The 57,066-nt window shown below is 63.0% G+C and carries 49 protein-coding genes, 1 other RNA gene, 1 pseudogene and 1 riboswitch (2 of these 52 running past the window's edge); of the genes and pseudogenes, 30 read left to right on the top strand and 21 right to left on the bottom strand.

What is annotated here, in order from left to right:
* The 3 genes and pseudogenes from NXT3_RS12580 to NXT3_RS12570 all read right to left on the bottom strand — a co-directional run.
* A pseudogene (locus NXT3_RS12580) lies at positions 1–824 on the bottom strand (ABC transporter permease); it reaches 43 nt to the left of the window's first position.
* A 146-nt stretch (positions 825–970) separates the two neighbouring features.
* On the bottom strand, positions 971–2,131 hold the full coding sequence (locus tag NXT3_RS12575) for a polyamine ABC transporter substrate-binding protein (RefSeq protein WP_104839442.1): 1,161 nt from the start codon (positions 2,129–2,131) through the stop codon (positions 971–973).
* A gap of 52 nt (positions 2,132–2,183) precedes the next feature.
* Positions 2,184–3,260: an ABC transporter ATP-binding protein gene (locus NXT3_RS12570; protein ID WP_097525306.1), complete on the bottom strand. Its 1,077-nt coding sequence runs from the start codon at positions 3,258–3,260 to the stop codon at positions 2,184–2,186.
* 262 nt (positions 3,261–3,522) lie between these two features.
* On the opposite strand from NXT3_RS12570, the gene NXT3_RS12565 reads away from it, so the two are divergent.
* The gene (locus NXT3_RS12565; RefSeq protein ID WP_423827859.1) at positions 3,523–4,266 is read left to right on the top strand and encodes a helix-turn-helix transcriptional regulator; all 744 of its coding nucleotides are present in this window, start codon (positions 3,523–3,525) and stop codon (positions 4,264–4,266) included.
* A gap of 86 nt (positions 4,267–4,352) precedes the next feature.
* Here NXT3_RS12565 and NXT3_RS12560 read toward each other — a convergent pair whose 3' ends face one another.
* The 6 genes from NXT3_RS12560 to NXT3_RS12535 form a co-directional block, all read right to left on the bottom strand.
* Positions 4,353–4,826, bottom strand: coding sequence for a 6,7-dimethyl-8-ribityllumazine synthase (locus NXT3_RS12560; RefSeq protein ID WP_097538063.1), 474 nt, complete (start codon positions 4,824–4,826; stop codon positions 4,353–4,355).
* An 88-nt stretch (positions 4,827–4,914) separates the two neighbouring features.
* Positions 4,915–5,178, bottom strand: a riboswitch (FMN riboswitch).
* Positions 5,179–5,294: 116 nt separating this feature from the next.
* Positions 5,295–6,356: an ABC transporter ATP-binding protein gene (locus NXT3_RS12555; protein ID WP_104839441.1), complete on the bottom strand. Its 1,062-nt coding sequence runs from the start codon at positions 6,354–6,356 to the stop codon at positions 5,295–5,297.
* A gap of 4 nt (positions 6,357–6,360) precedes the next feature.
* Positions 6,361–7,149 carry an ABC transporter permease gene (locus NXT3_RS12550; protein WP_037415320.1) on the bottom strand — a complete coding sequence of 263 codons (789 nt, stop codon included), beginning with the start codon at positions 7,147–7,149 and terminating at the stop codon, positions 6,361–6,363.
* The gene (locus NXT3_RS12545) at positions 7,146–8,027 is read right to left on the bottom strand and encodes an ABC transporter permease (protein WP_104839440.1); all 882 of its coding nucleotides are present in this window, start codon (positions 8,025–8,027) and stop codon (positions 7,146–7,148) included. The genes NXT3_RS12550 and NXT3_RS12545 overlap by 4 nt, the downstream gene beginning before the upstream one ends.
* A 70-nt stretch (positions 8,028–8,097) precedes the next feature.
* Positions 8,098–9,201 carry an ABC transporter substrate-binding protein gene (locus NXT3_RS12540; protein ID WP_104839439.1) on the bottom strand — a complete coding sequence of 368 codons (1,104 nt, stop codon included), beginning with the start codon at positions 9,199–9,201 and terminating at the stop codon, positions 8,098–8,100.
* A 192-nt stretch (positions 9,202–9,393) separates the two neighbouring features.
* Complete coding sequence (locus NXT3_RS12535) at positions 9,394–10,272, bottom strand: MurR/RpiR family transcriptional regulator (protein WP_104839438.1); 879 nt, start codon at positions 10,270–10,272, stop codon at positions 9,394–9,396.
* Positions 10,273–10,442: 170 nt separating this feature from the next.
* Here NXT3_RS12535 and NXT3_RS12530 point away from each other — a divergent pair, with 170 nt between their 5' ends.
* The 6 genes from NXT3_RS12530 to NXT3_RS12500 all read left to right on the top strand — a co-directional run bounded on the left by NXT3_RS12530 (position 10,443) and on the right by NXT3_RS12500 (position 17,989).
* Complete coding sequence (locus NXT3_RS12530) at positions 10,443–11,216, top strand: N-formylglutamate amidohydrolase (RefSeq protein WP_037415330.1); 774 nt, start codon at positions 10,443–10,445, stop codon at positions 11,214–11,216.
* Positions 11,217–11,322: 106 nt separating this feature from the next.
* On the top strand, positions 11,323–12,870 hold the full coding sequence (locus tag NXT3_RS12525; protein ID WP_104839437.1) for an amino acid permease: 1,548 nt from the start codon (positions 11,323–11,325) through the stop codon (positions 12,868–12,870).
* 94 nt (positions 12,871–12,964) lie between these two features.
* The gene (locus tag NXT3_RS12520; protein ID WP_037415336.1) at positions 12,965–14,329 is read left to right on the top strand and encodes a glutamine synthetase family protein; all 1,365 of its coding nucleotides are present in this window, start codon (positions 12,965–12,967) and stop codon (positions 14,327–14,329) included.
* A gap of 213 nt (positions 14,330–14,542) precedes the next feature.
* Positions 14,543–15,928, top strand: a complete 1,386-nt coding sequence (locus NXT3_RS12510) for an aldehyde dehydrogenase family protein (protein WP_104839435.1) — start codon at positions 14,543–14,545, stop codon at positions 15,926–15,928.
* Positions 15,925–17,070 carry an iron-containing alcohol dehydrogenase gene (locus NXT3_RS12505; RefSeq protein ID WP_104839434.1) on the top strand — a complete coding sequence of 382 codons (1,146 nt, stop codon included), beginning with the start codon at positions 15,925–15,927 and terminating at the stop codon, positions 17,068–17,070. The genes NXT3_RS12510 and NXT3_RS12505 overlap by 4 nt, the downstream gene beginning before the upstream one ends.
* A gap of 202 nt (positions 17,071–17,272) precedes the next feature.
* Positions 17,273–17,989, top strand: a complete 717-nt coding sequence (locus NXT3_RS12500) for an AAA family ATPase (protein ID WP_037415343.1) — start codon at positions 17,273–17,275, stop codon at positions 17,987–17,989.
* Positions 17,990–18,162: 173 nt separating this feature from the next.
* Here NXT3_RS12500 and NXT3_RS12495 read toward each other — a convergent pair whose 3' ends face one another.
* Both NXT3_RS12495 and NXT3_RS12490 read right to left on the bottom strand, forming a co-directional pair.
* Positions 18,163–19,452 carry an NAD(P)/FAD-dependent oxidoreductase gene (locus NXT3_RS12495; protein WP_097538069.1) on the bottom strand — a complete coding sequence of 430 codons (1,290 nt, stop codon included), beginning with the start codon at positions 19,450–19,452 and terminating at the stop codon, positions 18,163–18,165.
* A 179-nt stretch (positions 19,453–19,631) separates the two neighbouring features.
* A complete protein-coding gene (locus NXT3_RS12490; RefSeq protein ID WP_104839433.1) occupies positions 19,632–21,068 on the bottom strand; it encodes a L,D-transpeptidase family protein in 1,437 nt (478 codons plus the stop codon).
* 249 nt (positions 21,069–21,317) lie between these two features.
* Between NXT3_RS12490 and NXT3_RS12485 the strand changes: the two genes are divergently transcribed.
* From NXT3_RS12485 to NXT3_RS12475, 3 genes are all read left to right on the top strand, one after another.
* A complete protein-coding gene (locus NXT3_RS12485; protein WP_097525314.1) occupies positions 21,318–22,160 on the top strand; it encodes a DUF4432 family protein in 843 nt (280 codons plus the stop codon).
* Positions 22,161–22,232: 72 nt separating this feature from the next.
* Positions 22,233–22,571, top strand: coding sequence for a protein tyrosine phosphatase family protein (locus NXT3_RS12480; RefSeq protein WP_037415359.1), 339 nt, complete (start codon positions 22,233–22,235; stop codon positions 22,569–22,571).
* A gap of 267 nt (positions 22,572–22,838) precedes the next feature.
* Complete coding sequence (locus tag NXT3_RS12475; RefSeq protein ID WP_097525315.1) at positions 22,839–23,045, top strand: hypothetical protein; 207 nt, start codon at positions 22,839–22,841, stop codon at positions 23,043–23,045.
* Positions 23,046–23,108: 63 nt separating this feature from the next.
* Here the strand turns inward: NXT3_RS12475 and NXT3_RS12470 are convergent, their stop codons facing one another.
* Positions 23,109–24,755 (bottom strand): thiamine pyrophosphate-binding protein, encoded by a 1,647-nt coding sequence (locus NXT3_RS12470; RefSeq protein WP_104839432.1) that lies wholly within the window; start codon positions 24,753–24,755, stop codon positions 23,109–23,111.
* Between the two features lie 58 nt (positions 24,756–24,813).
* A complete protein-coding gene (locus tag NXT3_RS12465; protein ID WP_104839431.1) occupies positions 24,814–25,767 on the bottom strand; it encodes an alpha/beta hydrolase in 954 nt (317 codons plus the stop codon).
* Between the two features lie 232 nt (positions 25,768–25,999).
* Here NXT3_RS12465 and NXT3_RS12460 point away from each other — a divergent pair, with 232 nt between their 5' ends.
* From NXT3_RS12460 to metF, 4 genes are all read left to right on the top strand, one after another.
* A complete protein-coding gene (locus tag NXT3_RS12460) occupies positions 26,000–26,773 on the top strand; it encodes a ribonuclease T2 (RefSeq protein WP_104839430.1) in 774 nt (257 codons plus the stop codon).
* 119 nt (positions 26,774–26,892) lie between these two features.
* Positions 26,893–28,542, top strand: coding sequence for an energy-dependent translational throttle protein EttA (ettA, locus tag NXT3_RS12455; RefSeq protein ID WP_037415379.1), 1,650 nt, complete (start codon positions 26,893–26,895; stop codon positions 28,540–28,542).
* A gap of 292 nt (positions 28,543–28,834) precedes the next feature.
* Complete coding sequence (locus tag NXT3_RS12450) at positions 28,835–29,854, top strand: ArsR/SmtB family transcription factor (RefSeq protein ID WP_097538074.1); 1,020 nt, start codon at positions 28,835–28,837, stop codon at positions 29,852–29,854.
* A gap of 2 nt (positions 29,855–29,856) precedes the next feature.
* Positions 29,857–30,789, top strand: a complete 933-nt coding sequence (gene metF / locus NXT3_RS12445) for a methylenetetrahydrofolate reductase [NAD(P)H] (protein ID WP_104839429.1) — start codon at positions 29,857–29,859, stop codon at positions 30,787–30,789.
* Positions 30,790–31,390: 601 nt separating this feature from the next.
* Here the strand turns inward: metF and NXT3_RS12440 are convergent.
* The 5 genes from NXT3_RS12440 to NXT3_RS12420 all read right to left on the bottom strand — a co-directional run bounded on the left by NXT3_RS12440 (position 31,391) and on the right by NXT3_RS12420 (position 36,691).
* A complete protein-coding gene (locus NXT3_RS12440) occupies positions 31,391–32,329 on the bottom strand; it encodes a DMT family transporter (protein WP_104839428.1) in 939 nt (312 codons plus the stop codon).
* A gap of 143 nt (positions 32,330–32,472) precedes the next feature.
* Positions 32,473–33,687 (bottom strand): lytic murein transglycosylase, encoded by a 1,215-nt coding sequence (locus NXT3_RS12435; protein ID WP_104839995.1) that lies wholly within the window; start codon positions 33,685–33,687, stop codon positions 32,473–32,475.
* 146 nt (positions 33,688–33,833) lie between these two features.
* The gene (locus NXT3_RS12430) at positions 33,834–34,613 is read right to left on the bottom strand and encodes a glycoside hydrolase family 25 protein (RefSeq protein ID WP_037415391.1); all 780 of its coding nucleotides are present in this window, start codon (positions 34,611–34,613) and stop codon (positions 33,834–33,836) included.
* Between the two features lie 153 nt (positions 34,614–34,766).
* Positions 34,767–35,444, bottom strand: coding sequence for a class I SAM-dependent methyltransferase (locus NXT3_RS12425; protein WP_104839427.1), 678 nt, complete (start codon positions 35,442–35,444; stop codon positions 34,767–34,769).
* Positions 35,441–36,691, bottom strand: coding sequence for a BtaA family protein (locus NXT3_RS12420; RefSeq protein ID WP_104839426.1), 1,251 nt, complete (start codon positions 36,689–36,691; stop codon positions 35,441–35,443). The genes NXT3_RS12425 and NXT3_RS12420 overlap by 4 nt, the downstream gene beginning before the upstream one ends.
* 209 nt (positions 36,692–36,900) lie before the next feature.
* On the opposite strand from NXT3_RS12420, the gene NXT3_RS12415 reads away from it, so the two are divergent.
* Positions 36,901–38,265 (top strand): serine hydrolase domain-containing protein, encoded by a 1,365-nt coding sequence (locus NXT3_RS12415; RefSeq protein ID WP_104839425.1) that lies wholly within the window; start codon positions 36,901–36,903, stop codon positions 38,263–38,265.
* Between the two features lie 51 nt (positions 38,266–38,316).
* On the opposite strand, the gene NXT3_RS12410 is transcribed toward NXT3_RS12415, so the two are convergent.
* From NXT3_RS12410 to NXT3_RS12400, 3 genes are all read right to left on the bottom strand, one after another.
* Positions 38,317–39,336, bottom strand: a complete 1,020-nt coding sequence (locus NXT3_RS12410; RefSeq protein ID WP_104839424.1) for a lytic transglycosylase domain-containing protein — start codon at positions 39,334–39,336, stop codon at positions 38,317–38,319.
* A 115-nt stretch (positions 39,337–39,451) separates the two neighbouring features.
* Positions 39,452–40,087: a LysE family translocator gene (locus NXT3_RS12405; protein ID WP_104839423.1), complete on the bottom strand. Its 636-nt coding sequence runs from the start codon at positions 40,085–40,087 to the stop codon at positions 39,452–39,454.
* A 101-nt stretch (positions 40,088–40,188) separates the two neighbouring features.
* A complete protein-coding gene (locus NXT3_RS12400) occupies positions 40,189–41,403 on the bottom strand; it encodes a pyrophosphate--fructose-6-phosphate 1-phosphotransferase (protein WP_104839422.1) in 1,215 nt (404 codons plus the stop codon).
* 318 nt (positions 41,404–41,721) lie between these two features.
* On the opposite strand from NXT3_RS12400, the gene NXT3_RS12395 reads away from it, so the two are divergent.
* The 15 genes from NXT3_RS12395 to murG all read left to right on the top strand — a co-directional run.
* On the top strand, positions 41,722–42,429 hold the full coding sequence (locus tag NXT3_RS12395) for a J domain-containing protein (protein ID WP_037415427.1): 708 nt from the start codon (positions 41,722–41,724) through the stop codon (positions 42,427–42,429).
* The gene (locus NXT3_RS12390) at positions 42,426–43,190 is read left to right on the top strand and encodes an N-acetylmuramoyl-L-alanine amidase (RefSeq protein ID WP_104839421.1); all 765 of its coding nucleotides are present in this window, start codon (positions 42,426–42,428) and stop codon (positions 43,188–43,190) included. The genes NXT3_RS12395 and NXT3_RS12390 overlap by 4 nt, the downstream gene beginning before the upstream one ends.
* A 226-nt stretch (positions 43,191–43,416) precedes the next feature.
* Positions 43,417–43,950 carry a lytic transglycosylase domain-containing protein gene (locus NXT3_RS12385; RefSeq protein WP_037415434.1) on the top strand — a complete coding sequence of 178 codons (534 nt, stop codon included), beginning with the start codon at positions 43,417–43,419 and terminating at the stop codon, positions 43,948–43,950.
* Positions 43,951–44,127: 177 nt separating this feature from the next.
* Positions 44,128–45,315 (top strand): NAD(P)/FAD-dependent oxidoreductase, encoded by a 1,188-nt coding sequence (locus NXT3_RS12380; protein ID WP_097538084.1) that lies wholly within the window; start codon positions 44,128–44,130, stop codon positions 45,313–45,315.
* A gap of 74 nt (positions 45,316–45,389) precedes the next feature.
* Positions 45,390–45,787: RNase P RNA component class A (rnpB, locus tag NXT3_RS12375), an RNA gene on the top strand.
* 384 nt (positions 45,788–46,171) lie between these two features.
* Positions 46,172–46,612, top strand: coding sequence for a division/cell wall cluster transcriptional repressor MraZ (gene mraZ, locus NXT3_RS12370; RefSeq protein ID WP_037415440.1), 441 nt, complete (start codon positions 46,172–46,174; stop codon positions 46,610–46,612).
* A 14-nt stretch (positions 46,613–46,626) separates the two neighbouring features.
* On the top strand, positions 46,627–47,652 hold the full coding sequence (gene rsmH / locus NXT3_RS12365) for a 16S rRNA (cytosine(1402)-N(4))-methyltransferase RsmH (RefSeq protein ID WP_097538085.1): 1,026 nt from the start codon (positions 46,627–46,629) through the stop codon (positions 47,650–47,652).
* Positions 47,653–47,658: 6 nt separating this feature from the next.
* Positions 47,659–48,060 (top strand): cell division protein FtsL, encoded by a 402-nt coding sequence (gene ftsL / locus NXT3_RS12360; protein WP_037415446.1) that lies wholly within the window; start codon positions 47,659–47,661, stop codon positions 48,058–48,060.
* Complete coding sequence (locus tag NXT3_RS12355) at positions 48,060–49,808, top strand: peptidoglycan D,D-transpeptidase FtsI family protein (RefSeq protein ID WP_097525329.1); 1,749 nt, start codon at positions 48,060–48,062, stop codon at positions 49,806–49,808. The genes ftsL and NXT3_RS12355 overlap by 1 nt, the downstream gene beginning before the upstream one ends.
* Positions 49,809–49,872: 64 nt before the next feature.
* Positions 49,873–51,330, top strand: coding sequence for a UDP-N-acetylmuramoyl-L-alanyl-D-glutamate--2,6-diaminopimelate ligase (locus NXT3_RS12350; RefSeq protein ID WP_104839994.1), 1,458 nt, complete (start codon positions 49,873–49,875; stop codon positions 51,328–51,330).
* A 1-nt stretch (position 51,331) separates the two neighbouring features.
* Positions 51,332–52,765, top strand: coding sequence for a UDP-N-acetylmuramoylalanyl-D-glutamyl-2,6-diaminopimelate--D-alanyl-D-alanine ligase (locus NXT3_RS12345; protein ID WP_104839420.1), 1,434 nt, complete (start codon positions 51,332–51,334; stop codon positions 52,763–52,765).
* A 139-nt stretch (positions 52,766–52,904) separates the two neighbouring features.
* Positions 52,905–54,005 (top strand): phospho-N-acetylmuramoyl-pentapeptide-transferase, encoded by a 1,101-nt coding sequence (gene mraY / locus NXT3_RS12340; protein WP_037415455.1) that lies wholly within the window; start codon positions 52,905–52,907, stop codon positions 54,003–54,005.
* A gap of 5 nt (positions 54,006–54,010) precedes the next feature.
* On the top strand, positions 54,011–55,402 hold the full coding sequence (murD, locus tag NXT3_RS12335; RefSeq protein ID WP_104839419.1) for a UDP-N-acetylmuramoyl-L-alanine--D-glutamate ligase: 1,392 nt from the start codon (positions 54,011–54,013) through the stop codon (positions 55,400–55,402).
* 75 nt (positions 55,403–55,477) lie between these two features.
* Positions 55,478–56,632, top strand: coding sequence for a putative lipid II flippase FtsW (ftsW, locus tag NXT3_RS12330; RefSeq protein ID WP_037415461.1), 1,155 nt, complete (start codon positions 55,478–55,480; stop codon positions 56,630–56,632).
* 3 nt (positions 56,633–56,635) lie between these two features.
* On the top strand, positions 56,636–57,066 hold the 5' end (the start) of the coding sequence (gene murG / locus NXT3_RS12325) for an undecaprenyldiphospho-muramoylpentapeptide beta-N-acetylglucosaminyltransferase (RefSeq protein ID WP_104839418.1). Its footprint extends 691 nt past the window's final position; 431 of the gene's 1,122 nt are visible here — the first part of the coding sequence; its start codon is at positions 56,636–56,638; its stop codon lies beyond the right edge, outside the window.

Genomic DNA, 57,066 nt, shown 5'->3' with positions numbered 1-57,066 from the left:
ATGCGCATCGCCACCATGAGCACGACGACGACGACGGCAACCAGCGTGACGGCGATCGCCGAGCCGAAGGGCCAGTTGCGTGATTGCAGGAAGAGATCGACCAGCGCGTTGCCGATGAAGAAGACCTTGCCGCCGCCGAGAAGCTGGGGGATCAGATATTCGCCGAGGAGCAGGATCGTCACCAGCGCGATGCCGGTCATGACGCCCGGGAGCGATAGCGGCAGGGTGACGCCGAGGAAGCTGGAAACCGGCTTGGCGCCAAGATCGGCGGAAGCCTCAAGAAGCCGCCGGTCGAGTTTCTCGAGGCTCACATAGATCGGCATGATCATCAGCGGCAGCTAGCCGTAGACGATACCGAGCAGCACGGCGCCGGGCGTGTTGAGCATGCGCACGTCCTCGATGCCGATCATCGCGAGCAGATTGGGAATGCCGCGCGAGCCGAGGATGTACATCCAGGCATAGGTGCGCACCAGAAGGCTCGTCCAGAACGGCACGACGACCAGCGATACGAGGATCAGGCGATAGCGCGGGTTTGCCCTGACGGCGAGGTAGTAGGCGACAGGATAGGCCACCAGAAGGCAGAGCAGAGCGCCGGCTGGCGCAAGCATCAGCGTGTTCCAGAAGGCTGCGGCGCGCGTCGGCAGGTTTGCGAACTGGGCGAAGGTGAAAGCCGCCTGATAGCCGCCTTCCGGCGCCCGCTCGCCGAAAGCGAAGACGAGCATGGCGATGAAGGGGAGAACGAGAAAGACACAAAGCCACGCCGCCGCCGGCGCTACCAGCGCCGCCGTCACCAGGTTCCTCTTCGTGTTCTTTGCCGCACGCATGTCAGTCCGTTGAAACGTGTATTGAACTGGGCCCTCATCCAGCCCGCCGGCCACCTTCTCCCCTTCGAACGGGGAGAGGGAACCCGCGGCGCCCGTCCCCTCTCCCGCTGGCGGGGAAGGCTAGGGTGAGAGGCGAACTTTCGACCTCACGCCGACTTGAAGCGGGCCATCAGTTCGGCGCGACCGGGATCTGTCAGCGTCACCGCGGCGCCGAATTCGAGCGGCGTCAGCGCCGCCTCGTCCGGATAGACGATCTTGTTCGACGTCACCTCCGGTGGCAGCAACTTCAAGACGCGGCTGTCGGTCGTCGGCGCGCCGTTGGCGATGTGCTCCTTGACGGCGTTTTCGGGCATCATCAGATAGTTGAGCAGCGCATAGCCGGCGGGCTTGTTGGCCGCACTCTTCGGGATCGCGTAGAAATCCGACCAGATTTCGCCGCCATCCTTGCCGAGCACGAATTGGATTTCCGGCATGTCGCGGTTGAGCTGGGCGCCGTCATTGGTCCAGCACATTGTCATCCAGGCGTCCGTCGCCCGCATCGCCGGCTGGTAGTCGCTGTTGATCGCGTAGAGATGCGGCTTGACCTTGATCAGCAGCTCCTCGGCCTTGGCGAGTTCCTCCGGCTTGATTGAGTTAAAGGAAAATCCAAGCGAGACGAGTGCGTTGCCGATGGTGGTGAGCTGGTAGTCATGCACCATGGCGCGACCGTCGGCCTCGGCCATCGCCACCTCGAAGAACTCCTTCCAGCTCGTAACCGGCTTTTTGATCTTGTCGCTGTTCACGGCAATGCCGGTCGTGCCCCAGTTCTTCGGCACCGCATAGGTCTTGCCGTCGATGACGCCTTCATTGGTGAAGCGGGCGTTTTCCGTCGAGGCGTCGTAGTTCGGGAGCTTCGACAGGTCGAGCTCATCGATGAGGCCGAGCTTTGCATAGGTCGAAATCGTGTAATTGGTCGGGACGAAGAGGTCCCAACCGGTGCCGCCTGCCTGCAGCTTCGCAAGCATTTCCTCGTTCGAGCCGAAAACGTTGACTTCTACGGCGACGCCAGTCGCGGCCCTGAAGGCTTCGAAGGTGGCGGGATCATGATAGTTCGGCCAGGTCGCGAGCGACATCTGCGTGCCGAGGTCTTCGGCAAAAGCCGTCGCGTTGAAGAGGCCGGGCGCGCGCGCCAGGACGGCAGTGGCAAGCCCGAGGCCGGTGACGCCGAGAAAATGGCGGCGGGTCACCGAGCCGCGTTTCAGGCGCATCACCTCGTCCGCAAGCTTTTCCGCGGTGATCGGGGCATTCTCTCTGTACCACTTGGTCATGATGCTGTTCCCTTGTCGTTGGCATGCATTTGATGGCAGAGCGTCGGCCCGTTCAGGCCGGAAAGACATGCATTGCGTTGGGATCGAAGCGGAGTCCGATCCTTTCTCCAGGTTCTGCGAGGTCGGACTCATCCAGGCTGCGGCGGTCGGCGGTCACCAGAAAATCGCCAAGCCCGTCAACCTCGACGGAGTATTCGACCGATGAGCCGAGGAAGATGCGGTGGGTCACCGTGCCATGCAGCGTGGCGGTATCGTCACGCACAAGGCTTATCGATTCCGGACGGAGCGCCACCATGGCCGCACCCGCGGTTCCATTGGCACGCGCGGGCTTTGCCAAACCGACGCCATTTGCCAGCCGCACCGCATTCGCGCCGGGCTCGACCGTCGCTTCGATGCGATTGGTCTTGCCGACGAAATCGGCGACGAAAAGATTCGCCGGGCGATCGTAGATTTCCTGCGGCGGCCCGATCTGGACCACTCGCCCGGCATTCATAACGCAGACGAGATCGCTCATCGACAGCGCTTCTTCCTGGTCGTGCGTGACGAGCATGAAGGTGATGCCGAGCTCGCGCTGGAGGCTCTGGAGTTCGATCTGCATCGCTGTGCGCAGCTTCTTGTCGAGCGCGGCAAGAGGCTCATCGAGGAGCAACACCTTCGGCTTGTTGACGATGGCGCGGGCAAGCGCCACGCGCTGTTGCTGTCCGCCCGACATCTCGTGAATGCGGCGCTTGCCGAAGCCGGCAAGACGGACCATCTCCAGCGCCTCCCGGGCGCGGCGGCTGATTTCGGCCGCCGCAATGCGCGGGCGCATTTGCTTCAGCCCGTAGGCGACGTTCTGCTCGACATCAAGATGGGGGAACAGCGCGTATTGCTGGAAGACCATATTGACCGGGCGCCGATAGGCCGGCACGCCGTTCATAGGCTGGCCACCGATATAGACCATCCCCGCGCTTGGCTGTTCGAAGCCGCCGATCATTCGCAGGCAGGTGGTCTTGCCGCAGCCGGACGGGCCGAGCAGCGCGACGAAAGCCCCCTTGGGCACCCCGAGGCTGATATCCGACACCGCCGTCACGCTGCCATAGCGTTTGGCGACCGAACGGAATTCGATGTCGTTTGAATCGGATGTCACGTCTGTTCCCTGCGGCGCTATTATAGGAATCGGACGCGGTCCTTGCGCCTCCTGTTCCCACCGTCATTGCTGACAGCCTAGTCACCGGAAGCCGCGTCGGTATATACCCCGAGAGAGGTATTCCCGCCGGAATTTGCTTGTGAAAGGAGTATACCCTGGTTAAGCCGTCCAAGTGGCAGCGCAGGGGACTGGGGAGGGCGGTTTGGGCGTCGACTTCGAGAAGCTTTTCCAGGCCCTGGCGCCGTTGATGAATGGTTCGGCGATGGGCGACGAGGCCGTCGGCACTGCGTTCCGCCGGCTGATGTCGAGCCTGATAGCCTTCGACTATGTCGTCGTCTTCGCCTATCGTGGCAAGGAGCGTCCGCTTGATCTCTACAGTACTTTCGATGCCAAGGACCATGTGCTCTTCGTGAGCCTCTACCAGGCGGGTCCATACCTGCTCGATCCCTTCTATCATGCCGCCTGTGCGCCCCGACCTGGCGTGTGGCGGATGCGGGAGCTGGCGCCCGATCGCTTTTTCTCCAGCGAATATTACCGCACCTATTATGTGCAGACCGGGCTTGCGGAGGAGGTGGGTTTCTTCGTTCCGATCAGCGAACAGGTCACCGTCGTGCTATCGCTGATGCGGCGGGAGGCGACCGGCCCTTTCGGCGCCGCCGAGTTTGCCCTGCTCAAGAGGGCCGAGCCCTTGGTGGCCGCACTCGCTCGCCATCATTGGGCCGACCTCGACCACCGATTCGACGCGGCGCTCGCGAAAACCGGTCGCAGCCGCCGCAAGGCTTTGCATCCGCCCGCGGACGGGGTCTGGCAACATCTCAACCTCACCGATCGAGAAGCGGCAATCATCGAACTGGTCCTGCAGGGGCATTCATCGGAGTCGATCGGATTAAGGCTCGGCATCTCGACCGGGACCGTCAAAGTCCATCGGCGCAACGTTTATCGCAAGCTCGGAATTTCCTCGCAAACGCAGCTGCTGTCGCTCTACATCAAGAATCTCGGCCACTGACACCTGTCGGTAGCCGCATTATTGGCGAGGCAAAAAAGGGCGCGCCAGCCGGCTGCGCCCTCTCCTTTGCGTCGATTTGTAGTCCGTCAGGCGTTGACCAGCGCCAACTTGGCGCGCGCGTCGAGAATTTGTGCGCAGGCATTCGCAGCTTCTTCGCCCTTGACGACGAAATGGTCGCGGAAGAAGGCGATCAGCGGCTCGCTTTCCTGGAAGTTGTGCGGCGTCAACACTGCGGAGAGCACCGGCACGTCCGTGTCGAGCTGGACGCGCATCATGCCGTCCAGCACGATTCCGGCGACGAAGTCGTGGCGATAGATGCCGCCGTTGACGACGAAGGCGGTGCCGAGGATCGCCGAATAGCGTCCGGTCTTGGCGAGCTTCTGCGTATGCAGCGGAATTTCCAGCGCTCCCGGCACGTCGAAGATCTCGATGTCGGCCGCGTTGCCGCCGAGCTTCGACCACTGGGCGACGAAGGCGTCGACGCACTGGTCGACGATGTCGGCGTGCCAGCGGGCACGGACGATCGCGATCTTGGTGGAGGGGTGGGAAAGAATGGTCATGGTCTCAAGCCTTTCAGGGTTGGCGTTTGTTCCAATGATCCCGTCGGGCGAACATGCATGCACGACAACCCCGCAAAGGGTTCGCACTGCTTGCTCTCTTCCATCCGGACTGTGACCGTCGGCTCCGGAATCTGACCGGATCTGCTGACCTTCAGACACTGCACAGTTCCTTAAATCGAGATCGATTTAAGGACAGAATCATGCAGCAACTCAAAGTGCTACAGCGACCTTTGCGCGTCCATGGACGCGCGGAGCTGCATTGCCTGAAGCGCTCGCGGGCTTCGATCATCAGACCGCTGGTCCGCCGATCGCTACCGCCGGTGGGGAATTTCACCCCGCCCTGAGAACGCGTGCGACTATATACGGAGAGCAGCGCCCGTCAAACGCAGGCTCCGACGAAAATGCGAGAAATCACGACAGATTTTTCCGGGAAAGATCGAGGCCGGAACGAAATTGTTCCGGCCATCACTACTCGCGGATGACCAACAGGTCCTTGGCGGCGAAGCGCAGGCTGACATTCTCGCCGGCAACAGGCGGTGTAATGCCCGGATCGTTGAACATGTCGAACGAGATGACATCATCGCCAACCCGCAGCTTGGTGCGGATGACCGAGCCGAGGAAGCTCGTCGAGACGACTTCGCCGGGCAGCGCGGTATCGCCTTTGGAGCCCTCGGCGATCGAACCCGCCTCCGGCCGAAGCGCCAGCGAAATGCTGTCCCCGCCCTTGAGGCCGGCAATCGGCTCTTTCAGGGCAATCCGCTGCCCGCCGATGGTGACCGCACCGGTGGCGGGATCGGCGACCTTGCCCTCGATGATATTGAGCGTTCCGACGAAGGAAGCCACGAAGCGGGTCGCCGGCGTGTTGTAGATCTCGAACGGGGTGCCGATCTGGTCGGCGCGGCCGGCATTCATCACCACGATCCGGTCGGAGATCGACAGCGCCTCCTCCTGGTCGTGGGTGACGAACACCGTGGTGATGCCGAGCTGCTGCTGGATCTGCCGGATCTCTTCGCGCAGCGAGATGCGAATCTTCGCATCGAGCGCCGAGAGCGGCTCGTCGAGCAGCAGCACTTGCGGCTTCACGGCAAGCGCGCGGGCGAGCGCCACACGCTGCTGCTGGCCGCCGGACAGTTGATAGGGGAAGCGGTCCGCCAGGTGCTCGAGCTTGATGAGCCCGAGCATCTGCTTCACCCGGATATCGATGTCCGTTTTGGTGCCGCCGGCGACCTTCAGGCCGAAGGCGACATTGTCATGGACGTTCATGTTGGGAAACAGCGCATAGGCCTGGAAGACCATGCCGATATTGCGCTGGTTCGGCTTCAGAGCGCCCTGGTCCTGGCCGTTGATGACGATCGAGCCGCCGGACGGCGTCTCGAAACCGGCGATCATGCGCAGGATCGTGGTCTTGCCGCAGCCGGACGGGCCGAGGAAGGAGACGAACTCGCCCTTTTCGATGCCCATGTTGAAATTATGAACGACCTGAACCGGGCCGAAGGATTTCTGAATATTGGTCAGTGTCAGGAAAGCCATGTGATCAAGCCTTGGGCGAAGCGGATTTCTGGAAGCGGGAGACGAGCTGGATCAGCCCCATGCTCAACCACGTGATTGCGAAAGCGATGACGGCGAGCGCCGAAGGCTCATAGGCCTTATTGGCGCCGACGAGCTGCAGATAGGGACCGAAAGCCGGGCGGTTGAGCAGCGCCGCCATGGTGAATTCGCCCATGACGATGGCGAAGGTGATGAAGGCGCCGGAAAGCACGCCGCTCATCACATTCGGGAAGATGCAGCGGAAAAGGATCGTCGGCCATTTGGCGCCGAGGCTTTCGGCGGCCTCCGTCAAAGTCCTGACGTCGATCGCCCGCATCGCCGTGTCGACGGCGCGGTACATGTAGGGAAGCGACAGGGTCATGTAGGAGAACATCAACAGCGCGTTGGTGCCGGAGGTCGAACCGGTGAGCGGCAGGATCGACGAGGAATTGTAGAGCCTCAGATAGCCGAAGACGATAACGATAGCCGGAATGACGAGCGGCAGCAGCGTGACGAACTCGACGATCGGCCGCACCTGCGGCAGGCGTAGCCGCACCCAGTACGCCGTCGGCACGACGAGCAGCATGCCGAAGACGATCGTCAGTACGGCCATCAGCATCGAATAGCCGAAGGTCTCGCGAAACTGGATGTCGGAGAAAACCGACTGGTAGGCGTCGAAGGAATAGGCGCCGCGTCGCATGCGCAGCGAGAACTCCAGCGTGCCGAGCAGCGGAATGATGAAATAGCTGGCTCCGATGGCGATGGCGATCCAGGCGCCGAGGCGTTGTGCTTTCATTTCTGCCACCGTTCGGCGCGCATGCGCAGCCAGATATAGAGAATGTTGGAAATGCCGGTGATGACGATCATGCCGAGGGCGAGCGCATAGCCGAGATTGGGGTTGTGCAACACGTCGCCGCGGATCTGCGCGTAGAGCAGGATCGGCACGATGTTGAGCGAACTGCCGGTCAGCGCGTAAGCCGTGGCGATGGCGCCGAAGGCATTGGCGAAGAGCAGGAGAGTCGTGCCGAGCAGGCTCGGCCAGAGGATCGGCAGCGCCACCATGCGCCAATATTGCCAGGTGGAGGCGCCGAGGATTTCGGCCGCCTCGCGCCACTCTTTCTTGAGGCCGTCCAGCGCCGGGGTGAGGATCAGCACCATCAGCGGGATCTGGAAATACATATAGGTGATGGTGAGGCCGAAGAAGCTCAGGAGATTGAAGCCGGTTCCGTAAAGATTGAAGCCGAACCAGTCGCGCAAAAAGACGGTGAGGAGCCCGGTGCGGCCGAGCGTCGAAAGAAACGCGAAAGCGAGCGGCACGCCCGCGAAATTGGAGGCGACGCCGGAGAAGGTCAGCAGGCCGGAGCGGATCCAGTTCGGAACTCCGCCGAGCACGACCGCCCAGGCGAGGAAGAAGCCGATCAGCGCGCCGCCGAGCGAGGAGGCGACCGACACGCGGATCGAGATCCAGTAGGCGCTCATGATCGTCGGCGTGAAGAGATCGGCGAGATTCTTGAAGGTGAAGGTTCCTTCGGGCGTCAGAAAGGCGCCGGTGACGAGGTAGAGCGTCGGAACGATCAGGAACATCAGCGCAAAAATCGCGAACGGGGCTATCCCGAGCCAATCGATGACCGCTCGTTTGTTGATCAGGGGTGCGGTTGCTGTTGTCGTGGTCATGAAGGCTTCGATGTTCCTCAGTCAAATGAAACAGCCTCCCCGCCGATCGAGCGGGGAGGCATGGCAATGATTACTGAACGTTGGCGCCGACCACGCTGTCCCACTTGGTGGTGATCGCTTCCTTGCCCTTGGCCTGTTCCTCGAGCGTCGGGAATACGGCCTTTTCATAGGCAGCTGCCGGCGGCAGCTTGTCCAGCATTTCCTGCGGGATCTTGCCGTTCTTGGCGAGATCGTTGAAGCGGATCGGGTGGCAATAGCCCTTCAGCCAACCGAGCTGGCCTTCGTCCGAGTAGAGATATTCCATCCACAGCTTGGCGGCGTTCGGATGCGGGGCGAAGGCCGAGATCGCCTGCACATAGACGCCGGCGACGACGCCCGAGGCCGGAACGACGACTTCGACCGGCGGGTTGCCGTTCAGGCTGTCGCGCCAGGAGAGACCGTTATAGTCCCAGGCGATGATGATCGGGGTCGAGCCCTGTGCGAGCGAAGCGGACTTGCCGATGACCGGAACGAAATTGCCGGCCTTGTTGACTTCCGCGAAGAAGGCGAGGCCTGCTTCACCGGCCTTGGCCGCATCCTTTTCGCCAGCGGCGAGACCAGCGGCGTAGACGGCCTGCACGGCCTGGTTCGAGGCGCGCGGGTCGCCGGCGAGAGCGACCGCGTTCGCGTAGTCCGACTTCTTGAGGTCGGCCCAGTCCTTCGGCACTTCCTTGACGATATCGGTGTTCACGACGAAGGAGAGAACACCGTAATAGTCGCCGTACCAGAACCCTTCCGAATCCTTGGCGCTATCCGGGATCGTATCCCAGGTCGAGACCTTGTAGGGCTGGATCAGGCCTTCGGCCTTGGCAGAGGGGCCGAAGGACAGGCCGACGTCGATCACGTCGGGTGCCTGCGGGCCGGTATTGCCCTTGTTGGCCTTGATGGCTTCGATCTCGTCGCCGGAACCGGCGTCGGGGTTCAGCTCGTTGACCTCGATCCCGTACTTCGCCTTGAAACCGGCGATGAGATCGCCATAACCGCACCAGGTGTGCGGCAGCGCAATGGTGGTGAGCGTGCCTTCCTTCTTGGCGGCGGCGATGAGCTCTTCGCTCGGCTCGGCAGCGGCCACGGCCGTGGTTGCCAGCAGGATGGCGGTCGAGAGCGAGAGCAGGCGTTGAGTCTTTGAAATCACTGGCGTTCTCCTTATCGGTTTTCAGTCAATTTCGGCGATGCTGTTAAAGCGGCGCGATGAAACTTGTGTGACAGGCCATTTTCCCGTTTGCGGCGAGAACGCCGCCTCGGGAGGTGGGTGTTCCAAGCGGTGCACGGCGCGCCTTGCACCCCCATTTCTTCCTCCGGACATTCAGTCTTCGACCGGTACCTCCTAACCTGGCTTGCGAAAGATGCGGGTCGAATCGAAGAGCCCTTCGAGCGTCCTCATCCGGTCCCTGGTTTCGTCCCAATTCGAGCTCTGCACCGCTTCGATCAGCGCCTCGACGAGGAACAGCAGCATGACCGAACTATCCCAGGCCGAGGGGACTTCGATCTGAGCGCGGAAGACCTTGGAAGCCGACTTAGCGACGGGCGAACCCCATTGGTCGGTGAAAAGGATGATCTCGACGCCGCGGTTGCGGGCGGAGCGGGCGAGGGTCTCCATTTCCTGTTCATAGCGACGGATGTCGAACAGGATCAGAACGTCGCCCTGTTTCATATCGAGCACGTAGTGCGGCCACGAGCTCGGATTGGCGGCAATCTGGGTGACGCCCGTGCGGATGACCTGGAGATGGGTGAAGAGGTAATCGGCCGTCGAGCGGGTGATGCGGCCGCCGACAAGATAGAGGTTGCGCTTGCGGTCGGCGATGAGGGCGGCCGCCTGGTCGAATTCGACCGGCTCCAGCTGGGACAGTGTCTGGCGCATATTGCCCATGATGGCATCGGCAAAGCGGTTGAGGATGTGGGTGCCCGGTGCGCTGGCCGCCCAGCGATCGTGCTTGGCTATCGGATTGGAGATCGTCGCCTCCAGCTCCTGGTGGAGCCTCGCCTGGAAATCGGGAAAGCCGCGAAAGCCGAGCTTCTGCACCATGCGCGCCACGGTCGGCGTGGAAACGCCGGCGTTCTCGGCGACCGTTGTGATCGAGCCGAGGCCGGAAACCGGATAGTTGTCGAGAAGTGTCTCCGCCAAACGTTTCTCGGCGCGCGTCAGCACCGCGAAATGCGCCTTGATCACATCCGACACCGTCATGGATGCCGTGTTGCCGTTCAATGTCGTGCCCCTCAGCCGGTCTTTGCCAGCTTGAAGGAAATTAAACATCGCGGCCGTAACCGAAGTCAATGGGAAACTGAAAAGATCGTTTCAAATTTTGATTGACACCCGTCGATTCGTGAAGAATTCTTTTCAGCAACATCGTCTGACGAGGCAAAGGGGAGCCGGTTTTGACGGGGCTTTTGACCCAGGCAGAGGGCGGTCCGGTCGCCATCGAGAGTGCCGATGCGAAGGGAGATTTTCTCTTCGTCTGCGAACACGCGTCGAGCCGTCTGCCCGAGCGCCTCGGAACGCTCGGCCTTTCCGAGGAAGCGCTCGCCAGCCACATCGCCTGGGATCCGGGAGCGCTGGCGGTTTCCAAGCTCCTTGCGGGGAAGGTGGATGGAACGCTCATCTATCAGCGTTTTTCACGCCTCGTCTATGACTGCAACAGACCGCCGGAGTCCGACGCCGCAACGCCGGTCGTCAGCGAGGTCTACGAGGTTCCGGGAAACCGGGTGATGTCGGCGTCGGAGCGCCAGGCGCGCGTCGACGAGATCTATCAGCCGTTCCGCGACGCGGTGTCCGCGTTCATCGCCGGTCGCAAGGCGGCGGGGCGGCTTCCGATACTCGTCACCATGCACAGCTTTACGCCGGTCTATTTCGGCAAACGCCGCAGCGTCGAGATCGGCATCCTGCACGATGCCGACGGCCGGCTCGCCGACCGCATGCTGGCGGTCGCGACGAGCGGGGAGGTTGCATACGACATCCGTCGCAACGAGCCCTACGGGCCGACTGACGGCGTAACCCATAGCTTGATAGAATACGGCGTCCGTTACGGGCTGCCGAACGTGATGATCGAGATCAGGAACGATCTCATTCGCACCGAAGCCGGCCAGAGGGTCATGGCCGACTATCTGGAAGGGCTGCTCGCAAAAAGCGTAGCCGCCCTTCCGAAACAATAAAAGACCCAGGGGAGCGGCAAAGCCGCGGTCCTGTTCCGGTGCCGGAACAGGTGGTGACGTGACCTTTCGCAATGGCGCGCCGGGTCAGGAGAAACAGGGGAAAGAGATGTCAGACTATACCGAAACCGATAAGAAGCAGGATATGCACATCCTGCATTCGATGGGCTATGCCCAGGAACTCGAGCGGCGAATGAGCCAGTTCTCGAATTTCGCCGTATCCTTCTCGATCATCTGCATTCTGTCGGGGGGCATCAATTCGCTGGCGCAGGCGACCGCAGGTGCGGGCGGAGCGGCGATCGGCATCGGCTGGCCGCTCGGATGCTTCATCTCGCTGGTCTTTGCCGTGGCTATGGCGCAGATCAGCTCGGCCTATCCAACCGCCGGCGGCCTCTATCATTGGGGATCGATCCTCGGGAACCGCTTCACCGGCTGGCTCACGGCCTGGTTCAACCTCCTCGGCCTGGTGACCGTTCTCGGGGCCATCAACGTCGGCACCTATTACTTCTTCATGGGCTCATTCGGGACACCCTATTTCGGCCTGGAAGATACGACGACGACCCGCATCGTGTTCCTGGCGATCATCACCGGCGGGCAGGCGCTGGTGAACCACATGGGAATCGGCCTAACCGCGAAGCTCACCGACTTTTCCGGCTATCTGATCTTCGCCACCGCGATCCTGCTGGCGATCGTCTGCCTCGCGGCGGCCGACAGCTATGAGATCGGCAGGCTGTTCACCTTCTCGAATTATTCCGGCGAGGCGGGCGGCAATGTCTGGCCTGAGACCTCCGGAACCTGGGTGTTCCTGCTCGGCCTGCTGCTGCCGATCTACACGATCACCGGCTATGACGCTTCGGCGCATACGTCGGAGGAGACCGTCAAGGCGGCGGAATCGGTGCCGCGCGGCATGGTCTCCTCCGTGCTTTGGTCGGCGCTCTTCGGCTATATCATGCTATGCGCCTTCGTGCTGATGATCCCGAACATGGACGAAGCCGCCAAGCAGGGCTGGAACGTGTTCTTCTGGGCAATGGACGCGCAGGTCCATCCGCTCATCAAGGACATTCTCTACCTTGCCATCTTCGTCAGCCAGTGGCTGTGCGGCCTGGCGACGGTGACCTCGGTTTCGCGCATGATCTTCGCCTTCTCGCGTGATGGCGGTCTACCTGCCTCAAAGGCACTCTCGAAGGTAAGCCCCACCTATCGCTCGCCGGTTGCAGCGATCTGGACGGGCTCGATCCTTTCGGTGCTGTTCGTCTGGGGTTCGTCGCTCGTCTCGATCGGCGAAACGCCGGTCTATACGATCGTCGTCTCCTGCACGGTCATCTTCCTGTTCTTCTCCTTCGCAATCCCGATCACGCTCGGCCTGTTCGCCTGGGGAACGTCGAAGTGGGACAAGATGGGGCCGTGGAACCTCGGCGAAGGGATGTTCAAGCTGTTCGCCATCCTGTCGATCATAGCCATGGTCCTGATCTTCGTGCTCGGCATTCAGCCGCCAAACGACTGGGCGCTCTACATCACCGTCGGCTTCCTCGTCGTCACCGGCATCATCTGGTTCGGTTTCGAGAGCCGCCGCTTCCGCGGGCCGCCGATCGGTGACGAGGTCGAGCGCCGCCAGGCGGAGATCGCTGCCGCCGAGAAGGCCGTCGGCGAAGTCTGAGAAGATGGAAAGAGGGCGGAGATCGCGCTTGCGATCTCCGCTTCGTATTAGCGGCTATGGGAACGGCCGCGCCGAAACATGGGATTGTACTTTCATGAGCTACTCGTTCGAGGAACTGAAAGAGGATGTCGCCAACGGGCGTATCGACACGGTGCTCGCCTGCCAGGTGGACATGCAAGGCCGCCTAATGGGCAAGCGTTTTCACGCCCAATATTTCGTCGATAGTGCTTGGAAGGAAACGCATAGCTGCAACTACCTGCTGGCGACCGACATCGAAATGGAAACCGTGCCCGGCTACAAGGCGACGAGCTGGGAGAAGGGCTACGGCGACTACACGATGAAGCCGGATCTTGCGACGCTTCGGCGCATCCCCTGGCTGGAAGGCACGGCGCTGGTTCTCTGCGACGTGCTCGATCATCATACGCATGAGGAAGTGCCGCATTCGCCGCGTGCCATCCTCAAGAGGCAGATCGCACGACTCGAGGCCATGGGCCTCAAGGCCTTCATGGCGAGCGAGCTCGAATTCTTCCTGTTCGATCAGTCCTACGAGGATGCGCGGCTTTCCGGATACCGCGACCTGCATCTCGCCAGCGGCTACAACGAGGACTACCACATCTTCCAGACGACCAAGGAAGAGGATGTGATGCGGGCGATCCGCAACGGCCTTCAGGGTGCGGACATTCCGGTCGAGAATTCCAAGGGCGAAGCATCCGCCGGCCAGGAGGAAATCAACGTGCGCTATGCCGATGCGCTGACCATGGCCGACCGGCACGCCATCATCAAGAATGGCTGCAAAGAAATTGCCTGGTCTCGGGGCAAGGCGATCACCTTCCTCGCCAAGTGGAACTATTCCGCCGCCGGCTCGTCGTCGCATGTCCACCAGTCTCTGTGGAGCGTCGACGGCAAGACGCCGCTGTTCTACGATAAGGAGGGGCAATACGGCATGTCCGAGCTGATGCGGCAGTACGTGGCCGGATTGCTCGCCCATGCGAGCGAGATCACTTATTTCCTGGCGCCCTACATCAATTCCTACAAGCGCTTCATGGCCGGCACCTTCGCGCCCACAAAGGCGATCTGGAGCAAGGACAACCGCACCGCCGGCTATCGCCTGTGCGGCGAAGATACCAAGGCGATCCGCATCGAATGCCGCGTCGGCGGCTCCGACCTCAACCCCTATCTCGCCTTCGCCGCCTTGGTCGCGGCCGGCATATCCGGCATCGAGAACAAGATGCAACTGGAGGCGCCCTTCGTCGGCGATGCCTATCAGGGCAAGGAGGTGCGCGAAATTCCGCATACGCTCAGGGCGGCAACCGAAGCGCTGACGGGTTCGAAAATGCTGCGGGAAGCGTTCGGCGAAGAGGTCATCGACCACTATGCCCGTGCGGCGCGGTGGGAGCAGGAGGAATATGACCGGCGGGTGACGGATTGGGAGGTCGCGCGCGGATTCGAGAGGGCGTAGGGAATCCCCTCCGTACGAGGGTCTACCCCTCCCCAACCCCTCCCCACAAGGGGGAGGGGCTTCGCGGCGGCACCGTGTTGCCCACCCCGGCGTTTTCGCGAGTTGCGACGCTTCAGGCCAGCGAGGCGAGGGTGCGGCAGTGTAGTCCCTCCCCCTTGTGGGGAGGGGTTGGGGAGGGGTCATTATTTTGAAAGCAGAAACAGGAAGACGATCATGACCGTGATCAGATGCATTTCGCCGGTGAATGGCGAGGTCTTTGCCGAGCGGCCCGCACTGCCGCTGGAGCTCGCCAGACAGGCGGTGGCGCAGGCCCGGCTCGCGCAGAAGAGCTGGGCGAAGCGGCCGCTCGACGAGCGCGTCAAATTGGTGCTCGCCGGTGTGGCCCGACTCAACGAGATGGTCGACGACGTGGTGCCCGAACTTGCCTGGCAGATGGGCCGGCCGGTCCGCTACGGCGGCGAGTTCAAGGGTTTCAACGAGCGCTCGAATTACGTGGCCTCCATCGCCGCAGATGCGCTGAGGCCGCTTGTCGTCGAGGAGAGCGACCGCTTCGAGCGGCGCATCGAGCGCGAGCCGCATGGCGTCGTCTTCGTCATCGCGCCCTGGAACTATCCCTACATGACGGCGATCAATACGGTGGCGCCGGCGCTGATGGCCGGCAACACGGTGATCCTCAAGCATGCCAGCCAGACGATCCTCGTCGGCGAGCGCATGGTGCGCGCCTTCGTCGAGGCGGGCGTGCCGGCGGATGTCTTCCAGAACCTTTTCCTCGACCACGACACGACCGCGGCGCTGATTGCCGCGAAAAGCTTCGATTTCATCAACTTCACCGGCTCGGTCGAAGGCGGGCGCTCGATCGAGCGCGCGGCGGCCGGCACCTTCACCGGGCTCGGCCTGGAGCTTGGCGGCAAGGATCCCGGCTACGTGATGAAGGACGCCGATCTCGATGCGGCTGTCGATACGCTGATGGACGGCGCCACCTACAATTCCGGCCAGTGCTGCTGCGGAATCGAGCGCATCTACGTGCATGAGTCGCTCTACATTGCCTTCGTCGAGAAGTCGGTTGCCTGGGTCTCCAACTACAAGCTCGGCAACCCGCTCGATCCGGAAACGACGCTCGGACCCATGGCCAACAAGCGCTTTGCCGCGACCGTTCGCAACCAGATCGCCGACGCCGTGTCGAAGGGCGCCAAGGCGCTGATCGATCCGAAGCTTTTTCCTGAGGACGACGGCGGCGCCTATCTCGCGCCGCAGATACTCGTCGATGTCGATCACTCGATGGAGTTCATGCGCGAGGAGACCTTCGGTCCAGCCGTCGGCATCATGAAGGTGAAGAACGATGCCGAGGCGATCGAACTGATGAACGACAGTCAGTATGGTCTCACCGTCTCGCTCTGGACCAGGGACGCCGAGCGCGCCGCCCGCATCGGCCGGGAGCTCGAAACCGGCACGGTCTTCATGAACCGCGCCGACTATCTCGATCCGGCACTCTGCTGGACCGGGGTCAAGGAGACGGGCCGCGGCGGCTCGCTTTCGGTCCTCGGCTTCCACAATCTCACCCGTCCGAAATCCTTCCATCTGAAGAAAGTCACAGCATGACGATCACCGCCAACTGGAGCTATCCGACCGCCGTCAAGTTCGGCGCCGGCCGGATCAAGGAGCTTGCCGACCATTGCAAGGCCGTCGGCATGAAGAGGCCGCTGCTGATCACCGACCGCGGTCTGGCGCCGATGGCGATCACGCAGGGTGCGCTGGATATCCTGGAAGCCGGCGGTCTCGGGCGTGCCATCTTCGCCGATGTCGACCCGAATCCGAACGACATCAATCTCGAGGCGGGGATCAGGGCCTTCAAGGATGGCGGCCATGACGGTGTCGTTGCCTTCGGCGGCGGCTCGGGCCTCGACCTCGGCAAATGCGTCGCCTTCATGGTCGGTCAGACGCGGCCGGTCTGGGACTTCGAGGACGTCGGCGACTGGTGGACGCGCGCCAGCGTCGAAGGCATTGCGCCGATCATCGCCGTGCCTACAACGGCGGGAACCGGCTCGGAAGTCGGGCGCGCCAGCGTCATCACCAATTCGGCGAGCCATGTGAAGAAGGTGATCTTCCACCCGAAGTTCCTGCCGGCCGTGACGATCTGCGACCCGGAACTGACGGTCGGCATGCCGAAGGTGATCACGGCAGGCACCGGCATGGACGCCTTTGTCCATTGCCTGGAGGCCTATTCTTCGCCCTTCTATCATCCGATGTCTGCCGGCATCGCGCTCGAAGGCATGCGGCTCGTCAAGGAATACCTGCCGCGCGCCTACAAGGACGGCACGGATATCGAGGCGCGCGCCAACATGATGAGCGCGGCGGCAATGGGCGCAGTCGCCTTCCAGAAGGGGCTTGGTGCGATCCACTCGCTCTCGCACCCGGTCGGCGCCATCTACAACACCCATCATGGGATGACCAATGCGGTGGTGATGCCGCCGGTGCTGCGCTTCAATCGGCCGGCAATCGAGGAGAAGATCGCGCGGGCCGCGGCCTATCTCGGCATCGCCGGCGGGTTTGACGGCTTCTATGACTATGTGCTGCAACTGCGCGAGGAACTCGGCGTGCCGGACAAGCTCTCCGCGCTCGGCGTCGGCACTGACCGAATAGGCGAGATGGCGGAAATGGCGATCGTAGACCCGACCGCCAGCGGCAATCCGGTGAAACTGACGCTCGACGCCGCGAAGAAGCTCTTTGCCGAGTGCATCTGAGCCATCGCGTTAATTTTTCCAAGGCCCAGGGAAGCGTTGATTTCCCGGGCTTTTTTGTTGGGAAGCCGCAAGCCGTCGGCTGCGCCGGTTAATCTTTGCCAGCCAAAGTTTCCATTTTGTTAACCATCTTCTGAAAGGTTCTGTTAACCGAACCTGCACCCGAGCCCAGGCGACGGGGGCACTGAGAGAATGAGGTGACAAGATGGCGGTCATTACTTTGGCCAACGCAAAGGGCGGCGCCGGCAAGACGACGGCCGCCCTGATCCTGGCGACGGAACTGGCCCGGCAGGGCAACCGCGTGGTGATCCTGGATGCGGATCCGCAGCGATGGATCACCAGCTGGTCGGAAGCCTCCGGTCACATCGCCAATCTCGAGGTGATCTCGCACATTACGCCCGCCTCGTTGCCCTGCCATATCCGCGAACTGAAAGACGAGGCCGATTACATCGTGGTCGATCTCGCCGGTGCCAGGGACGCGATCGTCGCGCTGGCACTCGGGCTATCAGATCAGGTGCTGATCCCGGTGCAGGGCTGTGCCATGGACGCGCGCGGCGCAGTCCAGATCCTGGAGCTCATTCGCCAGATCGAACAGAAGGCCAGGGTTTGCATCAACCACTCGGTGGTCCTGACGCGCGTCAATTCCCTGGTGACGACGCGGGCGCTGCAGGCGATCAAGGCGCTGCTCGCCTCGCGCGGCGTTTCTGTCCTCGACACGCCGATTATCGAACGCGCCGCCTATCGGGAGATCTTCGAACTGGGCGGCACCTTGGAGACCATGGACCCAAACCGCGTCAGCAATCTCGACAAAGCGCGCGAAAACGCGTTCGCGCTCGCCAGCGAGGTGCAAAGCCTGCTGCCGGTAACGCCACGCCGTGCCCTTATGTCTCGCTTGCGCTCGGCCCTGCCTCGCGCGGCCTGAAGCGGGCGGTCCCTATTGCCTCCCAAGGCCGGCCGGAACTGGCCTACAGCGCCGCGCGTCTTATCAGACGCGCAAAGGTCGTTGTAGCACTTAGAATTGCTGCATGTCTTTGTCCTTGAATCGAGGTCGATTCAAGGAGAGATGCAGTAGGCCGTTCCGGTCGAAATCTTCCGTCAGAACCGCCTGTCGATGAAATGCTTGGCCTGGGCGCCGGCATGATAGAAGGCGGATTTGAGGTTCCGCCAGGGATCCGGCGTGATCGGGGTCTCGGCGAGCGGGATCGCCGAGACGTCGCCCGTGACATGCCGGGCAAGGGCGCGGCCGAAGACCGTGCCGGGGGCGATGCCGCGGCCGTTGTAACCGCTGACGGAAACGACATTCGGCGCCAGCGCGTGCATGACCGGCAGGTGATTGGTCGTCATGCCGATCCGGCCGTCCCACCAATATTCGAAGCGGAAATCGCCGATATAGGGGAAGAGCTTGCGCACCGAGCGCGCCGCGAAGGCGCGATGCGTCCCCGCGGCCATGGCGTCGAGGCGGCCGATCGAGCCGAAGATCAGCCGGTTCTGCCGATCCATGCGGAACGACGTCATGACGAGGCCCGTGTCCCAGGCGCCCTGGCGCTCGGGGAGGATGCGGCCCGCGACATCGTCAGGCAGCGGATTGGTCGCGAATTGAAAATAGGGAAGGACCGTGAGTTCCTGCGTCTGTGTCCTCCATGGCGCGCCGTTCACGAGCGCGCCATAGGCCTCGGTGGCGACGATGACATGCCGGGCCGTCAGCGTGCCGCGGCCGGCCGAAAGCTTCCAGGCGTCGCCGCTGCGCTCGGCGGCAACCAGCGGCGTTTCCGTGAAGATCTGGGCACCTGCCTTCAGCGCCGCCCGAGCCAGGCCGCGCGCATAGGCGAGAGGCTGGATCGTGCCGGCCCGCCGGTCGAGCAATGCGCCAGTAAATCCTTCGGCGCCTGAAAGCATCTTGGCCTTTTCCGCCGAAAGCGCTTCGACCGGGGCGCCCAGCTTCTGCCATTGCGCCTCGCGCGCGGTGATCTCCTTGAGCCCCTCGGGTCCGACCGCCATGTGCAGCGTTCCGTTGCGGACCGCTTCGCAAGCGATGCCATGACGCTCGACAAGGTCATAGACAAGCGAGGGGCCGTTCCCGAGCTCGCTCAACAGGCGGCCGCCGGCCTCCGCGCCGAGCGTGGCAATGAGGTCGTCCGGCTTCACCCACATGCCGGCATTGACCAGGCCTACATTGCGGCCGGAACCGCCGAAGCCGATCATGCGCGCCTCGATCACAACGGCCTTGACGCCCATTTCGGCGAGGTGAAGGGCGGCCGAGAGCCCGGTAAAGCCTCCGCCGATAATGGCCACATCTGCAGCCATGTCACCGCTGAGGCGGCCTGTTTCGGGTGCGGCTGGAGCCGTTGCATGCCAGAGGTTGGGAAGAGGGCGCTCCGTCGCCATTGCGGGCCATTCCTTTGCGGTAATCGAGGGATTCCTTTGCCTTTGATAGAACCAGCGGGGCAAAGTTCTTCATGACAATGTTTCATAAAGTCATGAAGTCCGACAATGCCGGGCAAAGCGAACAGAAACGGGCGCGGATGACCGCGCGGCTCCGCCTGACTCAGCCCATCAGACAGCTCTCAATAAGGATTCAAGACATCCTCAGAAACCGGAGCGCCCGGCTCGTCGATGAACTCGACGGTCACGCCAACGCTGACCATTTTTCCGAGTTCGGTGGCGTCCCAATTGGTGAGCCGGATGCAGCCGTGGCTCTGCGTTTTGCCGATCTTCGATGGATCCGGCGTCCCGTGAATGCCGTAGGTCGGCCTCGAAAGCGCTATCCAGACGGTGCCCACCGGGCCGTTCGGTCCAGGCTGCAGCGTCAGGATCTTGTCATTGGCGCCCTGCTGGAAATTGATCTTCGGATTGTAGGTGTAACCTGGATTGAAGGCTATCCGCTCGACCGAGACCGTGCCCGACGGTGAAGGCGTATCGGCAGAACCGATGGTAGCGGGGTAGGCGGCGATGAGCTTGCCGGCATCGTCATAGGCGAAGACCTGCTTGCGCCCCTTGTCGGCGATGATCCGTGCCACCTTTCCGGACTTGTTCGCTCCGGGATTGATGACCTTGATCGTCGTGCCAGGGATGGAGAAGTCGACGCCCGGGTTGAGTTCGCGCAGGTAGTTCTCGTCCATATGGAATTTCTCGCCCAGCATCTCGGCCGTGGAGGTGAAGGAGAGATGCGGGAGCTGCGCCTTGTGGGCATAGTCTTCCGGGATCGCGGCGACATAGGGCCCGGCTGCGTCGGCAGCGGTGATCGTGTAAGTGGTGATAGGCAGGCCGCCATTGAAGCGCAGCCGCTCGAGAATGTCCTCGGTATTGTTCGGGTCGAGCTTTTCGCCGGTCGCCTGCTGAAAGGCCTCTATCGCCTTGGTGACGTTGGAGCCCATCTTGCCGTCGATGACGCCCGGCGAGAAGCCTTCGCGGTCGAGGAAGACCTGGAGGGCGGTGATTTCGGCCCGCGATTTGCCCTTCATCTCGATCGCCGGCGGCATCGGCTGGCCGAGTGGATCCTGATACTGCGGATCGTAGGCGGCCTGTTCTTCGCCAAGGCTCGGAAGGCTGTTCGGCAGTTCCTCGCGTTCGACCGGGGCGGGCGTCGCGTCGCGATAGTCGGGAACGGTGCCGGTGTATTCACCGGGCTCTGAATAGCCGTAGCCGCGCTCCCGCTCGTTGGAATACCCGTCATCGCCGTATTGTCGGCGGCGCACGCCGTAGCCGTCATTCGGGACGACGGTGGCGACGATATTTCCCCAGGGATCCACGAGCACCGTACGGCCGCGGCGGTCGCGCATCGCCTGGACCTCGTCCGGTCCGGGCATGTAGTCGAGAATATCGCCCTCGGGAGTGACCAGCATCACATCGCCGCCGCCCCAATAGCCGCCATAGCCATCCTGGGCGCGGGCGGGCACGAGCTCCACTGCGAGAAGGCCGAGTGCGGCGAGAAGCGAAAGGCCGGTGCGGGTCGCTGACAAGTTGGAACCTATTTTCATGGTGGCTGCTTTGCGGCGGTACATACCGATTCCGACGTTAATGTGAAAAAAATGAATTCATCATGAACGATCCCTTAAAATCTAGTTAGGCGAGCTTCCGAGCGGTTGCAACACGGGAACTCTGTCACAGGACGGGAATGCCCTCCAATCGCGTTGAATTTATAACGTTTTTCCTCGCGGAAGGTTCAATCCAAAAGACCGGCCACTTCAGTGGGGCGACTGCGCTATCATACCCTCACGATTCGTGATTCTGAGTGCGGCCGGGAGGCGAGAATGGGGACCATCTTGAGCGCCGACAATGGCCTGGAGAGCCATCTCCTGTTCGACCGTTCCTCGGCGCTCGATATCGCCGCTTTCGTCACAGAGGGCACAGATCTGTCGCCGGGAGAGGCGATCCCCTCCGACGGCGACCCGCGGATCGACCGGGCTCTGGCCGGCTTCCTGTTCACCTGCGGTCCCGACCATATCCGCCATCCGGAGCCGATCGCGGGAGGTGACGATCAGGTATGCTACCCACTGCACGGGTCGCTTGCCGGTACGCCGGTCAGCCGGACGGAGATGTCCGCCGATGGTTCGCGCTGCTCGGCGGTTACGGAAGTCGATCTTGCCTGCGGCGGCAGAGCGGCGGTCGAGCGCGTTTGGCAGGTCCACGGGAATGGGCATGGGGTGGTGCTCAAGGACCGTGTCGTCAATATCGGCGCCTCCGCCTTCGCGCCGATGATGATGTACCACATGAATATCGGCGGCCGGCTGCTTGGTGATGAAACGCGGATCGACAGTGCCTCGGTGGAGGGCGGGTCAATTGCCTGGCGGTTCGGGGAAGGCGAGAGCGCGCATTTCTGCCGGACCGCAGTCGCCGGCGAAGACCGCTGGGCGGAGGTTACGCTGTCCGCTCTGCCCGGGCTTCAAGGGCGCGCCTTAAATGTGCAATTCCTGGCCGACACGCTGCCTTTCCTGCAGATGTGGCGCTGCCAACGCGGCGGTGCGAATGTCCTCAGCATCGAGCCCGCGTCGCACCGAATTGCCAAGCGGGTGGAACTCTCGGCCGCCGGCGAGCTTGATCTGCTTAAGCCCGGACAGTCACGCGACTACGCGCTTACCTTCGGCGTCGTCTGAGATCGCTTCGCGATTGACGCCGCCGGGCCTGCGGCCTACACCAAGGCAACGCAGTCTTGAGGAAGCGACATCATGGACATTCGCCAGATCAACGATGAATACTCGGTCTCCGGTCAGATCACGGTCGAGGACCTCGACGAGATCAAGGCGCTCGGTTTCAAGTCCATCGTCTGCCACCGTCCGGATTTCGAGGCTCCCGACCAGCCGACCTTCGACGCGATTGCCGCGCGTGCCCAGGAACTCGGGCTGGACATCGCCCATATCCCGGTCGGCCCGATGGGCGTGACCGCCGATGCGGTGACCCGCATGGTCGACGCGCTCGACGAATTCGAGCGCCCGATGCTTGGCTATTGCCGCTCCGGCGCCCGCTCGACGGCCGTCTACCAGCAGACGCAACATATTCGCAGCTAGACCCGCGATCGTGCGTTCGGCGGCAAAGGTCGGACGGGCGAACGACCGCTTTTCACTGTTTCCAGCCGGTATTCGGTGCTATATTGGATTTGTTCGATCGAGGGTGCCGGCGCCCTTTGAAGATCGTTCGCTTGGAGCGCGCTTGGCCCAAACAAGCGCGCTTTCGCGTTTCTGACGCCGTTCCTGCTGGCCGCGAAATTGTTAGACATCGCCGTCTCGTCGGGCGCGCGAGGGTCTCGGCGGACAGCTTTAAAGAGGCGACCGGCCATGGATCCGTTCAATAGTTTCAGAGACTATCCGATTCTTCCCGGCCACGTGGCGATCCTCGAAGGCGTTTGGCACCGCGCGCTGGAAGAGCGAAACCTGTCGATCGGCAGCGAGGAGGCCGACCAACTCGCCAGGAAGATTGCCAAGCTTTATCAGGCCGGCGTGAAAGTGCCGGACCAGCTTTGGGAAATGATTCGGACGGTTTGAAAGCGCAAGGACTTGCCGACGCCCGCTCCCGGCCGGGCTCTCATTCAGGCGCCGTCTTTTCCCTCAGCCCTTGCGTATTTCGCTCAGCGTCCGTGCCGGCGTGATCGCCTCCGGGTCGAGCTTGATCTCGATGATCGCCGGCTTGCGGCTGGCACGCGCTCTGAGAAATGCATTGGCAAACTCTTCCGTCCGCTCGACCGTCTCGCCATGGCCGCCATAGGCGCGGGCAAGCGCCGCAAAATCCGGATTTGTCAAATCCGTGGCGCTGACGCGGCCGGGATATTCCCGCTCCTGATGCATGCGGATGGTGCCGTAGATGCCGTTGTTGATGACCAGCACGATAATCGGCAGGGCGTAACGAACCGCCGTGGCGAATTCCTGCCCATGCATCAGGAAACAGCCGTCGCCGGCAAAGCAGATGACCTCACGGTTTGGGTGAAGGCGTTTCGCCGCGACCGCCGCCGGCAGGCCGTAGCCCATCGAGCCTGAGGCGGGCGCGGCTTGCGTGCCGTAGCGGCGGAAGCGGTGAAAGCGGTGCAGCCAGGTGGCGTAGTTGCCGGCGCCGTTGGTGAAGATTGCGTCCGGCGCCGTGTTCGCCTCGATCCAGTTCATGATCGGTCCCATCCGCACGTCGCCCGGCCCGGTCTCCGGCGGCGTCGACCATCTGAGATAAGTCTCGTGCATGGCGGCCGTGCGCGGCGCCCAGCCAGGCGTTCCGGTGGGCTCAATCCCCGCTAGCGCGGCTACAAAGTCGCGCGGGCTCGCGGCGATCGCCAGATCCGGCCTATAGACGCGGCCGAGTTCCGACGGATCCGGATGGACATGCACCAGTCTCTGCTTCGGATAGGGGACATCGAGGAGGGTATAAGAGGAGGAGGGCATTTCCGAGAAGCGACCGCCCAGAAGCAGGACGAGATCCGCTTCCTTGATTTCCTTTGCCAACGCCGGGTTGACGCCGATGCCGACGTCGCCGGCATAGCTGGGATGCAGGTGATCGAAGAGCATTTGGCGCCGGAAGGAGCAGCCGACCGGCAGATGCCAGCGTTCGGCGAATTGCTCAAAATCGGCAACGCTTTCCGCGGACCAGCGGGTGCCGCCGAGAATGGCAATTGGGCGCTTCGCTTCCGTGAGGAGATCGGCGAGCCGAGCGATCTGGCTCGGTCCCGGATGGCTTTCGACCGGCTGGTAAGGGCGGGCGGCCGGAGCTTCCGTTCGCTCCGTCAGCATGTCTTCCGGCAGTGTCAGAACCACCGGTCCGGGACGGCCGGAGGTCGCGACGGCAAAGGCGCGGGTGACGAATTCAGCAATCCGCGCCGGATCGTCGATCTCGCCCACCCATTTGGCGACCTCGGTGAGGGCGCGGCGATATTCGATCTCCTGGAAGGCCTCGCGTTCGCGGGCGTCACGCTGCACCTGGCCGATGAAGAGGATCATCGGGATCGAATCCTGGCGGGCGACGTGAAGCCCGGCGGAGGCATTGGTGGCGCCGGGGCCGCGCGTGACCATGCAGATGCCGGGCTCGCCGGTCAGCCGGCCCCAGGCATCCGCCATCATCGCCGCACCGCCTTCCTGGCGGCAGACGACGACGTCGATGTCGGTGTCGTGGAGCGCATCCAAAACGGCCAGGTAGCTTTCGCCCGGCACGCAGGAGATGCGCTCGACGCCGTTTGCGATGAGCGCCTCGACCACCAGTTGCCCGCCCGTCTTCATGTCGGCACCTCCCAATGCTATCGTCCGTTTCGATCAGATCGCCGGCTTGCGGGATCTGTCATGTTGTTTCGTCTATGCGGTTCCTCACCCCGACGGCTTTCAGGCACCAGCGGGCGAAATCTTCCGTCGCGGTTTCGCGGCCGATTTCGTTGAGCGTCTCGTGGCGCATTCCCTCATATATCGTGATCGTCACGTCGGCCATGCCGCGCGCCTTCATGCGTCGGCCGAGCCAGTCGATGACGTCGCCGTTCAAGGTTGAGGGGTCGGCGCTGCCGCCGACCAGGTGGACCGGCAGCGTCGCCGGCAAGCGGGCGAGCCGGTCGGACCGCGCACCGGCAAAGGCAAGTTCGAAGACGTCGATCCAGAGTGAGACGCTGGTCTCGAAGCCGCAGAGCGGATCGGCGATATACTTTGCAACTTCGTCCTCGTCGCGCGACAGCCAGTCGAATTCGGTCTTCCGAGCGGCAATGGCTTTGCTCCAGGCGCCGAAGGTGAGTTGCGAAAGCAGCGGGCTCGGGACGTCCGAACCCTTCAGCATTCGTTCGATCGCGAGGATCAGTTGGCCGCCGCGGCCGGCGGGACCGGGGCGAAAATTGGAGTTCCAGACGGCGAGCGCGTCATAAAGTTCCGGATCGGTCTCGGCAGCGTTCAGGGCGATCAGCCCACCCATCGAGTGGCCGAACAGCACGACCGGCAGCCCGGGATGGTTGGCGGCGGCCATCTGCCGCACGGCGCGCAGATCGGCAATCACCTTTTCGGAGCCACCGCGCTTAGAGAAGAGACCGAGCTGCGCATCGGCCGCGCGGCTCTCGCCGTGGCCACGATGATCGTGTGCGTAGACATGGAAGCCATGCTGGGCCATGGCTTCGGCAAAGCGGGCGTAGCGGCCGGAATGTTCGGCAAGCCCATGGCTGACCAGCAATATGCCTCGCGGCGCATCGGAAGCCGTCCGATGGCGCCATGCGAGCGTCGCACCCGTCGGGCTTTGAAGTGTCCTTACCTGCCCGAACATGCCTCACTCCAATCAAATCCAATAGCCGCAGAGCAGCTATTGCGATGGAGGCTGATCCACCATCCGCCCAACACTCCCCGCGATATCAAATCGATTTGGCGGTCAAAGGCAATCGCTGCTTGTTGCTTCTTGCGCATGAGATCAGAACCGATTCGAAGAGACATATTGGGGGTTGCAACTTTCCCGCTTTTGTTGTTAGTTTGTTCTCGTTTTGTATTTACTGGAGGCCGTTATGGCAGTGCGAGCTATCGTACAGGTGGTAAGAGTTGCAGCGCTTGCTCTTGGGTTGGGGATGTCGTCTCTGGCCGCCGCAGAGGAGTCGCCGGGTGAAGAGATGAAGACGGTACCGGATGGGGCAAGGACGGAATATGTGCTGGCGGTCAGTTGGCAGCCCGGTTTTTGCGAGACGCGGCCCACGCGCAAGGAATGCGTCGACCAGACCTCGGACCGGTTCGATGCGACGCATTTCTCGCTCCACGGCCTTTGGCCCTTGAAGAAGAGCTATTGCGGCGTGGAGACGGAACTGAAGGCGCAAGACCGCAAGGGGGAGTGGCTCGAGCTGCCGAAACTCGCCATGGCAGACGAGACCGCCGCGCGTCTCATCGTCGCCATGCCGGGGGTGAAATCCGGCCTCGACCGGCACCAATGGCTGCGAAGCGGCACCTGCCAGGCCGACAACGCCGACGACTATTTCACGCTCCAGCTTCGTCTTCTCGACGAGCTGAACGCATCGGCGGTGCGTGCCCTGTTTGCCGACAGGATCGGTTCGGAGATTGGCGAAAAGCAGATCAAGGCGGCCTTCGAACAGAGTTTCGGAGCAGGGGCCGGTGATCGGGTGCGCATGCGCTGCCAGACCGTCGAGGGCCGCAGCGTAATCACCGGTTTCACCATTGGGCTTTCCGGCGATCTCTCGGGCCAAGCGGGTCTCGCGGGCCTCATAAAGGCGGCCGGGCCGACCGAGTTCAAATGCGCCAAGGGGATCGCCGACGCCGCCGGGCGGGGCTGAACTGGAAGGCTTATCGCAGCAAGGGAACGGCGCGGGCAGGGCCCTTTGGCGATTGCCCCGCCACCATAATTCGCCTACATAGCGGGCAAATTTCCCCTTCCGATGCGGAGCATTCCTTTATGGCACGTCAGTTTATCTACCACATGGCCGGGCTCAACAAGGCCTATGGCAACAAGAAGGTCCTGGAGAACATCCATCTGTCGTTCTATCCGGACGCTAAGATCGGCATTCTCGGCCCCAACGGCGCCGGCAAGTCCACGGTTCTGCGGATCATGGCCGGGCTCGACCACGAATATACCGGCGAGGCCTGGGTCGCCGAAGGCGCGACCGTCGGCTACCTGCCGCAGGAGCCGCAGCTCGATGCGCAGAAGAACGTGCTCGAGAACGTCATGGAAGGCGTGGCCGCGAAGAAGGCGATCATCGACCGCTACAACGAGCTGATGATGAACTATTCCGACGAGACGGCGGAAGAGGGCGCCAAGCTTCAGGACATCATCGATAGCCAGAACCTCTGGGATCTCGACAGCCAAGTCGAAATGGCGATGGACGCGCTCCGCTGCCCGCCGGGCGACGCCGAGGTCACCAATCTGTCCGGCGGCGAGAAGCGCCGCGTGGCACTCTGCAAGCTGCTCTTGTCGCAGCCGGACCTGCTGCTTCTCGACGAACCGACCAACCATCTCGACGCCGAGACGATCGCCTGGCTCGAAAAGCACCTGCGCGAATATCCGGGCGCCGTGCTGATGATCACCCACGACCGCTACTTCCTCGACAACGTCACCGGCTGGATTCTCGAGCTCGATCGTGGCCGCGGCATTCCCTATGAAGGCAACTATTCCGCCTATCTGCAGGCAAAGGCCAAGCGTATGGCCCAGGAAGGGCGTGAAGAGGCGACCCGCCAGAAGGCCATCAGCCGCGAGCAGGAGTGGATCGCCTCGAGCCCGAAGGCCCGCCAGGCGAAGTCGAAGGCGCGTATCCGCGCCTATGACGAGTTGGTAAAGGCGGCGGCCGACAGGCGTCCGGGCGACGCCCAGATCATCATTCCGGTCGGCGAGCGGCTCGGCCAGGTGGTCATCGAAGCGGAGAACATCTCCAAGGGCTATGACGACCAGTTGCTGATCGAGGGCCTGAGCTTCAAGCTGCCGCCGGGCGGCATCGTCGGCGTCATCGGCCCGAACGGCGCCGGTAAGACGACGCTGTTCCGGATGATCACCGGCCAGGAGCAGCCCGAAGAGGGCGCGATCCGCATCGGCGACAGCGTGCAGCTCGGCTATGTCGACCAGAGCCGCGACGCGCTCGACGGCAACAAGACGGTGTGGGAGGAAATCTCCGGCGGCAACGACGTCATCAGGCTCGGCAAGCACGAGGTCAATTCGCGGGCCTATTGCTCGTCCTTCAATTTCAAGGGCGGTGACCAGCAGCAGAAGGTCGGCACGCTTTCCGGCGGCCAGCGCAACCGCGTGCACCTCGCCAAGATGCTCAAGGCCGGCGGCAACGTCATCCTGCTCGACGAGCCGACCAACGACCTCGACACCGAGACGCTTGCCGCACTCGAGGATGCGCTCGAAAACTTCGCCGGCTGCGCGGTGATCATCAGCCACGACCGCATGTTCCTCGATCGCCTGGCGACCCATATCCTCGCCTTCGAGGGCGACAGCCATGTCGAATGGTTCGAAGGCAACTTCGAGGATTACGAGAAGGACAAGATCCGCCGGCTCGGTCCCGACTCGGTCAACCCGAAGCGGGTGACGTACAAACGCCTGACGCGGTAATCAACCACTCGGGGGCGCCGCACACGCCGTCGGATGTCCCGGTGTGCTTCGGCGCATTTGCCGCGCGGATGTGGCAACTTGTGCGACGGGACGGGAGCCGCGCTTGAGCAGCCCCGCCGCTCCTGTCCGCGGCTGCCGCGTCCAACTCGTAACATCGCTGCGCGGGCGGATCGTAAGGTCTGCCCGCTTTCATGTCCGGGAAGCGTCATCTCCTTGCCTTTCCGCGCAAATCCCGCTTGCGCGCCGTCTTCAAATCACATAAACATATCTTTATGTGTTGATGAGGATCGCGATGACGAACCGTGGAACGCTTGGCTTGGATGCCTTGGTCGACGTCCTGAAGGCGGCGGGCGAGCCGACGCGTATGCGTCTTCTGGCGCTGCTTGCGGCCGGCGATCTGACCGTGACCGATCTTACCGAAATTCTCGGCCAGTCGCAGCCTCGCATTTCCCGGCACCTGAAACTGCTTGCGGAAGTGGCGCTGATCGATCGCTACCAGGAGGGCGCCTGGGCCTATTTCCGTCTACGGCAGGAGGGCGGGCGGGTCGCGCTTGTCCGCGAGCTTCTCGCGGCGTCGGCACCGGACGATGCGATCCTTGCCAGAGATTCCATTCGGCTTGCGACCCTGAAGAAGGCGCGCGCCGAGAAGGCCCAGGCCTATTTCAGCCGCAACGCTGCCGAGTGGGACGAGCTGAGGCGCCTGCATGTCAGCGAAGGCGACGTCGAGGCAGCCTTGAAGACGATGGTCGGCGACGAACCGGTCGACAGCCTGCTCGATCTCGGAACCGGCACGGGCCGCATCCTGCAGCTCTTCGAGGGGCTCTACCGGCGCGGTATCGGCGTCGACGCCAGCCGTGACATGCTGGCGGTGGCACGTTCCAATCTCGACCGGGCCGGCATCACCAAGGCTTCGATCCGCCACGGCGACATCTTCAACCTGCCGCTGGACGGCCAGTCCTTCGACCTCGTGACGATCCATCAGGTGCTCCACTTCCTCGAAGATCCGGAGGCGGCGATCGCCGAGGCGGCGCGCATGCTCGTGCCCGGAGGGCGGCTCGTGATCATCGATTTTGCCCCGCACGGCCTCGAATATCTGCGCAACGAGCACGCTCACGCCCGCCTTGGCTTTGCCCATCAGACGATGGCCGATTGGCTGCAGAAGGCCGGACTGACACTCGAGAAGACGACGGATCTTGCCCCGGAAGGCGGGGAAGAGGGGAAACTGACGGTCACGATCTGGCTGGCGCGCGACGAGCGGGCTGCCGCTGTGGCCGATATGCCGCGACAGCGCCTACAGGCGGGGGGAATTTGAGAATGAACGCACGGACGCTTTATCCCGCGGAGCGCGGCAATCTCAGACTTTCCTTCGAATACTTTCCGCCGAAGAACGAAGAGATGGAAATCCAGCTCTTCCAGACCATATCGGATCTCTCGGTCTTCGCGCCGGCATTTCAGACGGTGACCTACGGAGCCGGCGGCTCGACCAAGGCGCGTTCGTTGACCACGGTCAAGCGGATGATTGGGGAGATGGGGCTGAACAACACGGCGGCCCACCTGACCTGCGTCGGCGCGCCGAAAGCCGAAGTCGATGCGGTGATCGACGAGTTCGTCGCCTGTGGCGTCCGGCATTTCGTAGCGCTGAGGGGTGATCCGCAAGGCGGTATCGGCAGCGCCTACGAGCCCTTTCCGGGCGGATATGAAAGCTCGGCGTCGCTCGTCAAGGCGCTTCGTGCCCGCGGCGATTTCGAGATTTCCGTCTCCGCCTATCCGGAAAAGCACCCGGAGAGCGCTGATGTCGCGGCCGATATCGACATGCTGAAGCGCAAGGTCGACAGCGGCGCCACGCGCGCGATCACCCAGTTCTTCTTCGACAATGACGATTTCGAACGATATCTCGAGCGGGTGCGGCGCGCCGGCGTGCAGATCCCGGTCGTCCCGGGCATCCTGCCGATCAACAATCTGACGCAGGTCATCCGTTTCGCCGGACTTTGCGGCTCGAAGGTACCGGAGGCGATCATCTCGCGGCTTGCTCATCTCGACGACCAGCCGGAGGAGCGGTTCAAGGAGGCGAGCCATATCGCTGCCGAACAGATCGTCGATTTGGCGCGTCGGGGTCTACGCGACTTCCACCTTTATACGATGAACCGGTCGCCGCTCATCGCGGCCGTCTGTGAACTGGTCGGCTATCAGCGCCGACCGCTCAGGCCCGCCGCCGCACCCTCCTATCCGGCGGTCGCTACGGCTTAGCGCATCGGCGCGAAAATCGGAATGGATTTTCGGAAAGCACGATGCGTAGATTCAAAGTGTTACAGCGTCCTTCGCGCGTCTGAAAAGACGCGCGGCGCTGTAGGCCTGAATCCGACTCCAAGAGAAGCGAAAGCCCATGAACGGTTCGTCGTTCATGGGCTTTTCTGATGTCGCAGCTCTGGCCGGGTGCTCTCGGAGCGGCCTTCGTTACCTCTTCTGCTGAAAATTGGAGTTTCCGGAAATTTAAGTCCCTCGGTTTGGACTTTCAGCGGCCTTTCGTCAGACGAAGAGCATAACCGCCACGAATGCGAACGCTGCACTGATCATGAGGACATTCAACGAATGTGTAAGTCCCATAGGATCCTCCCTGCGTTGACGGGTAAAACATAGGGCCAAAAAGCGGCGCATAAAAGCGAAACTTGTGCTGCAGCGCGAAAACCGTGTATCCCAGCTCCGATATTCACAGCCCTAAGTGTCTGAATCGTTTTATGAATCAAATGCCACATTATTTTCACAATTGCTGCCGGAAGGTTAATGTGAACGCTTGTAACGGTCTGTGAAGCGTCTCAAAGCCGTACCCGGCAGCTGTTTTTGATTCCCCTCAGGTCGACGAGCGCGGCCGCAACATGCGCCCATCGAGGACGGCGAGGCCCGCCGCGATCAGCGCCATCCCGGCGAGGTCGGTGACCTGCAGCGTCTCGCCAAGGAAGAGATAGCCGAGAAGAATCGCGCTTGGCGGCACGAGAAGCGTGACCAGCGACGTGTTGGTGGCACCGGCCTCCGCCATGATGCGGAAGAACAGAATATAGGCATAGGCGGTCGAGACGAGCGCCAGGCCGAGGATCGCCAGCACGGCGGAGAGCGGCGGCATCGGGAGGATCCATGGGGTGTCCACGAAGGCGGCGACCGGCAGCATGACGATGGTCGAGGCCGTCAGTTGTCCGGCGGCCGTCACCGGCGGCGCCAGATTGCGAAAGCGCTTGCCGTAGGTGGCGGACAGGCCATAGCTCACGGCCGCGAGAACCGGCAGGACGAGGGCCCAGAGCGGTACGTCCCCCGCGTCCCCGAAAAGGCCTGCTAACGCGCTCGGGCCGATGAGCACCACGGTGCCGGTGAGCCCGAGCAGACAGCCGCTGATCTTGGCCGCGGTCAAGCGCTCGTCTTCCGTTGCGACATTGGCAATGAGCACCGTCCAGACGGGCGTCGTCGCGTTCAGAATGGCGGCCAGCCCGGCACCGATATGGGTCTGGCCGAGAAAGATGAAAGCATGCGGAATGGCGTTGTTGACGAGGCCCATGACCAGAAATTCCCGCCAGCGTCCAACGAGCGCCGGGTAGAGGCCATGATTGCCGCGCAAGTAGATGTGCAGGGCGATCGCGGCGAGGCTGAGGCGCAGCAGCACGAGCGTGAAGGGCGGGACATGGGCAACCGCCACGCGGGCGAAAAAGAAAGACCCGCCCCAGATCAGGCCGAGCAGCATCAGCAGCAGCCAAAGCCGCAGGGTCATGTGGGTGGTGGCGGTTCTGCCGGATGATAGCATTTGGGCCCTGCTGCGATCGAAGCCGGATTGGATTCGCCGGGCGTATCCAATCCAGCAATTTGCGATTGCGCAAGCGATAATGCGAAGAAGCGGGCGTTGCCACCCGCTTCTTGCGAAATTGCTCAGGGGTTTCGATTTTGGCGTCAGAGCGCCTGGAGCAGATCCGGCGTCGCCCAACCGTCGGCCGGCAGGCCGAGTTTCAGCTGCTCCTTCTGCAGGGCCGTGCGTGTGCCCGAGCCGAGAATACCGTCGATCTTGCCGACGTCGTGGCCGAGCGCCTGCAGCTTCGTCTGCAGTGCCTTCATCTCCGCATCGCCGAGGCCCGGTTCCGGATTGCCGGCCTGGTAGGGCGGGGCGCCGGCGAGGCGGGTGGCGAAATAGGCGGCCGACGTCGTATAGATGAACGACTGGTTCCATTCGAGATAGATCTTGAAGTTCGGGTAGGTCAGGAAGGCTACGCCCTTTCGCCCCTGGGGCAGCACCAGCGAGGCCTCAAGCGACCCATGCGAGGTATTGCCGTCGCGCGGAGTGACGCCAAGAGCGAACCAGTCGCCCGCCGTCATGCCCGCCTGCAGGCCCGTCTTTTCCCAGGGCAGTTCATCCGGCACGCTGACTTCCTGGATCCAGGGCTGTCCCGCGGTGAAGCCGAGGCTCTGGATAAACTTCGCCGCGGTCAGAATTGAATCCGGCGCGCTCTTCTTCAGATTTACGTGCCCATCGCCGTCGCCATCGATGCCATAGGCGATGATGTCCTCCGGCAGCATCTGCACCTGACCGATCTCGCCGGCCCAGGCGCCCGTGGTCACCGCCGGGTCGAGATCGCCGTGCTGGACCATTTCGATGGCGGCAAGGAGCTGCGGCCGGAACATTTCCGGCCGGCGGCAGTCATGCGCCAGCGTCACCAGCGCATTGCGTGTGTTGAAATCGCCCTGAACGGCGCCGAAATCGGTTTCCATCGCCCAGAACGCCGTGATCACCGGCGCCGGCACGCCGAACTCACTCTCCGCGCGGGCGAAGACGTCGGCATATTCCTTCATCTTCTGGGCGCCGATGTCGAGCCGCGCCTTGCTGACGGTGCGCTTGGAAAACTCGGTGAAGGTCTGCTTGAACACGCCCTGGGCGCGGTCGCGACTCAATACCTTCTGGTCGATGGCCGCCCCGGCGAGCGCCCGGTCCGCGACATCGGCGGGGATGCCCTTGCCGATCGCCTCGGCCTTGACGCCCTCCAGAAAGGCAGCGAGATCGCCGCCGCAGGCAACGGGGGTCTGCGGTTGGGGCTGCGTCTGAGCCAGCGCCGAGGTGCTGGAGAGGGCGAGCAGGCCAAGGGTGAGGAACGCGTTGCGAGCCTTGCCAATCATCATAATTCCTTTCGAGGGCCCGCGTGGCCTGGCGCGGCCGTCGGGCTTGCGAAATTGCGCAGATCAATATGCCGGTGCTTTCTCAGAGCATTATGACCGAATGAAGAAATCGGTCCGCCAGGCGTCGGTGCGGGCGGCATTCTCGCCTATTGCGAAACCGCCGCCACCCATTTCTTCCAATTCTTGGCGGAGCCCGCGAAGGCGTTGATGTCGGTATGGCCTTCGATGCCCGGAATGACTCCGGTGCTGGTGTATTGCCAGAAGGCCCAGCGTCGGTCGACGTAAATGTCCTTGGGGTGCTTGGCGACGGAACGCACCCAGAAGTGATAGTCGTTGAAGGCGCCGACGAGATTGTCGCGGTGGAAATCGACGGAGGTGTAGATGATCGGCCGCTTGCCGTAATGCGCTTCCAAGCGGTCCATGAACCGCTTCATCTCGGAGCGCACGGTGTCCGGCGACGGGCGGTAGCGGCAGGTCTTCGATTCGCCGTTCCACTCGACATCGAGAACCGGCGGCAGATGGACAGCGCTCCTCGGTACATTGGCGATGAACCAGTCGGCCTGCGCGTCCGCGCTCGAGCAGAAATAGTAGAAATGGTAGGGGGCATAGGCGAGCCCGGCGGCGCGCGCGCGCGGCCAATATTCGTGGAAGCGCGAATCGACGCGGTCCTTGCCCTCGGTTGCCTTGATGAAGGCGAAGGAAACGCCGGAGTTCTTGACCCTCATCCAGTCGATGTCGCCGTTCCATTTGGAAACGTCGATGCCGTGGACGCTGTGATGGTGCGGTGTGCGATCGCCGAAATCCTGCGGATCGGTGTCCTGGAAGCGCGGCGGTATGGAGGCCGTGCGCACGAGGTCGTAGTCGGTGGACGTGCAGGCGGAGAGAATGGTGGCGATGGGCAGCAAAGCCAGGAGGAGCCGGCGCATGAGGGTTCCGTTTGCAGACGAACGACGATCCTGCCTCACGCGATGGTTTCCATGATGGTGATGTCCCCAGGGAGGCTTGACCTCCTTTTCACCATAACATCGTAAAATTTGAGTTAGCTCAAGCGGCAATTGCATTGCTGTCGCGCTGGCCGATCACGGAGCCTGCACGTCCGCCGGACGGCGGTAGACAGCGATCCATGCATAGCCTCTGCCGATCGTCCTGAGCTCCAGTGCGGCGCCGTCCCGCTCGGCCCTGGCGCGCATGACGTCGAACAGCGATTCGCGTGGCGTGACGTGAAAGCGCTTCAGCCAGCCCTGGAGGAGGCGGCGGAAGCCGCCCGGCCATCCCTCCTGCTGGCCGAAATCGGCGACATGCAGCGAGCCGCCCGGATGGAGGGCGTCGATCGCCGCGTCGACCGCCTTCTGCCAGTCGGGAATCATCGACAGCGCATAGGAGATGACGATTCGGTCAAAGCCCGCCTCACCGAAAGAGGCGGCAGTGAAGTTCGTCGCGTCGGCTATGCGCAGGTTTGCATCCGGCCGTCCGTGGCGCCGAAGCTTCGCCTTGGCGGTTGCGAGCATCTCGGCGGAGATGTCGAGACCGAAAAGGCGTGCCGTTGGATAGAGATCGCCGATCATCGCCAGGTTACGCCCGGTGCCGCAGCCGATCTCGAGCACCGAACCGCCCGGCGGCGCGTCCAGTTCGCGGATCAGCGTGTCGCGGGCGAAGAGGTAATATTTCCTGGTAAAATCATAGATGTAGCGCTGGTAGCGGTACATCCGGTCCATGAGCCGGGCATGGCTGTTGCCAACGGACGGCGGGCCGCTCATGCTCTCTTCCGGTAAATGTGGAAGCCACCATAGATGGCCGAACGGTCCTCGGCACCGAGCTTCGACGAAGTCTCCGCATCGTAGTGCCACTGGTCGAGCAGGGCTTCGGAGAGACGTCCCGGCAGGATGCTCGCTTCTGCAGCGGTGCGGAAGATCACCACGGCGCCCGGCGCGGCGGTGCGGGTGATTTCGCTCCAGAGGTCGTTCAGCTGCCGGTCGGCCATCCAGTCCTGCGCATCGAGGAGCACATAGCGATCGACGGAAGAGGCCGGCTTGCGGCCGAGCAAATCGGTGAAGCTCTCGTGATGGACCGTGACCCGGTCCGTGTGGTTGCGGATAGTTTCGTAATTGGATGTCTGCAGATAGGGCGGCAACTCGCCCTCGTGCGGGAGCGGATAGCGCCGGCCGAAAGCCTGCCAGGCGAAGTAGTTCTCGCGCAGCGGAAAGTGGCACGTCAGCTTTTCGAGACGATGGCGCAGCACTTGGGCCAGCGATTTCTCCTGGCTGAGGCTGGCGAGTTCGTCGAACTGCTGCGGCGGGATGCCGAGGCCGAAAAGCGAACTCTTGCGGCCGGTGATCCAGCGGATGATCGGCCGGTCGAAGAGCGGTGCGAGCTTGTCGTCGAAGAATTGCCGCTGCTCGCGCATGGAGCGTGCCTCGACGAAATCCGCGGGATTGACGCCGTGGAGCCGCGCCAGAAGGTGGCTGGCGGCGATGAAGCGGCCGAGAAGGCCGGTGTGATAGATATTGCGGCCGAAGACGCCGATGCGGCGGCGACCCGCCATGTCGCGGCCGTTCCAGTAGGTGCGAGTGGCTTGATCGAGCTTGGGCGCTATGAAGAGATCGAAGGCCTGGATGTTCGAACGCGTGCCGGCACTGCCCAGGAACCGTACGACATCCTTGTGACTCGGCAGGTGACGGAGGGCGGCAAGCTTCAGCCGGTTCAAGGCGATATGGTGGGGATTGAGGTCGACCACGTCGATGTGCGCCGGGCCGGCGGACAGATAGGTCAGCATGTTGCAGCCGCCGGAGCCGATAGTCACGATATGGTGGCCGGGCTCGATCTGCATTGCTTCCATGTCGACAATCGGATCTTCCCAGATCTGGGGGTAGACCAGGCCGGAGAAGAGCAGCCCGAACACGCGTTCCGACAGTCCGGCGAGGGAAAGGGCCCGGTGCTGGAGAAGCGCGCTCTTCAGCTTGGCGTTCTTTCCGCCAAAGCCGGCATCGTGGGCGAGTTCTGTCATTTGCCTGCCATCCAGTTGAAACTAAGGCGCTTCTAGAGCGACTCGACTACACTTTGATGACGGGATTCCCACAGGCCGGCGGCACTCCGCCGAGACCTCTAAGAGCGAAAGGCGGCCGGAACGGGCGTTCTTCAACAGAGTTCCCGATCATGGTAAATCCACTTTTCCTTTCCCTGAAAACCTGATCTCCTGTGGCCCAGGAGGCGGCTATGAAGGGTTTATTGCGGAAATCCGGTGCCTTGTTAATTGCGATCGCCGCGGCGGCCGTCGGCTGGTTGGCCCTCTTTCCACCGGAACTGCTCAAGGTCGGGGACGGCTATGCCGCCAAGATCGTCTGTTCCAACGTCTTCCTGGCGGGACGAGACCCGCAGGCGGTGCTCGCCGAAGACGTGCAGGCGCCCGGTCATCCGTTGCTCAAGTTCGTCAGCGTGTCGGTCGACCGCGATCAGCATGCGGTGACGGCAAGGATCTTCGGCTTCGCGGCCCCGGCACGGGCTGTCTATCGCCCGGGACTTGGCTGCACGGTAACCGCGGAGGGGACCATGCAGGCGCTGGCCGCGCCGGCGCTCGATAACGCCACTGGGGCTGCCGCGGCTGCAAAGAGCCCGGACCTTGCCTGGCCCGTCGGCAACAAGGCGGAGATCGACCCGGCATTCCAGAAACTGGCAGAAGATCCCGAATTGGCCGGTTCAGGCATGCGGGCCGTCCTTGTCGTCAAGGATGGGCATCTCGTCGGCGAAGCGTATGGCCAGGGTTTCGACCGCGAGACGCGTCTGCTTGGCTGGTCGATGACGAAATCGGTCACCGCGGCCCTGGTCGGCATGCGTATCGCCGAAGGGCGCATGGATCTGGAGAAGGCCAACCTTCTGCCGGAATGGAGCGGGGATGAACGAGCGCGGATCAAGCTTGCCGATCTCCTGGCGATGCAGAGCGGGCTTGCCTTCAACGAGGATTACGGCGACGTCACCGATGTCACGCGGATGCTCTTTCTCGAAAGCGACATGGCCGGGTTCGCCGCTTCGAAGCCGCTCGAAGCGGCACCGGGTGCCCGGTTCAACTATTCGACCGGAACGACGAACGTCCTGTCGCGCCTGTGGATGCAGACTTTCGACAGCCCCGCTCAGGCGCTCGCCTATCCCCGCCGGGTGCTGTTCGAGCCGCTTGGGATGACCAGCGCCGTCATGGAGACGGATGCGCAGGGCACTTTCGTCGGCTCCTCATACATGTACGCCACGGCGCAGGATTGGGCGCGGTTTGCCCAATTTCTGCTGGATGATGGCCGTTGGCAGGGCAGAGCCCTGCTGCCCGAGGGATTTGTGAAGTTCATGCGAATCCCGACTGCCGCATCCGGTGGCGACTACGGCGCCGGCCAGATCTGGCTTATCGAGAACGGCACGCGCGCCGGAACGGGTAATTTCCCGCCCGACACGTTCTGGATGCTCGGGCATGACGGGCAATCGATCATGCTCGTTCCGTCGCTCCGACTCGCTGTCGTTCGGCTTGGTCTCACCCCCGGAGGCGGCGGTTATGATGTACGGAAGCTGCAAACCGCGGTGATTGCTGCGCTCGATTGAGCGCGGCGCCGATCAGCAATGTCATAGGCTGGGAGGGACGGAAGCGGCCCGTTACTGCATGTCCAGCATGTCGAGCATGCCCTTGCGCTTGGCGTGGTAATAATAGCCGCTGGCATAGAGCTTCACCGCGCCGTCGTGCTGGTTGTCGGCGACCATCCAGGCACCACGCAGATACTTGGTCGCATATTTGAGGTTGGTTTCCGCGTCGAAGAGGCCCTCGGGCGGGCCTTCATAGCCGAGGCCCCGCGCGGTATTGTACCGGATCTGCATCAGGCCGTAATTGCCCCTGCTGTAGGCGTGCGGATTGTAGTTGCTCTCGCGCTTGACGACCCGATGCACGAGTTCCAGGGGAAGGCCGTTGAGCTCGGCGTAATGCTTGATCAGTCGGTCGAGTTCCGGCTTGGAACTGGTCGGGGCTTTCGTCAGCTTCAACGAATCGGGGATGACGCTCGCAACCGCGCCGACCGCCGAGCCGATGACGCCGGTCTTGGGCCGCTCCGTCGGAACGATCATGCGCTTGGCCACCAGGGTTTCAAGGCCGACCGGCTCCCCGGTGTCGAAATCCGACTCCCATGAGGCGGCAATCGTGAGAGAGGACGTCGCGGGCGCCTCGGCGCTTTTTTCAACGGCCGGCGTAGCCGCGGCAGCCGGGAGAGTGGCCGATGCGGGCGTTGCCATCGCCGCGTCGAAGGCCTGGCCCGGCTTGGCGGTGGGCACCGCAACCGCCTGGGGAGCCGCGAAGGCGAGCGTCGCATCCGTCGCCGGCATCATGCTGGGCTGAGCGGCGGAGGCGGCAGCGATCGCGCCTTGCGGAGCTGGTGCCACGTCCGCCGGTGCCGAGGCCGTCTGCGTGTTCAGCGCGGCGGAGGTGCTCGACGCCACGCCGATTGGCGCCGGCAGAGCGTAAGCCGTCATTTCCGTTCCGGGCTTCGCAATGGGGGTAACCGTTTGCACGGCCGTCAGTTCTTCGAGAGAGGTGTGCTCGACCGTGGAGCAACCCGAAGCAATTGCCGATGTTAGCGCGATGGCGGTAAATGCCTGTTTCGGAAGGGAAATACGGATCTTCGCCATGCGGTCACTTTCGTGCTTCTGGGCCCCGTAGCCCCTGCAAATCAGCAGCTGCCAACCGCTGCGCTTGAATCTTCCTTAACCTATGCCGCCGGTTGCGGCAAGCGCGGGGCGAATGTCACGCCGTTGCACGCTTCAGGCTGAGCGAAAGTAGCCCGGCGCCGATGAGCAAAGAGCCGCCGGTGCGGTTCACGACCCGCCGGACGCTGGGCTTGCGAATCGCGCCTCCCGCGGCGGAGGCAAGAAACCCATAGAGCATCGCGTTAGCGGCGGCGAGGGCGAGGAATGTCGCTTCGAAGATCGCCATCTGCGCAAGAAGTGGCCGCGAGAGGTCAAGGAACTGCGGCAGGAAGGCGACAAAGAACATGATGCTTTTCGGGTTGAGCGCGGTCACGGCATAGGCGTGGAGGAATACCCGCAGCGGCCGTTGCGTTGCGGGCGCTTCACCGTCATTCGCGCCGCTGACACCCAGAGGGGTCTTCCAGAGCTTGATTCCGAGCCAGACGAGATAGGCGGCGCCGATCCATTTGAGGATCGTGCAAATCGTCGCCGAGGCGGCGAGCAACGCGCCCAGTCCAAGCATGGACGCGGTCATCGCCGTGAAATCGCCAAGCGCCACGCCTGCGACGGTTGCGCCCGCTGCCTTGCGCCCGCGACTGATCGCATAGGAGATCACGAGCAGGATAGTCGGGCCGGGAATGGCGAGCAACACGGCCGAGGCGGCGACGAAGGCAAACCAGTGTTCGAAAGACATGAAAGAGCTCCGCGTTTGAACGGCGTCCAGCCGAGAAATCGGAGGGAGCCATTCAAACGCGGAGCCGTCAACTGCTATTGAGCGTGCGAAAGAAGCTCAGATCAGTCCGCTGCCTGCCACTTCTGGCCGATCGCATCCATGGCGTCGCCGAACCACTTGGCGGACGTATCGAAATGCTTGCCGCCCTTGATGCGGGGGAACTCGATGGTGCGCAGCCTGCCGCCCTGGTCCTCATCGTGGCCGGTGACGCCGGAGACCTTGTTGAGTGCGCTCTCCACCGCAAGGTCGACCATGCTCTGGATCAGTCGCAGGTCGTCGCCGTTCGCCGGTGCGGAGCGGGCGTAATAGCCGGACTTCTGGACCATCGAGCGCTCGGCGCCGAGCAGGGCGGCGAACTGTTTCGAGAACCAGTTGCCGACATTGATCGTGTCGATCTTCACATGGCCGAAGGCATCGCGCTTGATCGTTTCGCCGGCGGCTTCGCGCTCGGCGACGATTGCGTCGAGGCAGGCACCTTCGCTGACGAACAGGGTAACATAGCCGTTCCGGTCCATGGTCTGGCGCAGGCGTTCGGCTTCGGCTTCGAGGTCGAACTTCACCTCGGGCAAATAGAGGCCGTCGATGTTCTTCAGTTGCTCGTTCATCATGAAGCCGTCGACATAGTCCTTGTCGGCGGCCAGCTGAATGTAAGCGCGCGCTGTCGCTGCCGTCAGCCAGCCGCAGTGGCGGCCCATTACCTCGTGGACCACGAGCGTGCGCGGCGCAGCGCTCTGCTCGTTGCTGACATTGTCGAAGAAGCGTGCGCCGTATTCGGCGGCCGTCCAGGCGCCGAGGGTCTGGCGGATCGGCACCACATCGTTGTCGACGGTCTTCGGCAGGCCGACGACGGTCAGGTCATAGCCGTTGGCGCCGAGATACGCGGCCAGGTCGGCAGCGGTCGTGTTGGTGTCGTCGCCGCCGATCGTGTGCAGGATGCTGATGCCATCGGCAGCCAATCTTTCGGCCGCGACGCGAAGCGGGTTTTCGCCTTCCTTCACTAGGCCGCGCTTGACGCAATCGGCCGTATTGGTGAGCTTCACGCGGCTGTTGCCGATCGGCGATCCGCCGTGGCGGTGAAGAATATGCGCCCGCTCGCGCATTTCCTTGGTGATCTCGATGCGGTCGGCGAGAAGCAGGCCCTGATAGCCCGAACGGTAGGCCACGAGTTCGTAGTCGGGGGCGATATCCGTATAGCGTTCGATGAGCCCGCCGACAGCGGATGAAAGACAGGGTGCGAGCCCGCCCGCCGTCAGCATTGCGACTTTCTTCTTGGCCATGTTTCCTCCTCGGATTCGGCATCAGGCGATCGTTCGAAAGATCGACCGCCCTGTCACTATTGCGCAGGTCAAAGACCGGGAAGGTGGTCTAACGCAATTCCGATGGAAATAAAATGACAGGACTGTGGATGTCTGAAAAGGGCGGCATCAGCGCGGCAAAACGCAGGATCAGTGCAATTCACTTGAGATTCACGGCGAGCTGATTTATTGAGGGGCCATCACAATTCCGTCATCGGTGACGTTTGGCACAGACGGCCGCTTGCAATATGCCACCACATCGGGCCATGCTCGGTCGTGGATAGGGGAAAAATCGCGCTTATGTCATTCTGGGACAGCCTGCTGAAGATCGTAACGGCCACCGGCAATGCGCTCGCCGGTGTGGTCGAGGCGGTCCGTACACTTTTCGAAGGGGATCCGGAGACACGCCGCAAAGTGGCTTTCTCGGTGGCGATGATCGCCTTGTCTGCGAAGATGGCGAAGGCTGACGGCATCGTCAACGAAGCCGAAGTCGCGGCTTTTCGGGATATCTTCAAGTTTCCTGCGGACCAGGCGAAGAACGTCGCTCGGCTCTACAACCTCGCACGCCAGGATGTGGCGGGCTATGAGGCCTATGCGGAGAAGATGGCGTCGCTCTGCTCGTCCTGCGAGCGCAACTGCCCAATTCTCGAGGACATCGTCGACGGGCTCTTCCATATCGCGAAGTCGGACGGCGCTGTGCACGACAAGGAACTCGCCTATCTGATGCGGGTTGCGGAAATCTTCAACATGGACGAGGCGCAGTTCGAACGCATCATGGCGCGCCATGTCCATGGCGACGACCGCGATCCGTATCAGGTTCTCGGTGTTTCGCCGAAGGACGATTTCTCCGACATCCGCCGGCGCTATCGGGTGCTCGTCTCCGAGAATCACCCGGACATGCTGGTGGCGCGCGGCGTGCCGGAGGAATTTCATGCGATAGCCAATGACCGCATGGCCGCGTTGAACGCAGCCTACGAGGCGATCGAGAGAGAACGCCGCGCCGCATGACCGCCAGCACCTGCGACTTTCCGGGGGCCCGCTTCGTACCGTCACCTAATCATGGCGAACGGGCCGGCGGGCGCCGGCCGGACATGATCGTGCTGCACTATACCGGCATGGAAACGGCGCTCTCGGCGCTCGACTGGCTCTGTCGCGAGGAAAGTCAGGTTTCCAGCCACTATTTCGTTCACGAGGACGGCCGCATCGATCAGCTCGTGCCGGAGGAGCGCCGCGCCTGGCATGCCGGCAAGAGCTTCTGGAAAGGCGAGACGGACATCAATTCCTGCTCGATCGGCGTCGAGATCGCCAATGCAGGCCATCCGGCGGGACTGCCGGACTTCCCTGAAGCGCAGATCAACGCGGTCGCCGAATTATGTCGGGACTGTGGCGAACGCTGGCAAATCGCACCCGAAAGGGTGCTCGCACATAGCGACGTGGCCCCGATTCGCAAGGTCGATCCGGGAGAAAATTTTCCCTGGATTGGGCTATTTCGCCGCGGGGTTGGTCACTGGGTTGAACCGGCGCCTGTCGGGGGCGGGCGCTTTTTTCAGCGCGGCGACCGCGGACAGCCGGTCGAAGCCCTCCAGTCGATGCTGTCCCTCTACGGCTACAACATTGAAGTTACTGGAGATTTCTGCGAACGGACGGAAGGCGTGGTGGCCGCTTTCCAGCGGCATTTTCGCCAATCGCGGGTAGACGGCATCGCCGACATTTCCACCATTGATACGCTTCACCGGTTGCTCTCGGAACTACGGAATTTCGGTGCCTAGGCGGCGATTTTCGAGCGCGCTGATTTAGCGGCCTCGATGCTTTGCTGCGCGATTTTTTCGCGTTTGCCACATGTTTACCATGTTAGGCCCTTCATTTCCGGTCCATCAACGCAGGAGATGCGGCGTTTAAGTCCCGTGCTCCTGTCAAGGAAAACGATCAGGAAATCGGTCGTGACGGTGGGGTGCGCCGTCCGGCCAGTTCCCCAGACCGGAGACTTCAAACTACATGAGAATAGCGTTTGTTGCTGCGGCGGCGGCATGCTTTGGCATGTTCGTTGCCGGGATGGGTACGTCGTATGCAGGGGGTGTCGACAAGACCATCAAGACTTCCGCAATCCCCTCGGTGACGAGAACCACAGGCTATCCGGCTCCCCAATTCGACCTGACGCGCGGATCGCAATACACGATCCTCATCCAGAGCTACGCCAAGCAGTATGGCGTTCCCGTCGATCTCGCCCATGCCATCGTCCAGGTCGAAAGCAATTTCGATGCGAGTGCGCGGGGCAGCGCGGGTGAAGTTGGTCTCATGCAGATCAAGCCGGCCACGGCGCGCATGATGGGCTATTCCGGTTCGACCAAGGGCCTCTACGATCCGGCCACCAATATCAAGTTCGGCATGCTGTATCTGGCGAAGGCCCAGGAGCTTTCGGATGGGACGACCTGCGGAACCATCCTCAAATACAATGCCGGCCATGGCGCCAAGCGCATGAACCCGGTGTCCAAGCGCTATTGCGGCAAGGTCAAGAGCATCCTGAATTGACGCGAGGCACGAGCCGCCACTCCGCGAGCAGCGGTTGACGATCGATCCTTGGACCATTCGCTGATCCAGGGGGCAGCCGGATAGGTATCGCGTTCCGGCGAAATAATTCTCAGAGAGAGCTCGGTGCCATTGCCCGGGTGGCATGCTATTCCCGCAGCGAAGCGTCGAGGGATATTCATGTCGGAAAGCTTTGATTTCGTTGTCGTCGGCAAGGGCATGATGGGGGCCGCGGCGGCGCGCCACCTGAGCCTGGCAGGGGCCCGTGCCGCACTTGTCGGGCCGGACGAGCCGGAAGACCGGGTGAACCACCGGGGCGTTTTCGCCAGCCACTACGACAATGCCCGCATCACCCGCACGATCGACAACAATCCCGTTTGGGCGCGTCTCGCCCGCCGCTCGATCGAGCGCTACCGGCAAATCGCCGAGACAAGCGGGATCGAATTCTACCACGAGGTCGGCTGCCTGATTGCCGGACCGGCGCCGGGCGGCGATTTCGACTATATCGAGAGAGTTGCGCTTGCACGGGACGGACTCGGTGTCGAAGCACCCTTGATCGTCGGCGAGCAGCTCGCCGAGCGCTTTCCATGGTTCGACTTCCCACGGCACTATGCCGGCATTCATGAGGCGCGCGGCGCCGGCTATATCAATCCTCGCGCCTTGGTTCGTGCGCAGACGGTTGCGGCAGAGAGACTGGGTGCGCGGGTGATCCGCTCCGAAGTCGTTGCCGTCGACGCGGGGACCGGTTCGGTCGAGGTTTCGACCATCGACGGACACAGGCTTCGCGGCGGGCGCGTCCTCGTCGCTGCCGGCGGTTTTTCGCTCTCCGAAGCGCTGCTGCCGAGGCCACTCGACTTGACGGTGAAGGCCCGCACCGTGCTTTTTTCCGAGGTCGGCGCCGACGATCTCGCCCGATTCGGCGGCATGCCGTCGCTGATCTCTGCGGCCTCCGACCAGCACCAAAGCTATTATCTCCTGCCGCCGGTTGCCTACGCCGACGGCAAACACTACATCAAGATCGGCGGTGACCCGATCGATAGGGTCCTTGCCCACGAGGCTTCGGTTCGCGAATGGTTTCGCGGCAGCGCGAGCGCCGAGGCGGCAGCGCATATGCGTGGCTTGCTTGCCGGTGTGATGCCGGGCTTCGAGCCGAAATCGACGCATTTTTCGCCATGCGTCACCACGTTCACGCGGCACGGCTATCCTTATATCGGCTTTGCCGGCGACCGGATCGCCGTTCTCACCGGCGGCAACGGCCAGGCGGCGAAGAGTTCCGACGAGATCGGGCGGCTCGGGACGGTGCTGGCGCTGAACGGCCGCCTTGATGCCGGTGAGTACGAGACCGATTTTGCCGTCGCTTATCGATAGGCGGATGAGCATGTCGAGGTGAGGGCGCCGATTTTTTGTAGCGCTTCTCGCTCCGGTCGGTTAATGAGCCTCTGCCAGTTGGCCGGGCAGCCGCGCCTCGCAGGTGCCGAAAGGCCGCGGGGTGAGGAAAGTCCGGGCTCCACGGAAACACGGTGCCGGATAACGTCCGGCGGGGGCGACCCCAGGGAAAGTGCCACAGAAAGCAAACCGCTCCGCCTGCGGAGTAAGGGTGAAAGGGTGGGGTAAGAGCCCACCGCGGACATGGCGACATGGACGGCACGGTAAACCCCACCGGGAGCAAGACCGAATAGGGATGACACGGGCGCGCGAGCGCCCAGCCGGTTTCCAGGCCCGTCATCCGGGTGGGTTGCACGAGGCTGTGCGCAAGCGCAGTCCCAGATGAATGGCTGCCACGTTTCGCCTCTTCGGAGGTGGAGCCATACAGAACCCGGCTTACAGGCCAACTGGCGATTCTTCTCTGAATCAAATTGGCGGATGATTCCGGCGGAAGAGCCACGCCCTCAACGTGGCTGGAAAGGTGCCTATTTGCGCGATTCCAAAGCCGTTAGGGGTGCGATCGTAACCCTTCGTTAAACTTAACAACCTATCAATATTTGATCATCCGCGAGGCTGTTTCCAGGCTTCTCCCATTGACGCCCATATGGTCCCATGTTATCCCATAATGGTACTGCGCAAGGGCCGCGTCGTGGCCCATCATCTCGAAATTCCAGGGTGCCTTCCTCGGGAGGTTCAGGCGGACATGCTCGTGTCCGGCGGGGGTCTTTTGTGCGCGCAGGCGAGTGTTCTTTCGGGCCGATGACCAGGGTCCGTCAGTCGGGGGCGGCCGTTTCGCGTCATGAACCGCTTCTTGTCACATGCTACGAACCGGATCGATGCGAAGGGGCGGGTTTCCGTGCCTTCGTCGTTTCGCGCCGTGCTTACGGAGGCGGGCGCGAGGGAGTTATACTGCTTCCAGGACTTCGTCTTTCCGGCGATCAGCGTCGGCGGGCCGGAGCTTCTGGACCGGTTCGAGAGGCAGATGGCCTCCGAGGATCCGTTCTCGGATGCGGCCAACCAGATGTCGCTCCTCGTTCATGGGGGCGGCGTCTTCGTGAAGCTCGACCCGGAGGGTCGGTTGATGGTGACGGATTTCATCCGCGACTTCACCGGCATTTCGACCGACGTGACTTTCGTGGGGCGTGGCGATCATTTTCAGCTCTGGGAGCCGCAGGCGTTTGCGAGGGCGCAGGCGGAGGCCCGGGAAGGGCGCAAGCAACGGGGGCTGCGTCCGGAATAGAGGGGAGAGGCGGAATGGTGACGGATCAAGGCGGCAGAGCTTCTGAAGCCGACGGCGGACCGGTTCGTCACATTCCCGTCATGCTCGCCGAGGTCGTTGCGGCTCTCGATCCGGCGCCCGGCAAGGTCGTTCTCGATGGCACCTTCGGTGCCGGCGGCTACACGTCTGCGATCCTCGATGCCGGTGCCGAAGTGATCGCTCTCGACCGGGACCCGACGGCAATCGCTGCAGGGCAGCCGATGGTCGTCGCTGCCGGCGGAAGACTCAAGCTCATCAATTCCCGTTTTTCCGAGTTGGCGGACCATACGCCGGACGGCGGGCTCGACGGCGTCGTGCTCGACATCGGCGTTTCGTCCATGCAGATCGATGAGGCGGAGCGCGGCTTCTCCTTCCAGAAGCAGGGGCCGCTCGACATGCGCATGTCGGCAAGCGGCGTGACGGCTGCCGATGTGGTCAATCGGGCCAAGGTCTCCGATCTGATCCGCATCTTCGGCTTCCTGGGCGAGGAGAAGCAGGCGGGCCGAATCGCGCGTGCGATCGAGAAACGCCGTGCCGAGCAGCCTTTCGAGACCACCCGCGACCTTGCCGGCCTCATCGAGATCGTCACGCCCCGAAAGGCCAAGGACAAGATCCATCCGGCAACGCGCGTCTTCCAGGCGCTGCGGATTTTCGTCAACGACGAACTCGGCGAACTCGCCAATGCGCTCTTTGCTGCGGAGCGGGTGCTGAAGCCCGGGGGGCGGCTCGTCGTCGTCACCTTTCATTCTCTCGAAGACAGGGTCGTCAAGACGTTTTTCCAGGACCGCTCGGGCAAGGCCGGCGGCTCGCGTCACCTTCCGCTGGTCGCGGCACGGGACGCAACCTTCACGCCAGTCGGCAAGCCTATGATTGCGGCGAGCGAGGAAGAAGCGTCCCGCAATCCGCGCGCCCGGTCGGCGAAACTCAGGGCCGGTATCCGTACAGAGGCTCCGTCGCCGGGAAACGATCTGTCCATTTTCAACCTGCCGGAGCTGGCGAGCCTTGCCAGACTAGGGGGCTAAGAAACGATGCTCAGAACGCTGGATATCGTGCTGATTGTCATCATGACGGGGGCCGCCACGGTCACCTACACGATCAAGCACCAGGCCGAGAACAAGCTCGAGGAGGTCCGCAGGCTCGACGCCGCGATCAAGCTCGAGGAGGACACGATCGACCTGCTCAAAGCCGACTGGGCGCTCCTCACCCAGCCGAACCGGCTGGAGCGGCTCGTCGGCGCCTTCGCGGCCGACCTGCAACTCGTGCCGACGCCCTCGACGCAACTCGCTAGGCCCGAGGAACTGCCGATGCTGAAGGCGGATGTGCCGCCGCCGGAGGAAGGCAAGGATAAGAAGGGCAAAGTCAAGACGGACGACGGCATCGCCGCCGTCATCAATGCCGATAACATCGCAACAGGGTCGGTGGCGCGCTGATGTCGTTTCTCTCCCGTATCATGGTGCTGAAGAGCAAGGCGCATTTCTCTGCCGGCGGCAACAACCGCCCTGCGGAGGCGAGCGTCAACGTCACGTTTCAAGGGACGCGCAAGAAGAGCGCCAGTCAGGCGAAGAGCCGCGTTGCGATCGTCATCGCAAGCTTCGGCATCGCCTATGCGGTGATCGGAGGCCGGCTAGTGCAATACGGCATGGCGCAGCCGGAGACGGTTTCCTCGATCGGTCGCGCCGACAACCTCATGGCGTCGCGCCCCGACATTCTCGACCGCAACGGCGAGATCCTCGCGACCGACATCCGCACCGTCTCGCTCTATGCCGAGCCGCACAAGATCGTCGATGCGGACGAGGCGGTTGAGCGTCTGGCCACGGTTCTGCCCGACCTCAACGCCCGGGAGATCTACAACAAGCTCAAGTCGAACTCGCGTTTCCAGTGGCTGCGCCGGCAATTGACGCCGAAGCAGCAGAGCGAAATCCTGGCGCTCGGCATTCCGGGAATCGGCTTCCGCCCCGAGAAACGCCGCTTCTATCCCGGCGGGCCGACAGCCGCCCATATCCTTGGCCACGTGAATATCGACAACCGCGGCGTCGCCGGCATGGAGCGCTACATCGACAGCCAGGGGCTTGCCGACCTCGCGGCGATCGGCATGACCAGCGATGCGAAGCTCGAGCCGGTCAAGCTGTCGATCGACGTGCGCGTCCAGAACATCGTACGCGACGTCATCGCTTCCGGCATGAAGAACTATGAGGCGATCGCCGCCGGCGCCGTCGTCATGGACGTCCATACCGGCGAGGTGCTGGCGATGGCGTCGGTGCCGGACTACGACCCCAACAAGCCGGCCGAAGGCGCCGAAGAGGGCTGGATGAACCGCATGTCGAACGGCACGTTCGAGATGGGCTCCACCTTCAAGACCTTCACCATCGCCATGGGCCTCGATTCCGGCAAGGTGACGCTCAACGACAGCTTCGACGCGACGGCGCCGATCCGCATCGGCGGCTTCACCATCAAAGACTTCCACGGCAAGCGGCGGGTTCTGACCGTTCCGGAAATCTTCCAGTATTCGTCGAACATCGGCACGGCGAAGATCGCCGACCTCGTCGGCATACCGGGGCACAAGGAATTCCTCACCCGCCTCGGCCTGCTTTCCAAGCTGCCGACGGAACTGCCCGAGGTCAAATCGCCGTCCCAGCCGCGCGAATGGAAGAAGATCAACTCGATCACCATCTCCTTCGGCCACGGCGTCTCGACCACGCCGCTGCAGACTGCGGTCGCCGGTGCAGCACTCGTGAACGGCGGCAAGCTGATACCGCCGACCTTCCTGCCGCGCACGGAAGAGCAGGCGAACGAGCTTGCGACCGCGGTCGTCAAGAAAAGCACCAGCGAAGACATGCGGTTCCTGCTTCGCTGGAACGGCATTGCCGGTTCTGGCAAGCGAGCGCTCGTGCCGGGCTTCAACGTCGGCGGCAAGACCGGCACGGCCGATAAGGTGGTCAATGGCCGTTATTCGAACGACCTGAACTTCAACGCCTTTCTGGCGGCCTTTCCGATCGACGATCCGAAATATATTGTGCTGACCTTCATCGACGCGCCGAAGACCGGCGAAGGTGGCGGGCGCACCGCCGGCTCCAACGCGGCGCCGATGGTGCGCGACATCATCAGCCGCTCGGCGCCGCTCCTCGGCGTCGAACCGAAATTCGGAGAAGACGGTTCTGCCTTGCTTGTGTCTTATTGACCGTGAAATGAGAATGCGGGCGATTCGTCATAGCGGATCGGTATCGAAGTGAGACATGCAGTTCATGAAGATCAAGGACCTGGCGGGAGCAGATTTCCCGGAACTCTCGGCGCAATTGAACGGTGATTCCGCGAATGCGGAAATCTCCGGCCTCACGGCCGACAGCCGGCAGGTCAAACCCGGCGATCTTTTCGTGGCTGTCGCCGGGACAAAGGCGAACGGCGCCGCCTATATCGCCGATGCGATCGCGCGCGGCGCTGCGGCTATCGTGGCTGCCGATTCCCACCCGGACGCGCGTGCGCCGGTGTTCCTGCTTTCAGATCCGCGTCGCTTCCTCGCCAAGGCGGCCGCCGCCTTTTACGGGCGTCAGCCGGCGACGATGGTGGCGGTGACCGGGACCGCTGGCAAGACGTCCGTCGCCTCCTTCACGCGGCAGATCTGGGCACATTCCGGGCTTTCGGCGGCGATGATCGGCACCACCGGGATCACGGCGCCGGGCCGCAACGATTACGGCTCCCTCACCACTCCGGATCCGGTATCGCTGCACAAGCTGCTCGCCGAACTCGCCGACGAGGGCGTCACCCACGCGGCGATGGAGGCTTCCAGCCACGGTCTCGACCAGAGCCGGCTCGATGGCGTCCGATTGGCCGCTGCCGCCTTCACCAATCTCGGCCGCGATCACATGGACTACCATCCGACCGTCGAGCACTACATGGCCTCGAAGATGCGCCTCTTTGGCGCGCTTCTGCCGAAGGGCGCGCCAGCGGTGATCTTTGCCGACGACCAGTGGTCGGCCGAGGCGATCACTGCTGCCAGCAAGGCCGGACACGATGTGCGCACCGTCGGCCGCAACGGCGACTTCATCAGCTTGAAGAGGGTCGAGCACTTCCGCCACAAGCAGTCGGCCGAGGTGCATGTCGGGGACGACATATTCGAAATCCACGTGCCGCTCGCCGGCGATTTCCAAGTGGCCAATGCGCTTGTCGCGGCGGGCCTTGCCATGTCCACGGGAATCGAAGCGAAAGCAGCCTTCTCGGCGCTCGATAAACTGCAGGGCGCCTCCGGCCGGCTGGAACTGGTCGGGCAGACAAAGGACGGCGCGCTCGCCTATGTGGACTATGCCCACAAGCCCGACGCGCTCGAAAACGTGCTGGAATCGGTGCGCCCGTTCACCACCGGCCGGGTGATCGTCGTCTTCGGCTGCGGCGGCGACCGCGACAAGGGCAAGCGGCCGATCATGGGTGAAGTTGCAACGCGGCTAGCCGATGTCGTGATCGTCACCGACGACAATCCCCGATCGGAAATCCCCGAAGTGATCCGCTCGGAGATCATGGCCGGTGCCAGGGGGGCCACCGAAATCGCCGATCGCGCCGACGCGATCCGGACTGCCGTCGGCATGCTGAAGGCCGGCGATACGCTGATCGTTGCCGGCAAGGGACATGAGGAGGGGCAGACGATCGGCTCCGTGACGCTGCCGTTCTCCGATCATGCGGAAATACGCAAGGCGTTGGGAGGGCTTTGACTTGAGCTGGCTCTGGACAAGCAGCGACCTGCTGGCCGCCATGAACGGCCGCCCGGTCGGCAACCTGCCCGAAGGGATCATCGGCATCTCGATCGACAGCCGCACGATTGAAAAGGGCGAGGCTTTTTTCGCCATCCGGGGCGATCGCGTCGACGGCCATGACTATGCCGGCATCGCGCTTGCCAACGGAGCCTCCCTGCTCGTCGTCAGCGAAGGAAAGCTTCCCGCACTCGGGCGATTGATCGCGCCGATGATCGTCGTCGACGACGTCCTGGAGGCGATGATCCGCCTCGGCTGCGCTGCGCGCGACCGGAGTGCCGCAAAGGTCATCGCGGTCACCGGCTCGGTCGGCAAGACGACGACGAAGGAGATGCTGAGGCATGTCCTGTCGCCGCTCGGGCGCGTCCACGCTTCCGTCGCCTCCTTCAACAATCATTGGGGTGTGCCGCTGACATTGGCGCGCATGCCGGAGACGACCGATTTCGGCATCTTCGAGATCGGCATGAACCATCCGGGCGAGATCCGGCCGCTGTCCGCCATGGTGCGCCCGCATGTGGCCGTCGTCACCAGCATCGCCGCCGCTCATCTCGGCAATTTTGCGAGCCTCGACGAGATCGCCGCGGCGAAGGCGGAGATCTTCGAAGGTGTGGTCAAGGGTGGGCATGCGGTCATCAACCGCGACAGTCCGCAGTTCGAGCTTCTTGAACGGGCTGCCGCGGCGGCGGGCATCAGCCATATCCATTCCTTCGGCGCCAATCCCAAATCGGAATATCGGCTGATCGAGTTCGCCGGCGGCGCCGATCGATCCGTGCTATGGGCCGGCATCGGCGGCAGGACGCTGGAGGTGACGATCGGGGCTCCGGGACGGCACATTGCCGAGAATGCCCTCGCGGTGATTGCCGCCGCACAGCTTGCGGGCGCGGATATCGACCGCGTCCTTGCCTCGCTCGCTACCATGCAGCCGGAAAAGGGCAGGGGCTTGCGGCACCGTCTGAAGATCGGCGGGGGTCACCTGACACTGATCGACGAAAGCTACAATGCCAACCCGGCATCAATGCGGGCGGCGATCGCCCTGTTGCGCGACGCCGAGCCGCCGGCCGGCGGGCGCCGTATCGCAATTCTCGGCGACATGCTCGAGATGGGGGAGCATGCTGCCGCCGTACATGCCGCCCTTGCAAACCCGATCGTTGAAGCGGGCATAACCGATGTCTGGCTCGCCGGCCCCGACATGGCGCATCTGCGCGACGCGCTGCCGGTCGAGGTTGCGGTTGTCCACCGCGAGGCGATCGGCGATCTCACCTCCTACGCGCTCGGCGCGATTGCTGCCGGTGACGTGGTGATGGTCAAATCGTCGAAGGGCACCGGTTGCGCCAAGATCGTTCAGGCTCTTCTCGATGCATATCCCGAAGAGACGGCCGAAGCGGGGCAAGTATAGAGGGCAGCGCCACCAAGGCTGGTGGATAAGGCCCGGGCCAGGGGAATTGGCCTAACATGGACAAGTGCAAGTGGATATCGTTCATCAGATGATTCTGTTGGGCGATGTCCGATTCTAAACCTTTGGGGAAAGGTCCCTTATGCTCATCTGGCTCGTGGAACTGGCGGACCACTTTCAATTCTTCAATCTCTTCCGCTACATCACCTTCCGCACGGGTGCAGCTCTCTTCACCTCCGCCCTGATCGTCTTTCTGTTCGGTCCGGCGATCATCTCGTCGCTGCGCATCCGCCAGGGCAAGGGCCAGCCGATCCGCGCCGACGGGCCGCAGACGCATTTCAAGAAGGCTGGCACGCCGACCATGGGCGGGCTGATGATCCTCGCCGGCATTGTCGGCTCGGCGCTGCTCTGGGCTGATCTTTCGAGCATCTATGTCGTGTCGACGCTGTTGGTAACCCTCGGCTTCGGCGCCATCGGCTTCTACGACGACTATCTCAAGGTCACCAAGCAGTCGGACAAGGGCTTCTCCGGCAAGGCACGCCTTGGCATCGAATTCGTCATCGCCGCCATCGCGGTCTTCTTCATGATGCAGGCGGCGCTGTCTGCCGGCAGCGCTGGCTCGACCTTCGGTTCGTCGGTGACCTTTCCGTTCTTCAAGGACCTGATGCTCAATCTCGGCTATTTCTTCGTGCTGTTCGGCGGTTTCGTCATCGTCGGGGCGGGCAATGCCGTGAACCTGACCGACGGACTCGATGGTCTCGCCATCGGGCCGGTGATGATCGCCTCGGCGGCCTTCGGGCTGATCGCCTATCTCGCCGGCAACGCGGTCTTCGCCAACTACCTGCAGATCCATTTCGTGCCGGGCACCGGCGAACTCGCGGTGATCCTCGGCGCAGTGATCGGCGCCGGACTCGGCTTCCTCTGGTTCAATGCGCCGCCGGCGGCGATTTTCATGGGCGACACGGGATCGCTTGCGCTCGGCGGCCTGATCGGCACCGTTGCCGTCGCCACCAAGCATGAGATCGTCATGATCATCATCGGCGGCCTCTTCGTCATCGAAACGCTGTCGGTCATCATCCAGGTCTTCTGGTTCAAACGCACCGGCCGTCGCGTCTTCCTGATGGCGCCGATCCACCATCACTTCGAGAAAAAGGGATGGACGGAGAGCCAGGTGGTGATCCGCTTCTGGATCGTTGCGGTCATCCTGGCGATGGTCGGCCTCTCGACCCTCAAGCTGCGGTAATCGAGATGATACCGGTCACCACATTCAAGGGAAGGAAGGTCGCACTCTTCGGCCTCGGCGGTTCGGGTCTGGCGACGGCTGAGGCGCTGGTTGCGGGCGGGGCGGTGGTCACCGCCTGGGACGACAATCCGGAGAGCGTCGCGAAGGCCGACGCCGCTGGCCTCGCGACGGCGGACTTGCGCCACGTCGACTGGACTGCCTTTGCAGCCTTCGTCCTCTCGCCCGGCGTGCCGCTCACTCACCCGAAGCCGCATTGGGCGGTCGATCTTGCGCATCAGGCCGGCGTCGAGATCATCGGCGATGTCGAGCTTTTCGTGCGCGAGCGCCGCGCCCATGCCCCCGAATGCCCCTTCATTGCCATCACAGGTACGAACGGCAAATCGACGACGACGGCGCTGATCGCCCACATCCTCAAGACCAGCGGGCGGGACACGCAACTCGGCGGCAACATCGGCACGGCCGTGCTGACGCTCGATCCGCCGAAAGCGGGTCGTTTCTATGTGGTCGAATGCTCGTCCTACCAGATCGACCTGGCGCCGACGCTCGACCCCACGGCCGGCATTCTCCTCAACCTGACGCCGGACCATTTGGACCGGCACGGTACGATGCAGCACTATGCCGACATCAAGGAACGCTTGGTGGCGGGAAGCGGTACCGCCGTCGTCGGCGTCGACGACAGCTTCTCCAGCCTGATCGGGAACCGCGTGGAGCGGGCGGGAACCAGGGTCGTGCGCATCTCGCGCCGTCATGTGCTGGCGGACGGGATCTATGCCGAGGGATCGTCGCTCATGCGGGCCGAGGGCGGATCGTCGTCGCTCTTTAGCGATCTCGCCGGCATCCAGACGCTGAGAGGCGGGCACAATGCCCAGAATGCGGCGGCGGCCGTTGCCGCCTGCCTTGCCGTCGGCGTCAGCGAAGATGAGATCATCAACGGGCTCAAGAGTTTTCCGGGCCTCAAGCACCGAATGCAGCCGGTCGCCAAAAAGGACGAGATCGTCTTCGTCAATGACAGCAAGGCGACCAATGCCGATGCGGCTGCCCCCGCGCTTTCGAGCTACGAGCGGATCTATTGGATTGCCGGCGGCCTGCCAAAGGAAGGCGGCATCGCCTCGCTGACGCCGTTCTTTCCGAAGATCGTCAAGGCCTATCTGATCGGCGAGGCGGCGCCCGCCTTCGCGGCTACGCTCGGTGAGGCGGTGCCCTACGAGATTTCCGGCACCTTGGAAAAGGCGGTCGCGCACGCGGCGGCGGATGCGGCGCGGGATCGCCAGGGTCCTGCCGCGGTGATGCTTTCCCCGGCTTGCGCAAGTTTCGACCAGTACAAGAATTTCGAAGTGCGGGGCGATGCCTTCGTCGGCCATGTGGCGGCCCTCGAAGGCGTGACCATGCTCATCTGATGCGTGAGTCCTGGACGCGCGGCGGAGCGGGATTCGGAAGTTGGCGTATAGTGCGCCGGAAAAGGGGACAGACAGATGGTAAGCCGAGCCGAACGTGGCCCTGTGGCCGACTGGTTCTGGACGATAGACAGGTTCTTCCTGGCGACCTTCATCCTCCTGATGGGCGTCGGCTTCATGCTTTCCTTCGCCGCAAGCCCGCCGGTCGCCGAGCGGCTCGGGCTCGACAGCTTCCACTTCGTCAAGCGTCACGCGGTCTTCCTCCTGCCGTCGCTCGTGGTGATGGTGGGCATATCCTTTCTGTCGCCGCGGCAAGTCAGGCGCGCGGCGATCATCCTGCTCGCCGCATCGCTCGGCATGATGGTTCTCGTTCTCTTCGTCGGCGAGGAGGTCAAGGGGTCGCTCCGCTGGATCTCGATCGCCGGCATTTCGATCCAGCCGTCCGAGTTCATGAAACCTGCCTTCGTCGTCGTCTGCGCCTGGCTATTCGCCGAGCACGCCAAGCAGCCGGAGATCCCCGGCAACCTGCTGTCGATCCTGCTCTTCGGCATCGTCGGCGCGTTGCTCGTCGCCCAGCCGGACCTCGGCCAGACCATCCTTACCGCCGCGGTATGGGGCGGCATGTTCTTCATGGCCGGTATGCCTTGGCTCTGGATCATCGTGCTGGCCGGGGCGGCCGCGGGCGGCTTCTTCGTCGCCTATACGATGCTGCCGCACGTCGCCGGACGTATCGACCGCTTCATGACCGGCGAGGGTGACACGTTCCAGGTGGATACGGCGCGCGACGCCATCATCCGCGGCGACTGGTTCGGCCGCGGCCCGGGCGAGGGCATCGTCAAGCGCATCATTCCCGATAGCCACACCGACTTCGTCTTCTCGGTGGCCGCAGAAGAGTTCGGCATCGTCTTCTGCATGGTGATCGTGCTGATCTTCGCCTTCCTGGTCATGCGCGGCCTTAATCACGCCTTCCGGGAGCGCAACGATTTCAACCGCTTTGCCGTCGCTGGCCTGGTGCTGCAGATCGGCATTCAGTCGATGATCAACATCGGCGTGAACCTCGAATTGCTGCCGGCCAAGGGCATGACCCTGCCGCTGATTTCCTATGGCGGCTCGTCGATGGTGGCGATCTGCGTGACCGCCGGCTTCGTCCTGGCACTCACCCGTCATCGGCCGGAGAAACGTGCGGTCGAGCGCAGCCTCTTTCGATCCGGCGTCGGCGTGCCGGCGGAGTAAGACATGGACAAGGGCATCATTTTTCTTGCCGCCGGAGGGACCGGCGGACACCTCTTTCCCGCCGAGGCGCTTGCGCACGAACTGAAGGCGTCCGGCTATGCGGTTCATCTCGTAACCGATAGCCGTGCCGAGCGCTATGCCGGAAAGTTCCCGGCCGACGAGGTGCATGTCGTGCCCTCCGCCACGATCGGGTCGAAGAACCCAGTCAAGCTGGCGCAATCGGTCTGGAAACTTTGGACCGGCCTGCGCGCCGCGCGTCGCCTGATTGCCCGCTACAGGCCCAGGGCGGTGATCGGCTTTGGCGGCTACCCCACGGTGCCGCCGCTCCTCGCTGCCACCGGCATGGGGGTTCCGTCGCTCATTCACGAGCAGAATGCAGTGATGGGGCGGGCCAACAGGATGCTGGCTTCGCGGGTGCAAGCAATTGCCGGCGG

Origin of the sequence: Sinorhizobium fredii, assembly GCF_002944405.1 — a bacterium.
GTDB lineage: Bacteria > Pseudomonadota > Alphaproteobacteria > Rhizobiales > Rhizobiaceae > Sinorhizobium > Sinorhizobium fredii_C.
Note: the sequence above shows the minus strand (reverse complement) of the source record. Positions and strands in the feature narration are given on the sequence as shown.

Excerpts from the sequence above, each read along its gene's own strand:
- NXT3_RS12575 (WP_104839442.1), bottom strand. The coding sequence starts at position 2,131 with ATGACCAAGTGGTACAGAGAGAATGCCCCGATCACCGCGGAAAAGCTT.
- NXT3_RS12565 (WP_423827859.1), top strand. The coding sequence starts at position 3,523 with ATGGGCGACGAGGCCGTCGGCACTGCGTTCCGCCGGCTGATGTCGAGC.
- NXT3_RS12560 (WP_097538063.1), bottom strand. The coding sequence starts at position 4,826 with ATGACCATTCTTTCCCACCCCTCCACCAAGATCGCGATCGTCCGTGCC.
- NXT3_RS12555 (WP_104839441.1), bottom strand. The coding sequence starts at position 6,356 with ATGGCTTTCCTGACACTGACCAATATTCAGAAATCCTTCGGCCCGGTT.
- NXT3_RS12550 (WP_037415320.1), bottom strand. The coding sequence starts at position 7,149 with ATGAAAGCACAACGCCTCGGCGCCTGGATCGCCATCGCCATCGGAGCC.
- NXT3_RS12545 (WP_104839440.1), bottom strand. The coding sequence starts at position 8,027 with ATGACCACGACAACAGCAACCGCACCCCTGATCAACAAACGAGCGGTC.
- NXT3_RS12525 (WP_104839437.1), top strand. The coding sequence starts at position 11,323 with ATGTCAGACTATACCGAAACCGATAAGAAGCAGGATATGCACATCCTG.
- NXT3_RS12520 (WP_037415336.1), top strand. The coding sequence starts at position 12,965 with ATGAGCTACTCGTTCGAGGAACTGAAAGAGGATGTCGCCAACGGGCGT.
- NXT3_RS12510 (WP_104839435.1), top strand. The coding sequence starts at position 14,543 with ATGACCGTGATCAGATGCATTTCGCCGGTGAATGGCGAGGTCTTTGCC.
- NXT3_RS12505 (WP_104839434.1), top strand. The coding sequence starts at position 15,925 with ATGACGATCACCGCCAACTGGAGCTATCCGACCGCCGTCAAGTTCGGC.
- NXT3_RS12500 (WP_037415343.1), top strand. The coding sequence starts at position 17,273 with ATGGCGGTCATTACTTTGGCCAACGCAAAGGGCGGCGCCGGCAAGACG.
- NXT3_RS12495 (WP_097538069.1), bottom strand. The coding sequence starts at position 19,452 with ATGGCGACGGAGCGCCCTCTTCCCAACCTCTGGCATGCAACGGCTCCA.
- NXT3_RS12490 (WP_104839433.1), bottom strand. The coding sequence starts at position 21,068 with ATGTACCGCCGCAAAGCAGCCACCATGAAAATAGGTTCCAACTTGTCA.
- NXT3_RS12485 (WP_097525314.1), top strand. The coding sequence starts at position 21,318 with ATGGGGACCATCTTGAGCGCCGACAATGGCCTGGAGAGCCATCTCCTG.
- NXT3_RS12480 (WP_037415359.1), top strand. The coding sequence starts at position 22,233 with ATGGACATTCGCCAGATCAACGATGAATACTCGGTCTCCGGTCAGATC.
- NXT3_RS12475 (WP_097525315.1), top strand. The coding sequence starts at position 22,839 with ATGGATCCGTTCAATAGTTTCAGAGACTATCCGATTCTTCCCGGCCAC.
- NXT3_RS12470 (WP_104839432.1), bottom strand. The coding sequence starts at position 24,755 with ATGAAGACGGGCGGGCAACTGGTGGTCGAGGCGCTCATCGCAAACGGC.
- NXT3_RS12465 (WP_104839431.1), bottom strand. The coding sequence starts at position 25,767 with ATGTTCGGGCAGGTAAGGACACTTCAAAGCCCGACGGGTGCGACGCTC.
- NXT3_RS12460 (WP_104839430.1), top strand. The coding sequence starts at position 26,000 with ATGGCAGTGCGAGCTATCGTACAGGTGGTAAGAGTTGCAGCGCTTGCT.
- ettA (WP_037415379.1), top strand. The coding sequence starts at position 26,893 with ATGGCACGTCAGTTTATCTACCACATGGCCGGGCTCAACAAGGCCTAT.
- NXT3_RS12450 (WP_097538074.1), top strand. The coding sequence starts at position 28,835 with ATGACGAACCGTGGAACGCTTGGCTTGGATGCCTTGGTCGACGTCCTG.
- metF (WP_104839429.1), top strand. The coding sequence starts at position 29,857 with ATGAACGCACGGACGCTTTATCCCGCGGAGCGCGGCAATCTCAGACTT.
- NXT3_RS12440 (WP_104839428.1), bottom strand. The coding sequence starts at position 32,329 with ATGCTATCATCCGGCAGAACCGCCACCACCCACATGACCCTGCGGCTT.
- NXT3_RS12435 (WP_104839995.1), bottom strand. The coding sequence starts at position 33,687 with ATGATTGGCAAGGCTCGCAACGCGTTCCTCACCCTTGGCCTGCTCGCC.
- NXT3_RS12430 (WP_037415391.1), bottom strand. The coding sequence starts at position 34,613 with ATGCGCCGGCTCCTCCTGGCTTTGCTGCCCATCGCCACCATTCTCTCC.
- NXT3_RS12425 (WP_104839427.1), bottom strand. The coding sequence starts at position 35,444 with ATGAGCGGCCCGCCGTCCGTTGGCAACAGCCATGCCCGGCTCATGGAC.
- NXT3_RS12420 (WP_104839426.1), bottom strand. The coding sequence starts at position 36,691 with ATGACAGAACTCGCCCACGATGCCGGCTTTGGCGGAAAGAACGCCAAG.
- NXT3_RS12415 (WP_104839425.1), top strand. The coding sequence starts at position 36,901 with ATGAAGGGTTTATTGCGGAAATCCGGTGCCTTGTTAATTGCGATCGCC.
- NXT3_RS12410 (WP_104839424.1), bottom strand. The coding sequence starts at position 39,336 with ATGGCGAAGATCCGTATTTCCCTTCCGAAACAGGCATTTACCGCCATC.
- NXT3_RS12405 (WP_104839423.1), bottom strand. The coding sequence starts at position 40,087 with ATGTCTTTCGAACACTGGTTTGCCTTCGTCGCCGCCTCGGCCGTGTTG.
- NXT3_RS12400 (WP_104839422.1), bottom strand. The coding sequence starts at position 41,403 with ATGGCCAAGAAGAAAGTCGCAATGCTGACGGCGGGCGGGCTCGCACCC.
- NXT3_RS12395 (WP_037415427.1), top strand. The coding sequence starts at position 41,722 with ATGTCATTCTGGGACAGCCTGCTGAAGATCGTAACGGCCACCGGCAAT.
- NXT3_RS12390 (WP_104839421.1), top strand. The coding sequence starts at position 42,426 with ATGACCGCCAGCACCTGCGACTTTCCGGGGGCCCGCTTCGTACCGTCA.
- NXT3_RS12385 (WP_037415434.1), top strand. The coding sequence starts at position 43,417 with ATGAGAATAGCGTTTGTTGCTGCGGCGGCGGCATGCTTTGGCATGTTC.
- NXT3_RS12380 (WP_097538084.1), top strand. The coding sequence starts at position 44,128 with ATGTCGGAAAGCTTTGATTTCGTTGTCGTCGGCAAGGGCATGATGGGG.
- mraZ (WP_037415440.1), top strand. The coding sequence starts at position 46,172 with ATGAACCGCTTCTTGTCACATGCTACGAACCGGATCGATGCGAAGGGG.
- rsmH (WP_097538085.1), top strand. The coding sequence starts at position 46,627 with ATGGTGACGGATCAAGGCGGCAGAGCTTCTGAAGCCGACGGCGGACCG.
- ftsL (WP_037415446.1), top strand. The coding sequence starts at position 47,659 with ATGCTCAGAACGCTGGATATCGTGCTGATTGTCATCATGACGGGGGCC.
- NXT3_RS12355 (WP_097525329.1), top strand. The coding sequence starts at position 48,060 with ATGTCGTTTCTCTCCCGTATCATGGTGCTGAAGAGCAAGGCGCATTTC.
- NXT3_RS12350 (WP_104839994.1), top strand. The coding sequence starts at position 49,873 with ATGAAGATCAAGGACCTGGCGGGAGCAGATTTCCCGGAACTCTCGGCG.
- mraY (WP_037415455.1), top strand. The coding sequence starts at position 52,905 with ATGCTCATCTGGCTCGTGGAACTGGCGGACCACTTTCAATTCTTCAAT.
- murD (WP_104839419.1), top strand. The coding sequence starts at position 54,011 with ATGATACCGGTCACCACATTCAAGGGAAGGAAGGTCGCACTCTTCGGC.
- ftsW (WP_037415461.1), top strand. The coding sequence starts at position 55,478 with ATGGTAAGCCGAGCCGAACGTGGCCCTGTGGCCGACTGGTTCTGGACG.